We start from the raw sequence: 56,889 nt of genomic DNA, 5'->3' as shown, positions 1-56,889 counted from the left end.
GAGGCATGCAGCCGCCTTAAGCAGCGCCACGGTCTCGAACAGCGGCAGGCCGACGACGTTGCTGTAGGAGCCGGAGATGAAGCTCACGAAGCGCGCGGCGCGGCCCTGGATGGCATAGCCGCCGGCCTTGCCGTGCCATTCGCCGCATAGAAGGTAATCCTCGATCTCGGCTTTATCGAGCCGCTTGAAGCGCACCGCGGTTTCGACGAGCCGCGTCCGCACCGCGCCGTCCGCGCCGCCGACGGCGACGCTACCCAGCACGCGATGACGCCGCCCCGACAACAGAGCCAGGCAGGCGCGCGCTTGGCTGTCGCTCTCGGCCTTGGGCAGGATACGCCGGCCGCACGCCACGACGCTGTCCGCCGTGAGCACGACGGCACCGGGATGCCGGCCGGCCACGGCGGCGAGCTTCGCCCGCGCCATGCGCAGCGCATAGTGGCGCGGCAGCTCGCGCGGCTCCGGCGACTCGTCGATGTCGGCGGGGTCGATCACAGCCGGCTCGATGCCGACCTGTCGCAGCAGGTCGAGCCGGCGCGGCGATGCCGAGGCCAGGACGAGTGGCCGGCCAACGGGCGGCGGACCAGCGCGAGAAGAGCCAAGGGGCGCCGGGCCAGAAGGCGCCGGGATCGTCGGCGCGCGCAACGCCTACTTGAAGCGGAAGGTGATGCGACCCTTGGTCAGGTCGTAAGGCGTCATCTCGACGGTGACGCGGTCGCCTGCCAAGACGCGGATGCGGTTCTTGCGCATCTTGCCCGATGTGTGGGCGAGAATCGTGTGGTCGTTGTCGAGCTTGACCCGGAACATGGCGTTGGGCAGCAGTTCCGACACGACGCCGGTGAACTCGATCAGATCTTCCTTGGCCATCCGGCCTCCGGGTTGGGTCTTGGGGAATACGAAGCGGGCGGAAAATGGGCCGCAGGCGGGATTTAGTCAACTACGGCGCGGCAACGCCGCGGTGGAACAGAGCCGCGCTGCGGCCCAACGCGGACGGCACGCGGCGGCCCCGAGGAGGCTTACGAGGAGCCGAACCATGGCGGACCATCGCGCCCTTCTCAGCAGGCCATGCCTCGCCTATAGAAGACGCGGCTGCGAACGCCCGGGGAAGGAAGGACCAGTCACATGAAGGCACTTCGGACGTGCAGCCTGCTGGCTGCCCTGCTCGCGGCGCCGGCGCTTGCGTCGGCGCAGTCGGCGCCGACGACGGCCGCACCGCCCAACGCCATCACCCATCCGGCGGCCAAGACAATCGGCATTCCGCAGCAGCGGCAATACTCGACCGCGCTGATCGTGCTCAACGCCAAGAGCGCCAAGCTCGACGGCCAGAAGCTGGTGCTTGACGGCGTGTTGCCGACGGCGACGTTGTTCACCAGCCGCCCGGTGCGCACGGTCGGCCATATGGTGACGCCCGACATGGTCGAGATCTGGCGCACCGGCAGCTTCGCCAAGGACCCGCCCAACGCCACCGTCTCGGCCTTCTCCAAGGACGGCAGCAGCGTGACCGACGCCGTGGTGGTGCTGACGGCGGCCAAGCTCGAGGGGGATCGCCTGACCTTCGACGTGCGCGTGCTCGAGGGCGGTCTCGGCACCTCGGACGGCCCGGTCTCCGTGTTCATCGACACGCTGTGGTGGGGTCTCGGCTCGAACGGCTTTACCTATTACGGCCAGAATCAGACGACCGGGGGCGAGACGCCCAATATCGGCGATCCGCACGGCACCAGCACCTTCTCGGGCTGGTCGAACCCCTCGCCGACCGGCCCCTACGTGCCACCGCCGTCGTCATATGTCGGCGGCGCGCCGGCGCCACCGCCGCCCGACATCGATCCGCGCTACCAGCGCTACTACAACCAGCCGGCCTACAATCAGCCGTACAACCAGCCGACCTGCGGCAAGCCTCCCCTCCTGCCGTGCTACTGAGGCACACCATGACCAGGTTCACAGTCTTCACGCTCGCGGCCGTGATCGGATCGCTGGTTCTGCCGGCGGCAGCCGCTTTCGCCCAGGCACCCACCTCGGCGCCGACGGCCCCGCCGGCCGCCACCGGCCCGCAGGCAGGGCCGCAAGCCGGACCAAAGACCATCGGCCGGCCCAAGGCACCGGTGCTGGTGCCGTCGATGATCGTGCTCAACGCGCGCGGCGCGGCGCTCATGGACAAGAAGCTTGTGCTCGACGGCATCTCGCCCAACGCCATCGTGTTCGCCGACCGGCCGGTGCGCTCGGCCGGACATGCGCTCACCGCGCATGTCATCGAGGAGTGGAGCGACAGCGCGCCCGACAGCTTCGCCAAGGTGCCCCCCAACGCCACCGTCTCGGTGTTCAACAAGGCCAAGGCCGGCGTGGTCGATGCCGTGGTGGTGCTGAAGTCGCCCAAGCTCGAGGGCGATCGCCTGACTTTCGATGTCGACGTGCTCGAGGGCGATCTCGCCGGCGGCGACGGTGCGGTGTCGGTGTTCATGGACATCATCAACCTGCCGCTCGCCCGCCGAACGTCGCACCGCGGCGCCTGGTACGCCGGGGCGCACTGAGGATCGTCGGCGCCCTCGTCGCCTCAGGAGAAGGGGTCGCGCACCTCAAGCGACGAGAAGCGCCGAAAATCGCGGTCGTTCGTGTACAGAGTCCGGACGCCGTGCTGGAGCAGGATCGCCGCGAGGCGTGCGTCGGGGACGATCACGTCGAGCGGGTCAAAGATGGCCCTGGCAAACGCCCGGCACCAGCAGCGACCACGACCGTACCGGCCAGAGCGTTGCTCTCGCGCTCCAACCTTCCAACAGGCATCCTCGACTCAGACCGTCGGCCCGGCCGGCGCGCCAAAGCGCGCCTTGAGGCGCACCAGGATCATGTCGCGGAGGCGCCGGTAGGCATCGAGGCGCATGTCGCGCGTGCCTTCGACGAGGCTGGGGTCGGGAACCGGCCAGTATTCGACCTCGGCGGCGGTGCCGCGGGTGAACTCGAGGGCCTGGTGATGGGCCTCGGGCGACAAGGTCACGACGACGTCGAACGAGCTCGGGTCGACATCGTCGAAGGTCTTGGCGTGGTGAGAGTGGACGTCGATGCCGATCTCATCGAGCGCCTGCACGGCAAAGCCGTCGACGGCGCTGGCGCGGACGCCCGCCGAATCGATGTAGGACGACTGGCCGTAGAGCCGCTTGGCCAGCGCCGCCGCGATCGGCGACCGGACGGAATTCTCACTACAGGCGAAGAGCAGGCTGGCGGGAAGTCCGTTCATCACCTGCGGCCAATCACGCTTTGACGTGAAGGGCGCAGATCAGCGTGAACAGCCGGCGGGCCGTGCCGAGATCGAGCTCGATCTTGCCGGCGAGTCGTTCGATCAGGAGCTCGGAGCCTTCGTTGTGCAGGCCGCGCCGTCCCATGTCGAGCGCCTCGATCTGCGACGGCCCCAGCTTCTTGATGGCGGCATAGTAGCTCTCGCAGATCAGGAAGTAGTCCTTCACGACCTTGCGGAACGGCGTCAGCGACAGAATGATGTCGCGCAGCTTGTTGTCGTCGTTGTCGCGCACGTCGAACACCAGGCGCTGCTCGAACACGCCGATGCGCAGCCGGTAGGGTCCGGACGCACCGACGAGCGCGAAATCGTTCTCCTCCAGGAGATCGAACATCGCCACGGCGCGCTCGTGCTCGACCTCGGGCGAGCGGCGCGCCACGGACTCCTCGTCCAGCGCGACATCGACGATGCGCCGCTCGGTCGACATGGCCGTCTCAATCGCGTCGGTTGAGGCGGAGGGCGATCGAGCGGCCGTGCGCGCCCAGGCCCTCGGCCTCGGCGAGCGCCAGAGCCGCCGGCGCAAGCGCCGCCAGCGCATCGGGCGTGCAGGAGACCAGAGACGTGCGCTTGACGAAATCGGCGACGCCCAGCCCGCCGGAAAACCGCGCGGCGCGCGAGGTCGGCAGCACGTGGTTGGTACCGGCGACGTAGTCGCCGATCGCTTCCGGCGTGTGGCGGCCGAGGAAGATCGCGCCGGCGTGGCGGATGCGGCCGGCCAGTTCCTCGGCCGGCGCCATTTCCATCGCCAGCTCGACATGCTCGGCGGCGAGGCGGTCGACCAACGCTGCACACGCCACAAGATCGGGCACTATGATGATGGCGCCGTTGTCCCGCCAGCTCACGCCGGCGATGGCACTGCGAGCCAGCGCCGCCAGCTCGACCTCGACGGCCCGCTCCACGGCATCGGCGAAGGCGCGATCGTCGGTGATCAGCACCGATTGCGAGGAGGCGTCGTGCTCGGCCTGCGACAAGAGATCGGCGGCGATCCAGGCCGGGTCGTTGGCGCCGTCGGCGACGACCAGAATCTCCGACGGGCCGGCGATCAGGTCGATGCCGACGCGGCCGAACACGCGGCGCTTGGCGGCGGCGACATAGGCATTGCCCGGGCCGGTGATCTTGTCGACCGGCCGGATCGACTGCGTGCCGTAGGCCAGCGCCGCCACGGCCTGCGCACCGCCGATGCGCCACACCTCGTCGGCGCCGGCGATCTCGGCCGCCAGCATGACCAGCGGGTTGAGCACGCCGCCCGGCGTCGGCACGACCATGACGATGCGCTGCACGCCCGCGACCTTGGCCGGCACGATGTTCATCAGCACGGAGGACGGATAGGCCGCAGTGCCGCCCGGCACATAGACGCCGACGGCGTCGAGCGGGCGGTAGCGCGCACCGAGCCGCGTGCCGGTCGCATCGGTGAACGCGACGTCGCGCGGCAGGGTCTCGCGATGGAACGTCTCGATACGGCGCGCGGCGAACTCGAGCGCGTCGCGCTGCGCCGCCGAGACCTGTGCAGCGGCGGCGCGGCGTTCGGCATCGGTGACGCAGAGGCCCGCCGGGACGAGATCGACCTTGTCGAATTTCCGCGTGTACTCGATCAGAGCGACATCGCCGCGGGCGCGCACGTCGGCGATGATGTCAGCGGCGACGCGGTCGACGTTCTCGTCGGCGTCGCGGTTGCGCTCCAGGAAGGCGTGGAATCGGGCCTCGAAGTCGGGCGCCGCGGCATCGAGCCTGAGTGGCCCCGGTTCAGGCGCCCGCTTCTCACGCAGCACGGGTGGTCTCGCGGAAGCGATCGATCCAGCGTCCGACCCGGGTCGGCTGGGTCTTGAGCGCCGCGCGGTTGACGATGAAGCGCGAGGTGATGTCGGCGATGTGCTCGATCTCGACCAGGCCGTTCTCGGCCAGCGTGCGCCCCGAGTCGACCAGGTCGACGATGCGATGGCTGAGGCCGAGCGAGGGGGCGAGCTCCATCGCGCCGGAAAGCTTGACGCATTCGGCCTGGACGCCGCGGGCGGCGAAGTGGCGGCGCGTCACCTCGGGGTATTTGGTGGCAATGCGCACGTGGCTCCATCGCCGCGGATCGTCGCTGCCCGCCATCTCGGCAGGCTCCGCGACCGCGAGGCGGCAGCGGCCGATGCCGAGATCGATCGGCGCGTAGATCTCGGGATAGTCGAATTCCATCAGCACGTCGGCGCCGGCGATTCCGAGATGGGCCGCGCCGAAGGCGACGAAGGTCGCGACGTCGAACGAGCGCACGCGGATGATGTCGAGGTCGGCGTGGTTCGTGGCGAACCGCAGTTGGCGCGCGTCAGGATCGCTGAAGGCCGGCTCGGGCTCGATGCCGACATGGGTGAACAGCGGCGCCGCTTCCTTGAGGATGCGCCCCTTGGGCACCGCCAGGATGAGTTTCTCGTTGGCTGCTTCGCTCGACACGGCCCGACGCTCCAGTAACGAATGCCCGCCTTCTCCCGGACCTGGCCCTGCGACATCGTCACCATTCTTGTTCCTCTCCCCCGCCGGGGGGAGAGGCTAGGTGAGGGGCACCGACGTGCGTATCCCCCTCGCCCAACCTCTCCCCCTGGCCGGGGAGAGGAGCCCGAATGTGAGTCTGCCTCGCGCCTAGTCGACCGGATGGGCGGGCTTCCACGGGGTGGCCCAAGGCTCCCCGACATCCCCCAAATGACATGCGAGCCGGCCGATTTCCAGTCGGATGGTGCGGCCTGCGGCGAACCGCAGCGTGACTGAATGGTCGTTTTCCTGGGTCATCGACAGCAGATCGAGCACCCGGTCGGGCTCGCCGAGCGGCACGTCGTGGTGACGAACCGCGGTCACCTCGTTGAAAATCAAGGCGGAATGGGTCCGCCAATGGGCGACGTCGACGGTCGGATCGGCCTCCCAGCAGAACCGGTTGAGCAGCAGCACGAAGCGCTTCTCGTCCTTGAAATGCACGCAGTCGCGCACCGCCACGAGCGAGTCCTGGACGGCCGCCGAGACGACGGCGAGGTCGTCGGCGTCGAGCGCCGAGAGTTTTAGCGGCGACGGCACGCGAACCCTCTCCCCTCTTCCTTTTCCTCGGCCCTTCAGCCCTTGAGCCGTTCGATGTCGGCGCCGCAAGCGCCGAGCTTCTCCTCGAGGCGCTCGTAGCCGCGATCGAGATGGTAGACGCGGTTCACGGTGGTATGGCCCTCGGCCGCCAGGCCGGCGATGGCGAGCGATACCGAGGCGCGCAGGTCGGTCGCCATGACCTCGGCGCCGCGCAGCTTGGGAACGCCGCGCACCAGCGCCGATTCGTGATGGATGGTGACGTTGGCGCCCATCCGCGACAGCTCGGGGACATGCATGAAGCGGCTCTCGAACACCGTCTCGGTGATCATCGCCGCACCCTCGGCGCGCGTCATCAGCGCCATCATCTGCGCCTGCAGGTCGGTCGGAAAGCCGGGATAGGGCTCGGTCATGACGTCGACGCCGCGCAGCGCGCCGTTGGTCCGCTGCACGCGCACGCCCCGCGCCGTCGGCTCGAGGCTGACGCCGGCCGCGCGCAGGGTCTGCGCCGCCGTCTCGATCAGGTCGAGGCGGCCGCCCACAAGCTCGACATCGCCCGCTGTCATGGCGACCGCCATGGCATAGGTGCCGGTCTCGATGCGGTCGGGAATGACGCTGTGCTCGGCCGCCTTCAGGGCCGGCACGCCCTCGATGGTGAGCGTCTCGGTGCCGACGCCGTCGACCGGCACGCCAAGGGCGATGAGGCAGTGCGCGAGATCGGTGATCTCCGGCTCGCGCGCGGCGTTGTCGAGCACGGTGGTGCCCTTGGCGAGGGCGGCGGCCATCATCAGGTTCTCGGTGGCGCCGACCGAGACCTTGGGGAAGGTGTAGCGCGCGCCGCGCAGGCCGCCTGGCGCCTTGGCCACCAGATAGCCGCCGTCGATATCGATCTCGGCGCCCATCGCCTTCAAACCGGCGATGTGCAGGTCGACCGGCCGCGCGCCGATGGCGCAGCCGCCGGGCAGCGACACGCGGGCCTCGCGCTCGCGCGTCAGGAGCGCGCCCAGCACCAGCACCGAGGCGCGCATCTTGCGCACGATGTCGTAGGGCGCGGTGGTCGAGACGATCTTTTCCGCCCGCAGCACCAGCGTCGTGCCGTGCGCATGGCCGTTCTCTCCCGCCGCCGCACTGACCTCGACCCCGTGCTGCTGCAGCAGCTGGATCATGGTGGTGATGTCGGCGAGCCGCGGCACGTTGTGCAGGGTGAGCGGCTTGTCGCTCAGCAGGGCAGCGACCATCAGCGGCAGCGAGGCGTTCTTCGAGCCCGAGATGCGGATCTCGCCCTTGAGCTGGCGGCCGCCCTTGATGCGGATGCGGTCCATGTTCGTCCCCCTCCGCCGGATCAGATCTTGGGCAGGGTGACGCCGCGCTGGCCCTGGTACTTGCCGGCCTTGTCGCGGTAGGAAACTTCGCACGGCTCGTTGCCCTGCAGGAACAGGAACTGGCAGGCGCCCTCGTTGGCGTAGATCCTGGCGGGCAGCGGCGTGGTGTTGGAGAATTCCAGGGTCACGTGACCTTCCCATTCCGGCTCAAGCGGGGTGACGTTGACGATGATGCCGCAGCGCGCATAGGTCGACTTGCCGACGCAGATCACCAGCACGTCGCGCGGGATGCGGAAATACTCGACCGTGCGGGCGAGCGCGAACGAGTTGGGCGGAATGATGCAGACGTCGGTGGTCCGGTCGACGAAGCTGTTCTCGGCGAAATTCTTGGGGTCGACCACCGCCGAATCGACGTTGGTGAAGATCTTGAAGTCGGTGCCGACGCGCGCATCGTAGCCGTACGACGACAGACCGTAGGAGATGATGCCCTCGCGCTTCTGGGCGTCGACGAACGGCTCGATCATGCCCTTCTCGCGCGCCATGCGGCGGATCCAGCGGTCGGAGAGAATAGTCATTGCCGGGCGCTTCTATCGGAGCGGGCGCAGCGGCTCAACCGTTGCGCTTGGCGATATCCACCGCCCCGCGATCGACGGTCTTGTGCGCGGCCGATTGGCGCTCGACTTGGGAGCGCGCCTGGGCCTTGCGCCGCTTGAGGTTTTCGCGCAGAGCCGCGGCCAGCCGTTCGGCCCGCCCGTCGCCCTGGGTTGCGGCCTGGGGAGCGTCCTTCTTCGGAACGGGCTTGGAGGGGGCAGCCATGGCTGCAAGGATACACCAATGACCGCCGCCCTGCGCACGCCCGATGAACGATTTGCCGCACTGCCCGGCTGGACCTACCCGCCGAACTATCTCGCGCGGCGCGACGGGTTGCGCCTCCATTACATCGACGAAGGTCCGCGCGACGCCCGCCGCACCTGGCTTTGCCTGCATGGCCAGCCGACCTGGAGCTACCTCTATCGCCGCATGATCCCGGTGTTCGTCGCCGCCCGCGATCGTGTCGTCGCGCCGGACTTCCTGGGGTTCGGCCGCTCCGACAAGCCGCTCGACGAATCGGTGTACACGTTCGACTTCCATCGCACGGCAATCGCCGGGCTGATCGAGGCGCTCGATCTTCGCGACATCCGGCTGGTCGTGCAGGACTGGGGCGGCCTGATCGGCCTCACCCTGCCGACGGCGATGCCCGAGCGCTTCGGCGCGCTGCTGGTGATGAACACCACTCTTGGCACAGGCGATGCGCCGCTGGGCGAAGGGTTCCTTGCGTGGCGCAGCTTCTCCAATCGCAGTCCCGACCTGGACATCGCGCGCCTCATGCAGCGCGCCTGCCCCCATCTCGGTGACGCCGAAGCCGCCGGCTATACCGCCCCTTATCCGGACGCGACCTTCAAGGCCGGCGTGCGCCGCTTCCCCAACCTCGTGCCCGACCGTCCCGATGCGAACGGCGCCGCCCTGTCCCGCGAGGCCCGCGACTTCTGGCGCGAGGGCTGGACCGGCCGCAGCCTGATGGCGATCGGCATGACCGATCCCGTGCTCGGCCCGCCGGTGATGCGCGCCCTGCACGCCGACATCCGCAACTGCCCGCCGCCGCTCGAGATCGCCGAGGCCGGGCACTTCGTCCAGGAATGGGGCGAGTCGATCGCTCGGGAAGCGGTGAAGGTGCTGTAGGCGCAAAGGTCGCTGGCTGCGCTCGGGATGACATCACCTCTGCGGCAACGCCCCCGGTGTCATCCCGAGCGCAGCCAGCGACCTTTCTTCATGAGCCTCAGTTCGGCTTGGCCGGCGGTGGGGCGGGCAGCGGGTCGAGGCCCTGCGGCTGCATCACGGTGAGCGTCGTCACGTAGTTGGCGACGTCGTAGGCGTCCTCGCCCTGCTTGCCGGGCGTCTTGTCGGCGTACTGCACCTCGATGACGTAGATGCCGCGCCACGGCAGGGCGACGGCGAAGCCGCCGTCCTCGCCGGTGCGTTCCTCGCGCACCCAGCCGGAGGCGGAGATCACCTCGACCTTGCTCTTGGCGAGCGGCTTGCCCTTGAAGAAGACCTGGAACTTGCCGTCGCCGGCCGGCACGATATCGAGCTCGAGCGCAGGCTTGCGCGGCGAGAAATCGGGAACGAAGCGGGCCGCCGGCCGATAGAGCGAGCGCGTCGTGACGCCGTCGCGCGTGCGCGCCTGGACGGGCGAGCGCAGGTCGGCGGCAATCACGCTGTCGCCCTTGTCGATCTTGCCGGTGACGACGAAACCGGTCGGCGACTTGTCGACGGCGAGCGCTTGCTCACCTGTCGCCGAGACCGCCTTGGCCTGCGGTTGCAGGCGGTCGAGCCGGCCAGGCGAGACCTCGCGCAGGTTCTCGCCGAACTCGCCGAAATAGACGTGCGTGCCGGCCTCGCTCGATTCGAGCCACAGATGGTGCGCCGAGGCGGCGACCGGAGAGAAGGCAAGAACGCTGGCCCCGACACTGGCGACGACGGCGAGACGGGAGAGAAAGCTCATCGATGCATCCTCTTGCGGATGCGACTGATTATCAAACCACGGGCGCCTTGGCCAGCATGGTTGGCCTCATGTCCGGCGCGCTCTTCTCATCCTCCTCCCCGAGCGTAGCTTGGGGAGGTGTCGCGTCGTACGCGACGGAGGGGTCATGAGCAACGGGACTGGGGCTCATGACCCCTCCACCCGCGATTACGCGGACACCTCCCCAGCAAAGCTGGGGAGGAACGTATGACTCACGCAGCAAGCTCCCGGGCAAGCGCGACCGGTACGCGGACCGGCATGTCCAGAAGCATCTGGGCGAAGGCTTTGGCCAAGGGGTCGGCCTTGATCGAGGCCATGCCGCCGCCGCCCAACGCCTGGCGCAGCAGGAAGTTGAAGCCGTGGATGCCGGGCAGCCGCCAGCGCGACACCTTGCCCTGGATGCGATGAGCGAAGTAGCGCGCCACCGCCTCCTCGCTGACCTCGGCGTCGAGGATCGGCTGGTACTCCGGCCGGCGGGGAAAGATGCCGATGTTGGCGTTGTCGCCCTTGTCGCCGGAGCGGCCGTAGGCGAGCGCGATCAGAGGCACGGTCGCAGTCGGGGCGTTGGGGGCGCTCGCCGGCAAAGGCGGCGCTTCGATCGGCAACTGGTCGATCGTGAAGCCGCCGCTCTTCGCCCCCTGCTCCAACTCTATCGTGCGGCCATCGAGCTCGACCGTGACCGGCACCAGGTCCTTGGCGACGAGGCAGGAGAACATCCGGATCACCGGCGAGGGCGAGACGCGGCCGGCGCCGAAGCTGCCAGTCATGCCGACCACGCCGCCGGTCGACATCGGCGCGATCTCGCGCCCGAGCAGCGCCAGCGCCTCCTTCTGGTCGTGGCGCGCGGCGATCTTGACGACGACCTCGCGCGAGTCCTGCGTGCGCGCATGCGGCCCGTAGGTCGCCTCGCCGCCGATGATCTCGATCGAGACGTCGCGGTAGTCGCCGAGGTTCTTCTCGCGGAACAGCCGGCGCGTCCTCTTGATGATGGCGTCGGCGCTCGCCTGGCCCTTGGCCACCGCCTCGCGGCCGCCCAGCATGAAGATGGCGCTGAGCTTGTAGCCGTCGGGCCAGGTGGTCGACACCTTGTAGGTGTCGGTCGGCGGCCGGCCCTTCGCCCCGGCGACGCGAACACGATCCTTTCCGACCTGCTGGTACGTCGCCTCGGTGAAGTCGCACACCACGTCGGGCACGATGTAGGCGCGGGGATCGCCTATTTCGTAGAGCATCTGCTCGGCGACGGTGGCGGTGGTGATCAGGCCGCCGGTGCCGTCTGGTTTCGAGAGCACGAAGGCGCCGTCGCTCTCGACCTCGGCCACCGGGAAGCCCATGTCGTCATAATCCGGCACCAGGCGCCAGTCGGTGAAGTTGCCGCCGTTGCACTGCGCGCCGCATTCGATGATGTGGCCGCACAAGGTGCCGGCGGCCAGCGCGTCGTGATCGTCCGCCGTCCAGCCGAAGGCATGGATCAGCGCGCCCAGCGTCACCGCCGAATCGACGCAGCGGCCGGTGATCACCACGTCGGCGCCCTCGGCGAGCGCGCGCGCAATCGGGAAGCCGCCGAGATAGGCGTTCATGCTGGCAATGCGCGCCGGCAGTTCCGCGCCGGTATCCATCTCGCGGATGTCGCGCCCACGCAGCTCATTTACGCGCGGCGCCAGATCATCGCCCAGCACGACCGCGACCTTGAGCGTCACGCCCGCCGCCTCACACGCTTTCAGCACGGCATCGCGGCAGGCCTGCGGGTTCACGCCGCCCGCGTTGGTGATCACCTTGATCTTCTTGTCGGCGATCTCGCGGGCCAGCGGCGCCATCACCACGGTCACGAAATCGGTGGCGTAACCCGCCTGCGGATTACGCTGCTTCTGCGCCGCCATGATCGACATGGTGACCTCGGCGAGGTAGTCGCTCACCAGGTAGTCGACGTTGCCGCGGCGCACGAGCTGCGCCGCCGCCGTCTCGGTGTCGCCCCAGAAGCCGGAATGGCAGCCGACGCGAACGGTCTTCTTCTCGCCGCGGCCCGCCATCACGCCCTCTTGCGCCGGATGAAGGCGCCCATGCGCTCGATGTGCTCGCCCTCGGCTACGGACTGGGCGAAGGCGTCGATGCCGGCCTGCACCGCCTCGTCGAGCGACAGCCGCTCCCAGCGCCGCATCAGGCGCTTCTGCGCCCGCACCGACAGAGGCGTCGCCTCGACGATCGACGCCACGCAGCGCTCGACCGCGGCGCCGATCGCGCTCTCCGGCACGACCTCCTCGACGAAGCCCCAGGCTTCCGCCTTGGCGGCGTCGATGGTCTCGGCCGTGAGCAGCAGGCGCGAGGTGCGGCCCCAGCCGATCAGGCGCGGCAGCAGCGCGGCCTCGACCACGGAGGGCACGCCGACCTTGACCTCGGGCATGCCGAAATGGGCCGTGTCGGTGGCGATGCGCAGATCGCACGCCGCCGCCACCTCGAGCCCGGCGCCCAGCGTGTAGCCTTCGAGGCGGCAGATCACCGGCACCGGGCAGTCGCGCACCGCCTGGCAGAGCTTGTGGATCATGGTGATGAAGGCGCGGCCGTCCTCGGAACTCTTCATCGCCGCCATGTGGTTGATGTCGGCGCCGCCGATGAAGGCGCGGCCGCCGGCGCCGGCGAATACGACGCAGCGCAGGTCGGCCTCGCGCGACAGCGACTGGAAGGCCTCGGTGAGGTCGAGCAGCGCCGGCGGATTGAGCACGTTCAGGCGGCGCGCGTAATCATAGGTGACGTGCGCGACGATTCCGGCCGGACGGCGCTCCCAGGCGATGTCGATCTTGTGCGCAGCCGCCATTGGTTTCGCTCCGTGGGCCTTTGTGGTGCGGGAGATTTCCTTCTAATAGAGCCCCCTCGCGACGCTTCACAAGAGCCAGAGCCGAACCGGATGCCCGACTCCTCGCCCTCCTCCCTGCCGATCGATCTCGGCCGCTACTCGACGTTCGACCCGCCCGATCCGTTCGAGGATCACGTCGGGCCGTTCTATTTCCGGATCTCGGGCGATGCGAGCCGCGCGGGCAGCGTGCATTGCGTATTGCCGACCCTGCCCCGCCACGGCAACTACGTGGGCGGCGTGCATGGCGGCGCGATCCTGACCTTCTCGGACTACGCGCTCTGCCTGGTCGCCGGACGAGCGGCCGACGGCGGCACCAACTCGAGCTTCGCCATGACGGTAAGCATTGCGGTGGAATTCCTGGACGCCGGCCGCATCGGGCCGCCGCTCGAAGCCACGGGCGAGCCGTTGCAGGTGACGGGTCGCCTCGCCTTCGCCCGCGGCACCCTCTCCCAGGAAGGCCGCACGGTCGCGCTGTGGTCGGGCGTGGTCCGCCACGTCGCGCGCGCCAAGACGATGGCGCGCAAGGATGCTGCGGAGGCCAGGTCCGCAACGCTGGAGGCGCCGGCGCAGACCGTGCCGGCCGACTTCGAGCCGCTTGCCACCGCCAGCGTCTACTCGCGCCACATCGGCCCCTCGTTTGCGCGCAAGGAGACCGACGGCGCGACCTTGATCCAGCCGACCCTGCCGCAAATGTGCAACTCGGGCGGCGTGCTGCACGGCGGCTACATGATGAGCTTCGCCGACTCCGCCGTGACGCGCGCCGCCGGCCTGGTGACGGGGATGGCGCCGACCACCGTGGCCTTCGCCGCCGAGTTCCTGGCCGCCGGCGATCTCTCCGCCCCGGTGACGACGCGGGTTGAGGTGCCGCGCCACGGCAAGTCGCTCGCCTTCCTGCGCGGCGTGCTCGACCAGAACGGCCGCAAGCTTTTGGCTTACTCGACGACGATCAAGCTGCGGGCGCGGCGATAGCTCATGGCCGGAGGCGCGCCACTCATAGGCGCTAACTTTGGTCGAAGACCCAATAAAATCCTCATCCTGAGGAGGCCGCATAGCGGACGTCTCGAAGGATGGGCCACACACGAGCTCGCTGGAAAAGCGGTGTCTCAACACCAAGCCTGTTGCCGCCCCTTCGACGCCACGCCCCGCGTGGCTCCTCCGGGTGAGGTCCCTTTGTAAGTTGGCGCCTACGGGCGCGCGCCCAGCAAACCATGCCCCTGTCCGACGCCCTGCGTTCACGCCTCGTTAAGCCCGCCTTCCCGCGCGCCTCGACCTATGACGCCCAGTGGCTGCTCGACGCGTGGATGGGTCCCAACCCGCTGTGGCTCGCCGAGTGGCTGAGCGAGGTCATGCCGATCCGGGCCGGCATGCGTGTCCTCGACCTCGGCTGCGGCAAGGCCGCGAGTTCGATCTTTCTCGCCAAGGAATTCGGCGCGACCGTATGGGCGGCGGATTTCTGGGTGACGCCGACCGAAAACTTTCAGCGCATCGAGGCCGCCGGCCTCGCCGAGCGCGTCCTGCCGATTTACGCCGAGGCGCACAGCCTGCCCTTCGCCGAAGGTTACTTCGACGCCATCGTGAGCTTCGACGCCTACCACTATTTCGGCACCGACGATCTCTACCTGGGCTCCCTGACCAAAATCCTGCGGCCGGCGGGGCGGCTGGGCATCGTCGTTCCCGGCCTGGTCGAAGAGTTCAGCGACGACTCGCCGCCTGCCTGGCTGCGTCCCTACTGGGAACCGGCGTTCCACAGCTTTCACAGCCCGGTCTGGTGGCGCCGACACTGGACGCGGTCCTGCCAGGTCGACGTCGAGGTCGCCGACAATCCGGCGGACGGCTGGCGCCTGTGGGCGGAGTGGAACGAGGTCTGCACCGAGGTTGGTGCCGGCCTGGAAAACGGCAACGCTGCCGCGCGCGAGGCGGAAATGCTGCGCGTCGACGCGGGGCGGACCTTGGCCTTCACCCGGATGGTCGCCCGGCGGCGCGAACAGACATCGTAAAGATCTCGGCTGCATAGGGGCAACTCAACAGCTTGTGGCGCTCCCCTCGCTTGGCGCTAGAGGCGCGATCTGACCTCTCTCATAAAATTAAAAAGATCCTGTAATGCGCTGATAAATAGTGCTAAATTATGTCTCATTGTAGACACATTCATTTTGGATCCGGAAATGCAGCAGCCTTCAGTACTGCTGGTCGAAGTCGATGCCCATCAGCGCCGGGCCGCCGAGACCATGCTCATCGACCACGATCTCAGTGTCATCGCCGTCGAGAACGGTGCCCAGATGAGACGCCAGGTGTCGCGCGCGATGCCCGACCTCGTGCTGCTGGAAGTCGACCTGCCGGGACAGGAAGACGGCTTTGCCCTGACCCGGTGGCTGCGCGAGAGCAACACCAAGGTCGGGATCATCATGTTGACGGCGTCAAACGATCCTGGCAGCACGGTGCGCGGGCTCGACAGCGGCGCCGACGACTACGTCGCCAAGCCCTACGAGCCGCGCGAGCTTCTGGCACGCTGCAAGAGCGTGCTGCGCCGGTCCGCCAACAAGTCGATGCCGCCGCGCCTGGAGCGCATCCGCATGGGCCGGCATGTGCTCGATCTCCCGGGCTGCCGGCTGATCGACCCCGACGGCGGCGACGTTGCCCTGACCTCGGCCGAGTTCGACATGCTGAAGCTGTTCGCCGAGAATCCCAACCGCGCCCTGTCGCGCGACTGGCTGCTCGAGACGACCAGCCATCGCAGCCGCGATCCATTCGATCGGGCCATCGACCTGCGGGTCACCCGGCTGCGCCGCAAGATCGAGCCGATGCCCGACAAGCCGACGGTCATTCGCACGGTGCGTGGCATCGGCTATATGTTCGTCCCGCCCGCCGAATAGGCTACAAGGGCGGCCTCTCCGGAGCGACGCGCGGGTCGGTCGGGGCCCGTAGTTCAGTGGTTAGAACGAGCCGCTCATAACGGTTATGTCGCAGGTTCGAATCCTGCCGGGCCTACCACCCCGACATCGATGAAGATTAGAGTGGGACTGCACCTGCCCGCGCCTGCCATTCCAGCTCGCTGGCCTCGGCCTCCAGACCGGCAGCGTACTGCATCAGCCGTTGTCGATCGTCTGGATCTGTCAGCCTGGGAGCCCAACTCCTGGCGAGCGCGGCCTTGTCCCGTCTATCGTCGGCAAGACGCTGCAGCTCGATGTTCACGATCATCGCACCGCCCCAAGTATCGTGCGGCGCCGCCAAGGCTTCCCACGGCCTGGCCGCGCCGTTCAGAGGAGCTTCAGCCAAGACGGCGGTCCTTGTCCATCCAAGAATGATGAAGGTGTCGATGGACAATGGTCACCGATGCCGCCGAAGTAGCGGCTTCGAAGGCCTTGCCGGCCTCGCGGTCCCGACCTGCTCGCCTAGCTGAGTGTCATCCCCGCATAGCCGTTGGCCGCGACCTCGTCGCAACGGGCGCGATAGGCTGGTGCGCCGCCCTGATACTGCAGGATGCGCCGCACGTCCCGGCCCTCGACGTTGGAATTGATGCCGGTGAGCCAGGAGTCGACCTGGGCATAAAGCATCCCTTCGGCCAGTCCCTGGACATGATGCGTCCACTCGGCCTCGGCACCGGCCGTCGCCTCGACCCTCGTGATGCCCCGGTCGCGCGCGTCGCGGATCAGGCCGGCCACCCAATCGACGTTCTGCTCGATGCAGCGCGGAATATTGCACCGCGTCGACGCATTGTGCGGGCCGACGATGGTGAGCAGGTTGGGGAATCCCGCCGACATCAGGCCGAGATAGGTCTTTGGCCCCTCTCTCCAATGGTCCTTGAGGCTGCTTCCATCGGGGCCGCGGAACTCGATCCTCTCGAACGCCCCGAGCACGGCATCGAAGCCCGTCGCGTACACGATCATGTCGAAGGCGTGGTCGGTCACGCTGGTCCTGATACCGCTCTCGGTGATGCGGTCGATCGGCGTGCGACGCGTGTCGACCAGACGGACATGCGGCAGGTTGTAGGCCTCGTAGTATCGGGTTTCCTGCGGCACGCGGCGGGTGCCGAAGCCGTGGCACTTGGGGATCAGCATTTCCGCCACCACGGGATCCTTCACGCGCTGGCGGATCTTGCGGGCGACGAAGTCGCTGAACAGGGCATTGGCCTTGGGATCGGTGAGGACGTCGCGAAAATTCGCCATCCAGATGCTGAAGCCCGGCTCGGCGTAGAGCTTCTCCCAGAAGGCTTCGCGCTCCTCGGGCGTCACCTCGAAGGTGCCGCGCGGATCGGTGTTGTGGATGTAGCAGCCCGGCGTGCGCCGCAGCAGCTCGAACATCTGCGGATAGCCCGCCTTGATCGTGCGTTGCTCGTCTTCGGTGATCGGCCGATTGTGCAGCGGCGTGCACCAGTTGGGCGTCCGCTGGAAGACCGTGAGCTCGCCGACCTGCGAGGCAATGGTCTGGATGACCTGCACCCCCGTGGCGCCGGTGCCGATGACCGCGACCTTCCTGCCCGTGAAGTCGACCGGCTCGCTCGGCCAGCGACTGGTATGGAAGGCTTGGCCGCGGAAGCTCTCGACGCCTGGGATGCGCGGCAAGGTGTGAGCTGACAGCGGGCCAATGGCGGTGACCAGGAAGCGCGCGGAGAAGCGCTCGCCTGTGTCCAGCATCACGGTCCATTGCCGCTGGGCGTCGTCGAAGACGGCCGAAACGACGCAGGCGTCGAACTGGATGTCGCGGCGCAGGTCGAACCGGTCGGCGACGTGATTGAGGTAACGCAGCGTCTCCGGCTGGGCGGCGAAATGTTCGCTCCAGTTCCATTCCGCCAGCAGCTCCTCGGAAAAGGAGTAGCCATAGGTATAGCTCTCCGAATCGAAGCGCGCGCCGGGATAGCGATTCCAGTACCAGGTGCCGCCCAGGCCGCCGCCGGTCTCGAAGACCCGGACCGACAGGCCGATCTCGCGCAACCGATAAAGCTGGTAGAGGCCGGCGATGCCCGCGCCGATGACGATCACATCGAAGGGGGCATTTCCGACAGATTTGCCATTATCCACGACCAACGCCATCGAATCCTCTTCCACTGACGTCACCCCACTGGACCTGACAGGCGCTCGATTCTTATCGCAAATGCGCGCCTGTCCTGAAAGGGAGCAGCGACGCTGCCGTTTCGTGTGACGGTCGGCCAGAGTGATAGGGCGGCCTGTCTCCTGATGAGCGAGCACGGTGTCTCGATCCTCGCCCGACCGGGCGAGCGAGAGCCGCGTGCCGAAATGCCAGACGACCGGGAAGCCAAACAAGGCCGGCACGCCTCCGACTGACGGTCGGCGTTTCTTGACATCGGGTCGACACGCCAGCTTCATCGAGGCAGTGAAAGCAGCGGCTTCCATCGCATCCCAATTCAAGTGCCGTGAAACCGGCCGACAACGAAAGCGGACTCGTGGGAGGACAAGGGAGATGGTCGATCGACTGACAAAGCGAAGGCTGCTGGCTGCCACGGCTGGCGGCGTCGCGACCGTGGCGGGCTCGGGCGCGAGCGCCGCCGATCCCTGGCCGGCCAAGACGATCCGCGTGCTGACGCCGTTCGGTGCCGGCGGCTCGATGGACGTGCTGTCGCGGCTGCTCGCGCCGATCGTGTCGGAGCAGCTCGGCCAGCCGGTGGTTGTCGAGAACCGCCCGGGCGCCACCGGCGCGGTGGCGATGGCGTCGGTGCTCTCCGGGCAATTACGCGGACTGGTGCTCAGCCACACCGCGCGGATGCCGGAGTTTCCCGACGTGCCGACCTTCGCCGAAGTGGGCTACGCCGAGGTCATCCGCGTGGCCAATATCAGGCTCGAGTAGCCGCAGGGCGCAACGCCTTCAGTCCGGGGGATGTCGAATGTTTGCCGTATCAAGACGAATGTCGAGCCTGTTGCTGCTGGCGGTCGGGCTGGTTGTCCCGGCGGTCTCCTCCGCCATGGCGCAGACCTATCCCTCACAGCCGATCCGGTTTATCGTCGGTTTCTCGCCGGGCAGCGCCACCGATCTGGTGGCGCGCTACCTGGCCGAGGATCTGCGCCAGCGCCTCGGCCAGCCGGTCATCGTCGAGAATCGCCCGGGCGCCAACGGCAGCATCGCCGCGACGATGGTCGCCCGGGCGGCGCCGGACGGCTACACGATCCTGATCAGCAATGCGAGCACGATGACCACAAACCATCTGCTCTACAAGGACATCAAGTACGATCCGCTGGTCGACCTCGCGCCGGTGGCGATGGTGATCTCCGCCCCGTTCGTGCTCGTGGTCAATCCGAGCAATCCGAAGACCAAGTCCGTCGCGACCTTCGCCGATTTCGTCAAGCTTGCGACGTCCAAGCCGGAGTCGATCGACTATGGCACGGGCGGCATCGGCAATCTCGCCCATCTGTCGTTCGAGCTGCTGGGCACGACCATCGGCGCCCGCATGGTGCACGTGCCGTATGCCGGCGCGGCTCCGGCGCAGGCCGCCCTGCTCTCCGGCCAGATCGACGCCGCGTTCGACACGCCGAACGCCCTGCCGCTGATCCAGTCCGGCAAGCTGAAGGCCCTTGCGGTGTCGACGACGGCTCGCTGGCGCGACCTGCCCGACGTGCCGACGGTCGCCGAGGCGGGCTACCCGAGCTTCGCCACCTCGTTCTGGACCGGCGCGGTCGCCCCCGCCAAAACGTCGCAGCCCGTGATCGACACCCTGTACAAGGCGATCGTGGCGGCGACCGAGGACCCCAAGACCAAGGCGCTGCTGCTCGGCCAGGGCAACATCGAGGTGCTCGACCCGGGCGGCTTCGCCGAGAAGATCGCCCAAGAAGGCGCGCTCAACGCCGAGGTCCTCAAGAAGGCGGGGATCGAGAAGCAGTGACGCAGCGAGGGCACCAGCAGCGTGCGCTGCCTGTGCCCGCAGGACGAGAAACTGTCGGTCCGCTCGAAGGGTGTGCGCTTGCGAGCGCCGCACCTCAGGCGGCTGCGAGATCCACGGACAGCGCTGCGGGAAGCCGCTCCAGTCCGTACACGCGCATCGCCGTGCCGCTGAACAGCGCTGTCTTCTCCGCCGCACCCGCACCGGCGGCCAGGCGCTTGAAGGCGTTCCACAGCACCGCGTAGCTGCACATTCCCTTGTCGACAGGGAAGTTGCTCTCGAACATGCAGCGGCCGGCGCCGAACGACTCGATGCATGTCTCGATGTAGGGTCGCCAGGTGTCGGCCAGCGCCTGCGAACCGGGCGGTTGCGGCCGGCGGTGGAAGTCGAAGCCGGTGACGTACATTGCGAGGCCACCCAGCTTGACCACGACGTTGGGCAAGGCCGCCAGCGCCAGCATGCGCTGCTTCCACTCGGCAAACACCTCGGCCTGCTTAGCCACGAAAGGGCCGATGCCGAGCGGGCCGCCGACATGGTCGACGACGATCGTGAGCTCGGGCACGGCGCGGGCCAGCGCGATCACGTGCGGCAACTGCGTATGATAGCACCACACGTCGAGCGGCAGGCCGTGCCCGGCGAGTCGGCGCGCGCCCTGAGCGAAGGCCGGATTCTCCAGCGGGCCGGGCGGCGGCGCGACCAGGTTGGTCGTGACCTCCGGCGAGGGATGCCAGGCGGTGCGGTTGCGGATGCCGCGGAAGCGCCCGCCGGCCGCGGCGCGGTGCGCGTCGAGCAGCGCGTCGACCTTGTCGCCCACGGTCAAGTCGACCATGCCGATGATGCCGGCGCAGGCGCGCGTCGGCCCGTGGCGGCCGCTCGCGCTCGCGGCAGCGACGCCGGTGACGAACTCGGTCTCCCCCAGCGACCGTTCCTCGACCGGCCCGGCAGCGCGATACATCTCGCCGCACTGCACGAAGATCGTGGCGCGGATGTCGTGGCCGCTGCCTGTATCGGCCAGCAGCTCGGGCAGGAGGTACGAGTCCGCGCCGCGCTGCCACAGGTGATGATGCGGATCGACGATCGGCAGGCCGGGCTCGAGCACCGGTTCCTCGGTCAATCGCAGCCACTCCTCGCGTACGATGATCTGGCGGCCGTGGCCCAGCAACGGATCGGTGACAGCCATCGTCTACTCGATGCGGATGTTGGCGGCCTTCACCATGTCGGCGAAGAACGCGATCTGCTGCTCGCGGAAGGCGGCGAACTCGGCGACCGTGTTGGGCCGCGTGAGCGCCCCCAGCTCGACCAGACGCGCCGCCGTCGCGGGCGCGCGGAACACGGCGTTCATCTCCTCGTTCAGCCGCGTGATCAGCGCCGGGTCGGTGCCGGCCGGGACGAACACGCCGTTCCACTCCCAGGTCTCGAAGCCCGGCAAGGTCTCGGCCATCGCCGGCACGCCAGGCAGCACCTCGACCGGCTTCGGTCCGGTATGGACCATGCAGGTCACCTCCTTGGCCGAGCGCAGCGCCACCGTGCCCGGCACGTTGCCGAACTGCATCGGCACGCGGCCCGCGAACAGATCGTTGCGCGCCGCGCCCATCTCCTTGTAGGGCACGTGATTGATCTTGATGCCGGCGCGCTGGTTCAGGAGCTCGAGCGTGACGTGCTGCACCGTGCCGACGCCGGTCGACGCGCAATCGAGCCCGCCCGGCTTGCTCTTGGCGAGCGCGATCAGCTCGGGCACCGTCTTGGCCTCGAACTTGACGTTGCAATTCAGCGTGTTGGGCGCCTGCATCGACAGGAATACCGGCAACAGCTCGCGCAGCGTGTCGTAGGGCAGCTTGCCGGCGAACAGCGACGGGTTCACAGAGTGCGCGGTGGCGTCGTACAGCAACGTGTAGCCGTCGTTGGGCGCGCGCGCCACGATCTGCGCGGCGACCGTGCCGGCCGCACCCGGCTTGTTGTCGACGGTGAAAGCCTGGCCGAGCTTCTCCGTCAGCGCCGCGCACAGGATGCGGCAGATGACGTCGGCCGTGCCGCCCGGACTGTAGGCATTGACGACGCGCACGCCGCGCGCCGGATAGGCCTGGGCCTGCCCGATCGACGGCGCCGCCAACGCCGCAGCAGCGCCAAGAACGCCGCCCCTGAGCACGCTTCGACGCCGCAGGGTCGGGATACGCATAGTCGGGATACGCACACGCGACATGATCTTCCTCCGATCGCTCACGGCTCTCGCGGCCGCCGGCAAAACTCTGCGGGCGCGAGTCGGCCACCGGCAAGCGCTATCGGCGGCGATCGCCTGCTCTTCGAAACGGCGTCAGGAGCGACGCGACAAGGCCGAATTGTCGAAGGTCCTCCACGCAATGGCGCGCGCCAAGGGCCTGTCACGAAATAGGGGCTCCAGTTGGGACAACACTTCTGTCATCCTGAGCGCAGCGAGGACCTTTGAGGCAGCAATAAAGGTCCCTTGCTGCGCTCCGGATGGCAGCGATTCTGGAGCACCTGTCTCGTCACAGGCCCTAAGCGACGATGCGGAAGGGCAGATTGCCGTCACGTTCGAGCTGCTCGACGAGCTGCTGCTCCCAGGCAAGGTACTGCTTCATCTCGGCCTGGTTGCCCGTTCGCCGCCCGGCCACCCAGACCAGATGATCGATGATCTCCTCGTTCGACGGCACGGCAGGGCTTTCTTCGGTCGGGAGTCCGGCATTCACCCACGCGTCCGTGCCGCCCTCGAGCACGGCGATCCTGGCGTCCGTCAGGTCGCGCAGGTCGACCGACGCCAGCTTGGCCCGTACCGCGTCGGGCGAGGCGAGAACGATGCGCTTGGCCTTGCCGAACCTCGCCACCGCCTTGGCCAGCTGAGGCCGGCATCCCCACCTCGCACCGGGAATGTGTGCCTTGCGATAGCTGAGGCCCGGGCCGACATCGAGCACCGCGGCGTCACCGGCATCGATCAGCGCCTTCAGCTCCCCAGGCGTGACCTGCGATGTTTCGATCGACTCGAGCCCGAGCACCGGCTGCATCGCGGGACCGCGATCGACTGGCCCGGACCCGATTCCGCCTTCGAGCACGTAGACATCCCAGCCCATCTGGGCGAGCCAGTGGGCGGTGGCATCGGCGCGCACGCCGGTATCGTCGGTCAGCACGACCCTGGCGCCCCGCACGCCCATCCACTCGTCGGTGGTCTGGACCAGCTGGCCGCCGGCGATCGACAGCGCACCAGGTACGTGGCCATCGGCGTACTCGCGCCCGTCACGCACGTCGAACAGGAACGTCGTCCGGTTCCCGTCCTGGCGCCACGCGTCCAGGGTCTTGCGGTCGACCGACCCCACGCCGTAGCGGTTCTTCATTTCCGTGGCCCATTGCCGGGCCTGCGCCTGCCCGCCGGCCGAGACCGGTCCGAAGCTCCGGGTGCTGCCGAGCTGCGGCGTGAAGCCCGCCAGCGTCCAGCCCATCGTGCCGTTGCGGAAGGCGACGACCTTGTTCGGTATGCGTGCGTTGAGAAGGGTCTGCGCGCCAATGATGCTTCGCGTGCGGCCCGCGCAGTTCACGACCACGGTGGTGTCGGCATCGGGGGCCAGATCGTGGACCCGATAGACGAGCTCGCCGTTGGGGACGCTGATGCCGCCCGGCAGGCATTGCCGGTGGTGCTCCTCGGGCGTGCGGCCATCCAGCACGACCAGCTTGTCGCCGCGATCCTGCATCGCCTTCAGCTCCTCGGCGGAGATCGACGGCGTGTGGCAGGCGTGCTCGACCAACTCGCCGAACGACTTGCTGACCACGTTGTGTCCCATGAACAGCTCGTATCCGGCAGACTTCCAGGCATCGACGCCGCCGCCCAGCACGGCGATGTCGGAATAGCCGAGCGCAGCGAGACGCTTGGCGGCCCGTTCCGCGACCCCGTCTCCGCCATCCATCAGCACGATGGGCGTCGATCGGCGCGGCACCAGCCGGCCGATCATCGCCTCGAGGGTGGAATAGTGCAGACCAACCGACAGCAATGGATGGGCCATGCCCCGTTGACCATCCTCGCGCACATCGAGGAAAGCGAGCTCGCCGCCATTGCCGTTGATGATGTTGCGCAGTCGCTGCCTGAGGTCCTGAGGAGCGATGGTTTCGTTCGTCACTGCTTTAGTCCTTGAAGTTCAGAGATTGAATCGCTGCGGCCAGTAGAGCCGATTCACCTCGCTGTTCACAATACGCTGCTCGATTCGGGCAGGGCGACGGAAAGCGTGCCGTGATCATCGAGGGCCTGGGCGCAGCTCGGCAGGCCGTCGATCAAGCCCAGCGTTCGGGCTTCCAGAGCCCGGAGCGGATCATGGATTTACCGCAGGGCCTCCTCAGCGGCCGAACGGGTTGGGAATGTGCGGCAGCGGGATGTGGGGGACTGGAATGCTCGGCAGGGTCACGGGCGGCAGGCGCGGCAGCTTGTCGAACACGCCGGGCGGATCGGGGGCCGGGCCGCGCACGGCGGAGAACGACGGCGCCTCGATCGGGCCCCGCGCGGTGACGATCAGGTAAGGCGCCGACGGCACCTCGGCCAGCACGAAGCTGATCGTGGTGTCGGTCGTGGCGCGCGCGAGATCGGTGCGCGTGGCGATGCGGGCCGTGACGCCATTGCCCCGCAGCGTCAGGGGGCGGTCGGTGGCCAGGCCGCTGGCGACATCGATATGGCCGGCCAACACGTTGTCATGGTTGACGTAGCGGTAGAGCACCAGCGAGATCGCATTCAGAAGGTTGCCGACGCCGACACCGCCTCTCTCGCCGAGGGCGCTCATGATGTTGCCCAGGGTCAGGTCGATGGCGCCGCCCGCCGCACCGGTCGCCGCAGAGCCCAGCAGAGCCAGGAACCTGTCGGCGCGCGCCTGCACATGGCCCATGATGTCGGCGCTGCCGGCCAGCGAGCTTCTGAGCTCGGCGACGGTCGTCCCGGCGCCACGCAGGGCAATGCCGGTCGCGTCGAGACGGCCGTCGACGGCGATCCTGATGAAGCTGCCGATCTCGTTGCTGCCCGACCGGCGGCGCAGCATCCGGGCGATGTCGATGCCCCTCGCCTCACCCTTCAGGTCGAAGGAGAGTGACGGCTTGCTGCCGTCGATGACGCCGGACAGTGCGATCGTGCCGCCATTGAGGCCGCCCGTCAAACGCGAGACGGTGAGCACGCCGTCCTTCAATGTCGCGGCGATCTCGGCCGTGCTGAGCGGCACGGCGACTCCGCCGAGGCCGGTCGCGCTCACCTTCAGCGTGCCGTCGACTCTCTGCAACGGGGTGCCGATCGGGTGGGAGCCCGGGGCGATCGCCGCACGCACGGCGCCGCGACGGCCGGCCGCAAGGCCGCTGAAGTCGAGCATGCCGGTCCTGAGGTCCGCGTCGATCACCGGCTTGGCACCGGACAGGTCGACATCGATGATGGTTTCGATCGGCTGCCCGTTGACGCGGACGTTGCCTTTCCACGAAGCCCGTGCGATTGCCCCGCCAGCCTTCGCCTCAGGCGCGGCCAGCGCGCCACTGGCCATCACCTCCCAGCCCATGGCGTCGATGGTGAAGTCCTTCACGGCGAGCTGCGCCCAACTTCCGCTCGCATCGCCGGTCATGCTGAGCGGGCCGACACCGGATGGCGGCTGGCCGACGAGCTTCAGCACCCGATCGATGTCGGGTGCGCGGAACTCGAAGGCGGCGCTGCCCTTTGGCTCCTTTGTCCAGTAGTTGGCGATCGCCGCCCGCAGGTTCACCCGCGCGCCCGCCAGGCTGGCGATCCTGAAGCTGTTGAGGTTGAGCGTACCGGCGGTGCGGGCAGCATCGAGCTCGACGCTCGTGATCGCCTCGCCCTTCCAGTCGATGCGCTCGACCTTGAGCTTCAGTCCGATCGACGGTCCCAGCAGAGCGAGAATCGGCGTGACCTTGTCGACCGGCAGACGGAATCCCGCCTGCCCGCGGTCGGATGGCGGCAGGTAGGGATCGAGGTCGACCGTGCCGAGCTCGATGTGGGTGACGACCGACACCGGCACGGCGAAGGTCACGAGGATGCCGCCGGTGCCCGTGAGATCATCCAGCCCGAAGGCGGCATCGCTCACCGTGATGGTGCCGACCCGCGAGCCCATGCGGCCCTTCATGCTGAGGCGATTGAGCTTGTCGGCAGGAATCGAGGTGACGTCGACATCGAGCCACGCCAGGGTCTCGCGCAGCTTCTGCCCTTCGAGGCTGAAGCCGCCGGACACGGTCGGGCGTGCCGGATCTCCCGACAGGGTGGACGTCGCCTGCACGTCGAGGTCGCCCGGCAGGCTGACGCTGAACTTCGGCACGGCAACGAGACCGCTCTTTGCCTGAAGCTCCAGGACAAGGTTGCGCACCACCTTGCCCCTGTAGATGACCTCGTTGACCTCGAGGGCGAGGTTTGCACTGAAAGCATCCAGCCAGCTCGCGCCAGGCTGTGCCGCGCCCGCAGCCGTGCTCGTGGCCGCAGGCGTGGCGGGTGTGGGTGCTTCCTTCAGACCGTCTAGCAGCGCAAGGGCTGCCAGCCAGCGGTCGAGGTTGAGCCGCGGCGCCGCAAATCTGCCGTCGACCGCGAGGCCTGGCGCCAACGTCAGGGCCAGCGAACCCGTGCCGCTGTCTTCGCCCAGGGCCAGCGTGAAGTCTCTGGCAGCGACGGTCGTCGACGAAGCCTCGACCGAACCGTCGAACCTGAACTTTCCAGCCAGGAGCGGAGGCAGCGGAGGTTGCGGCCGGCCGGTCATCGCGATCAGCGCGCGCGCAAACGCCACGAGGTTGTCCGCCGAGGCGGACGCCTTGCCGCTTAGTCGCGCGTCAGAACCGAGTTCACTCGCAGTACCGGTAAACGAAAGCCGGCCATTGGCCGCCCGCAGGGTGAGGTCGATCGTATGGCCGCCGCCGCCCTTCGTCCCTGCGGCGAGGTCAATCGTCATTGGCACGTCGTTGACGGCGGCTGCTCCGGCCAGGGAGAATGGCCCTGCGACAGAACCGGCCGAAGCGGAGAGATTGGCTTTTGCCGCGACCATGGAGAGATCTGACCGGGCATCCCGGAAAGCCAGCGTGCCATTGTCGATTATCACGCGGGGAAGCGGGATGGCTCTCGATTCAGGCGTCGCGGGAAACAGCCAGTTTGGCTGCCCCGAAGCGTCGATCTGCAGGGCGATCCTGGGTTCGACCAGCGCCACTTCGGCGGGCCGCAATTCGCCGGTCAGGAGGCCGAGCAGCGACAGCCGCACCATGATCGACGTCGCCACGACCATGTCCGTACTGTCGGCACCCGCCACGTTGGAGATCCGAAGGCCATTCAGGGTGACCTCGGGCGTCGGCAACAACCCGAGATGAATCGGCCCGTCGATCGTCACGTCGCGCCCGGTCACCTGCTTCACCTGGGCGATGATCTCAGGCTTGTAGGCATTGGCGTCGACGAAGAAAGGAATCGCCGCGAGGGCTGCGACCAACAGACCAAGGAGGCTGGTGCCGATCAAAAGCTTCCTGCCGATCCTGCGGATCATCCGTTACTCCATTGCCGGTAGTGTGCCAGGAAGCGCCACGCGATCCGCACTCTCTCGACGCTCCGCGAGAGCGTCCTTCAGGTGGAACAGGCAATCCGCAGGAGCAACTCCCCCTGCACAGGCCTGCTCGATGCGGTCGGCAGCATCGGCGATGCCCGCCGCGCCGAATTGAGCCGCCAGCCCTGCCAGCTTGTGGGCATGCTGCCGGATCTCGCGGAGCGGCTGGCCCGCTTCGACAAGCTCCACCAGATCGGCCGTCCGCTTGACGATCTCCTCGCGAGCCTCCTGGATGAGGCTCGCCATCGCGGCATCGAAATCAGGCGGCGGGCTTGCCGATCGTGCGCCGCCGCAGGCCCGGGCGATGGCAGCCCTGAGCTCCGCCGCTGAGATCGGCTTTCGCAGCAGGATGCTTCCGGTCTGCTTGACGCGCTCTACGGCCTCGCGGGCGACGTCGGCCGTCAGGACGATGACGCGCGGCCGCTCCTGTTCCGCCGGCCACTGCTCGAGCAGCGAGAGGCCATCGCCATCGGCGAGCTGGAGGTCGAGCAGCAACAGGTCGAATTTCTGTCCGCGCGTCCGCTCGAGGCCCTGCCCGAGGCTCTCCGCCTCGGTCACGTCATGGCCGTCCAGGGCGAGCAACCGCGCGATGAGCCGCCTGATGTGGGAGGCATCCTCGACGATCAGGATCGAGAGGGCGCGCGCGGCCGCCCCCGGCTCGACCCGCGGCGCGCCCGCAGCATCTCCCTTCGCGGCGACGAAGGAGAGGACGAAGCGCGTCCCGCCGCCCTGGCGATTCTCAGCCGTCAGCGACCCGCCCATGCGCTCGGCGATGCGACGCGACAGCAGGAGGCCGAGACCCAACCCTTTCGAATCCTGGCGGCCAGCCCGGTCGAACGGCTCGAAAAGATGGGCCAGCCGCTCCTCGGGAATGCCCGGCCCGGTGTCCTCGACGGCGAGCGCGATCCGGGCCTTGCCGTCGGGCGCCTCGCTGACGCTCGCGCCTACGACGATGCCGCCGCGGGTGGTGTACTTGACGGCATTCGACAGCACCTGCAGGGTTGCCGCCGCGGCCTGCGTCGCCGCGCGCGACTGGCCAAGGCAGCGGCCGAGCAGGTCGAGCGGCGCCCGATCGCCCCACAAGGCGGCGGCCATGCCGAGACGCACGGCGTCCGGTGCCAGGGTCCGCGCGCGCTGGGTGATGATGTCGTCGATGTTGCTGTTGTCGATGGCGATGACCCGTTGGGGGTCGACACGCTGGGAGGCACCGGCGCCAACAAAGGCTCCCTCGCGATCGAGGGCGAGCGCGATCTGGCAAAGATCGAACGGCAAGCCGCTCGAGTTGGCGCCGAGCCAATCCACGACAGCATGAGCGCGCGCCGGCTCCTCCAGCAGCCCGGTGAGCAGCTCGAGCTGCTGGGCCGAGGCAAGCGGCTCGACATCCACGAAGGACGCGGCGCCCGGATAGACCGTCGAGCCGTCGCCGCGGATGGCGAGGACCAGCTTGAGCAGGCTCGCCTCGCCGCGCTGGCTGCAGGCGTGCACGAAGCCCACCGCCTCGTTGGGCGCGCGATGCCAGTCGTCGACGAAAAGCACGACCGGCAAGGCGAACCCCTCGAGCCACTGCAGCACCCGTGCCAGGGCGTCGATCAGGCGCACCGTGCCTTCGTGGCTCGTCAAGGCCCGGGGGACGGGCGGTGCTTCGCCGCCCGTCACTCCCTCGGCGGCGAAACCTGCGGCCAGCAGCGCGCCGTATTGAATGCCCAGGAGAGCGCGCAGGGAGGCCGCCCCGGAAGCCGGGTCATAGAGACGGCCGAGGGCCGCGTCGACCGCCTGCGACAGCGCGTCGACCACCGGACGCAGGCCGGCGCTCGACGTCTGGTCGGCATACTTGGCGCGTCCGACGATGGGTGCTGCCGGCGCCAGCTCCTGCAGCACCTTCTCCACCAGTGCCGTCTTTCCCACGCCGGACGGGCCCCGCACGACGATCAATCCGGGAGCGCGACGCTCGAGCATCGCGCGCATGAGATGCCTTTCCTTGAGCCGACCCGAGAAGACCGTCATGGCTCCGCAGGTGCCGCAACGAGGCGATAACCGAAGCCCGGCGCCGTCGCGATCAGGCTGTCGCCGTCCAAGTGATCGAGCTTGCGGCGCAACCGGCTCACCAGCACGTCGACCGACCGCAGGTCGGCGTCCAGGGGCGACCGGCTGATGACCGACAGCAGCTCCTGGCGGGAGACGATCTTCGCATCGGCTTGCATCAGGCGGGCCAGGATATCGAACTCGCCCCGCGTCAGGCGGGCGCTCTCGCCACCCCTGCTGACCGTGCGAGCGTCGAGATCGACGATCCACTGCCCCAGGACCTTGCGCCGGCGGCGGTCGCGGCCGGCGCGGCGCATGACGCTGCGGATGCGCGCGGCCAGCTCGCCATAGTGAACCGGCTTCACCAGGTAGTCGTCCGCGCCGAGATCGAGGGCGGCGATCCTGCCCTCGGGATCCGACCGCCGCGTCACGATGATCAGGCCGATGTCCGACTGGTCCCGCAGCTCGCGCGCGAAGCTCAAGCCGTCGACGCCGGGGAGGCCGAGATCGAGCACCACGACATCGAGGCGAGTCTGGCGCAGCAAGGCCCGGCACGCCAGGGCATCGCTTGCCTCGTGAACCCTGTAGCCGGCACCCCGCAGGGAAAGGGCAATCGCCTTGCGGGCCAGGTCCTCATCCTCGACAACGGCGACGTCGTACATGACCGCAAAACGTATCGCGCGGTCGATACCTTTCCAATGGCTCGATGCCGCCATGCCCCCTGGCAGTTAATGCCTCGTTAACCGCGGCTAGCGGAAGGCGGAGGTCAGAGCGCCATAGAGCGTGAGGTGGCCCGACGGTCCGTCGAGCAGAAGGGTCCAGTCCGTGAAATGGCCGGCTTCGGTGCAGCCGTGGCCGCGGCCGTGCAGGATCAGGCTCAGCATCTGACCGGGGCCGGTGAAGGAGCGGAACACCCCGGTTCCGGCGCCGCCGGCATTGCTGGTCAATTGCCATTCCTTGTAGAGCAGCGGGCCGAGTCCGTCGTCGGGCACGCCACTGCGCGGATCGACCTGGAAGATCGAGATGGTGCCGGGCATCGCGAGCGTCAGTGTGGCCAAGCTTCCCGCCTCGCCCCGGAACGAGAACACCAATTGTTTCTCGGTCCGCTCGACCGCCAGCGCGAACTTCGTGCCGAACTCCCGGAACTCGTCCGGCGCATCGGCCTCGCCCGTGGCCAGGGCAGCCTCCGAGTCGAATGTCATGTTGGCGATCTCGCGCAGGCGCGGCTCGCTGATCTGCTCGACCGCGACATAGCGGTAGCCGCGGTTCGAGCAACAGGCCCAGGCCAGCGCCGCATCGGACAGGAGGCATAGCGCCACCAGGGCTGCGACGATGCTGGTCAGGTATCTCATCGGGCGGCCAGGGTGGCGCTCCATTGTGGCAAATTGCCGGTGCCCTCAGAACCGCGAGCGTCTTCTCCTTCTCCCCAAGCTTCGCTGGGGAGAAGGAGAAGAGCGTTGCTAAAAGCCGAAGTCCCAGCCGATCCATTTCGCCAAGCCACGGCCCATCACCTTCTCCAGTTCCTGGTCGTGGTCCCTGAGCCACGGCAGCTCCTCGGTGAAGAACGTCACGCACTGCCGCCAGGTGCAGGGCATCCGCGTGATGTCCGTCCCCCAGAAGAACCGGTCCGGCCCGAAGGCATCGTAGATGCGATGCAGCGGCTCGTGCAGGTTCTTGTACGGATAGGGTTGCGTCGAGTAGGCCGGCGCGCCGGTCGCTTTCACGGCCACGTTAGGCAGCTTCGCGATCGCCAGCAGCTCGTCGAGATGCTCGATCGCGTCGACATCCCTGGTCAGCACTTTCAGGCCGCAATGGTCGATGATCAGCTTCAGCGCCGGATGGGTCTCGGCGATCCAGCGGAACTTCCTCAGGAACACACCTGCCTGCAGCGACACAGGCAAGCCCTCCTTCTCGGCGGCCGGCCAGATCCAGTCGAGCCGGCCGTCGACGATCATCTTCGGCTGCTCGCCATAGAGCAGCGCCCAGCGCAGTCCCATCATGCCGGGCTGGTTGCGCCAGCCCGGGATCAGCCGGACGTTGTCGGGATTCTCCGGCGGGAACTGGCCCATGATGGCGAAGCGATCGGGATATTTCTTCGCCGCCTCGATGGCGAGCGCATTCGAAGTCGGATCCCAGCTCGCCGGCGGATGGATCAGGCCCGCATCGACGCCGACCTCCGCCATCTCGACCAACAGCTCCTCGGCGCTGAGGCTCGGCACCTGGCGATGCCCGCCTCCTGGTGGAATGACGGTCTGCGACCAGATGTGGACCTGGGCATCGATGATCTTCATGAACGCGTCTCCAACCAACTGCTCTTCTGGGCAACCGACGGCTTACCGGGCACCGGGGCGCTACGGCGCGTAGAGGCCCTTCGACGCCGCCATGCTGACGGCGAATGCCTCGATCGCCTCGAGGGTCGGCGTCGGCACGCCGACGCTTTTTGCGAAGGCCACCGGTGCCCGCACGATCGACTCGATCTCCATCGGCCGGCCGAGATCGTAATCCTGCAGGATCGACGGGCGATGCTGGGTATAGACACGCTTGGCGCCGTAACGTGCATCAGGGCTGTCGTCGAGCACGACGCCGTGCGCCGCCGCGACCGCCAGAGCCTCGGCGTGCGCGCGCCGCGCCAGCTGATTGACGATCTCGGTCTTCTGGATGCTGACCGCTTGGCCGAGGATGAGACAGATCGTCGAGCCGGTGAGGTTGGCCATCAGCTTGTGCCAGATGTCGTAGCGAATGTCGGTGGTCGACGGCGAGCCGATGCCGGCGGCCTTCAGCGCCTCGCGCAACGCCTGGACCCGCGGCGTCTGGCGATCGTCGATCTCGCCGACCCACAGCGTGTTGCGTTCGGGTTGCTCGTTCACGATCATGCCCGGTTCGACCACATGGTTGGGCGAGGTGATGGCGCCGCCCAGGGTGCGCGCGTAGCCCACGCTCCTCGCCAGCGCGCCGCCCGGATCGAGGCGCGACAGATCGGGCGCCGGCGGCCGCGACTTGTCGAGGCCCTGGCCGTACCACCAGGGGATGCCGTTCTGGGCGAACACCACGGGCGTGTCGGGACCGAGCAGCGGGCCGACGCCGTCGGCCAGCGCGCCAAGCCCGGTCGCCTTCAGGGTCGAGATCACGGCGTCCTGCGGCCCAAGATCAGCCGGCCGGTCGCTCGCGCGCACCTTGACGATAATCTTCCGGTCGCCGGCGATCAGCGTCAGGCCCCGGGCCTTGATCGCCTCGAGATGGTCGCCGCGAACCACGACAGAAACCTCGTTGCCGGCATCGGCCAGGCGCGCCGCGAAATTGCCCCCGATCGCGCCTGCCCCAAAAACGCAAACACGCATGTACCGCTCTCCCCGTCCTGTCGGCTCGACAGGCGGCGACACCGTGCGGTGCCACGCGCGCGATCGTCAACACCCGCCGACCCGTCGGGAGCGCGCCACTCTCGCTCTTGTTCCTCCTCACTGGGGAGATGTCGGCGTAATCGCCGGCAGGCGCGCGGCTCGCGACGGCGAACGCGCGCGAGGGGCTCCTGACTCCTCCGTCGCGGCATGAGCGCGACACCTCCCCACGAAGCTGGGGAGAAGACTGAGAAGAGTGCCACGGATCAGGGCACTCCCGGCGCATGCCCCGGAGACACGCCACCTCAGGGCGTGACCTTCTGGCAACCCGCGCCCTGCCAGCGATATCCCTGCGCCAGGCTGCCCACCATGGTCCATTCGACGATGCAGCCCTGGCGCACCAGCGTCGGCGGGAAGCCGCCCATCGGCACCCACCAGCCGCCGCCCCAGCCCCAACCCCAGCCGCCCCACCGCATGTACATGGGTGGGATGCCGGGATCGATGTAGGAGGTGTCCCAGCGCCATTGCAGGATCTTGGTGCCGTCCTCAAGCTGATAGGAATTATCGGGGATGCGGCCCATGCTCTTCAGCAGCCCGGCCTCGGACGCGCCGGCCATCTCGCGCAGCTGCTTGTCGAACAGCGCATCGCGCTCGGCCTGCGTGGAACAGCCGGCGAGGCAAAGCACCACGAACAAGGCAAGGAGTCGCCGAGGCATGGAGACCTCCACCATCACCCTTCAACAGAGCGGCTCGGCAAGCGGGCTCAGCCTGACCCATGTCGTAGCAGAATTCATCGCACGGTGCCCCGGCGAACGCCGCGACTCACACAAGCGTGACCTGCCGGTTTGCGCTAACCTGTCAGCCGACTTCCAGATCGCATGGGCGTGCCGCCACCAACCTGCATCCGGCCAATTCTCAGGAGACGACCTTGACTGAACCACAGATTCGACTGACCAGCCTTGCGCACGGCGGCGGGTGTGGCTGCAAGCTCGCGCCCTCCGTGCTGCAGCAGCTCCTCGCCGATCAGCCGACGGTGGCGCCGTTCAAGCAGCTCCTGGTCGGCACCGAGCATTCCGACGATGCCGCGGTCTGGCAGGTCGACGACCAGACCTGCGTGATCGCGACCACCGACTTCTTCATGCCGATGGTCGACGACCCCTACGATTTCGGCCGCATCGCCGCCACCAACGCGATCTCCGACATCTATGCGATGGGCGGCAAGCCGATCATGGCGCTCGCCGTGCTCGGCATGCCGGTCGGCAAAATCTCGACCGAGATGGTGCGCGAGATCCTGAGGGGCGGCGCGGCAGTGTGCGCCACCGCCGGCATCCCGGTGGCGGGTGGTCATTCGATCGACTGCCCCGAGCCGGTCTATGGGCTTGCCGTGATCGGCCTCTGCAAGCCGTCCGAAGTGCGGCGCAATGCCGATGCGCGCGCCGGCGACGCTCTGCTCCTCACCAAGCCGATCGGCGTTGGCATCTATTCCGCGGCCATCAAGCAGAACGCCCTGCCGCCGCACGGCTATCCTGAGATGATCGCGACGACGACGCTTCTGAACAAGGTCGGCAGAGACCTCGCCCGCGATCCCGCAGTCCATGCCATCACCGACATCACCGGCTTCGGAGTGCTTGGCCATGCCTTGGAGATGGCACGCGGCTCGAAGCTCGCGCTCACGATCGAGGTGGCCAAGGTGCCATTGCTCGCCGAGGCCGCGTCGCTGGCTCAGCAGGGCTACGTCACCGGCGCATCGCACCGCAACTGGGCGAGCTACCAGGATCACGTCGCGTTGCCGGCAAGCCTGCCGGAATGGCAGCGCCATCTGCTCAGCGATCCGCAGACGTCGGGCGGCCTGCTGGTCGCCTGCGACGCGACGCGGGCAGAAGAGATTGCCGCCACCATCCGCGCCGCCGCCTATCCCGCGACGGCGATCATCGGACACACCGCGAAAGGCACGCCGGGCATCACTGTCGTCTGAGCGACGGCGTCGCCATTGCCGGCGAAATTGGCGGCTGTCACGCCGGGATTCCAAAGATTTCCTGATGCGGGCGATGCGTGCGGATCCTGCACACGCACCGCCTTGCCTCGGGTCGAAGCCGTCTCACGTCGATGGCTCGACGGTGAAGGTCAGCTTCTGGATCCCGGGCCGCGCCTCGGGCGAGAGGACCAGCTCGACCTTCAGGCGGCCGCGCGCGCAGGCCAGCACGACGTGGCCGGCCAGCGCATGCTCGGGCTCGATTGCCGCGACGGTCGTCGCCCCGCCCAGCCGCTGCTTAAGCTCGGCGAGCTGGGCGTTGCGCAGGTCGGGCGGCGTGTCGAGCAGCAGGTTCACCGCACAGGCATCGGCCACGTCCTCGATCCGGCCGGAGGCGTAGGCCGCAATCACGGCGTCGACGGCGCGGCGAAGCGCCGGCGATGGCGCAGCCGGCGCAGGTTTCGGCGCCGTCCGGTGCCAGATCTCGGCCAGTCGCGGCGTCAGCTTCGACATCGGCGCGTAGGTCCGGTTGCCGAACGCGAACACGCCCCAGCGACGGTCGGGCAGCATCAGCACGTGCGAGCCGTAGCCCGGCAGGCCGCCGGCATGGTGCAGGCGCCGACCGAGCTCGGCATCCGCCGTGCTCACCAGCCCGTAGCCGTAGGCGCTGGGCAGCGGGTCGCCCTTCTCGGGCCGGTAGGGCGGCGCGTGGTAGAGTGCCAGCTCGCGCACGCTGGAACGCCGCACCGGCCCGGCCTCCGGATCGTCGCGCGCCGGCCAGGCCGAAAGCAGGAAAGCGACCCATTGCGCATAATCGGGTGCGATGGTGACGAGGCCACCCATGGCACCGACCTCGCCGTCCGGCTCGAGCCGCTCGCGCGACCAGGCTGCGCCGTCGAGACGATAGCCGAAGGCATAATCGCCGCGCGCCGCGGCGAGCGCGTCGAAGGTGGTGCGGGTCATGCCGAGCGGTGCGAGGAAGGTGCGGCGCAGGTAATGCTGGTACGGCTCGCCGCTCACGTTGGTCAGCACGCGACCAAGCAGCGCATAGCCCAGATTGGAATATTCGAAGGCCAGGCCCGGCGGGCGGGCGAACAGCGTGCCCGTGGCGATCACGGCGTCGAGCTCGGCCGGCGTCATGCCGAGCACGCGGTCGCCCCATGGATCGTCGGTGACGAAGCCCGCGACATGGCACATCAGGTCGCGCGGCGTGACCGGCTTGCTGTCGCTGGTCGCGGGCTTCACCGCGGCGAACTGCGGCACGTACTCGGTGAGCGGCGCATCGAGCACGAGCTTCCCTGCATCGCGCAGCGACAGGATCGCCAGCGAGGTCATGTTCTTGGTCATCGAGGCAATGCGGAAGGCGGTGTCGCGTCCCACCGGACGCCCTGCCTCGCGGTCGGCCAGCCCCAGCGCCGTCACATGGACGAGCCGTCCCTTGTCGACGATGCCCGCGACCAGGCCCGGCAGCTTGTGCTCTTCGGAAAAAGCCGCGCAGGCGGCGTCGATCTCGGCAAACATGGCTGCACCATAGCGGGCCGCGATGGCATGCGTCGTCTCACAATCTCATCGAGATCTCATACCGGGAGCGCGCCCTCCTGCTGGAGTCAGCGCTCGTGGGGCGTCAGCTCGTCCAGTCGTTGCCCGTCCAGCCGTTCTCGTCGTAGTCGGCCAGGCATTGCTCGACGAGCGCTTCCATCGCCTTCAGGCTGCCGCCGCGCTGGGCACCGGTGAGGGCCTGGGCGCGGATATCCTCCCAGCCGCCGGAATAGTTGCGCTCGTAGAGCTCGTGGCGTCCCGCGAACTCGGTGCCGACGGCATCCCACAACAGCTTCATGACCTTGATGCGCTGGCGATGGCCGATGCCGTGCGAGCCGCGCACGTATTTCCGCAGATAGGCGTCGATCTCGGGATTGGCGAAGTCCTTCGCCGAGGACGGCAGGTAGATCAGAGCCGACGACATCGTGCGCTGGACAATGTCGCGGATGCGCGGCCACGAGTCGGGGGCGAAGACGCGGTACGAGACTGCCGCCTGCAGCTCGGGCAGCACGGCGTCGCCCTTCCAGGGCATCGGATTGTGGGCCATGGCGTTCGACAGCGACCAGAACAGATGGCGCCACGCCACCAGCTCGCCCAGCAGCACCTGGTTGGAGCGCACCTCGTCGCCGCCGGTCGCGCGCAGGGCCTTGGCCAGCAGCCCGCCGATCAGGTCGAGCTTCACGCAATAGCGCGTGCAGCCCTGGAACATGCCGCCGTGCAGGAATCCTGTTCCGGGAAAGAAGCTCATCACCCGCGCCGGGTCGCGATAGACGAACACGTCCTCCCAGGGCACGAATACGTTGTCGAGGACGAAGATCGCGTCGTTCTCGTCGAAGCGCGACGACAGCGGGTAATCGAACGGCGAGCCATTGCGCGACGCCGCCGCCTCGTAGGAGGTGCGGCAGATGAGCTTCAGGCCCGGCGCGTTGATCGGCACCATGAACATCAGCGAGAGGTCGAGGTCCTCGGTCGCTGTCTTCGACGACTGGCCCATGAAGTTGTAGTGCGTGAAGGCTGCCGACGTCGCCACCACCTTGGCGCCGGAAACGTAGATGCCGGCCGCCGTCTCCTTCTGCACGCACGCATAGACGTCCTTCACCGCCTCCGCCGGCAGGTGCCGGTCGACCGGCGGATTGACCAGCGCGTGGTTCATGAACGGCACCGCCTCCTGTGCACGCACGTACCAGCGCCGCGCGTTCTCGGCGTAGGGCCCGTAGTAATCCGGCACAGCGCCGAGCGTGTTCGAGAAGGCCGCCTTGTAGTCGGGCGTGCGGCCCATCCAGCCGTAGGACAGGCGCGCCCAGCCGGCGATCGCCTGCTGCGCGGCGATCAGATCCGCACGCGACCGCGGCACGCGGAAATAGCGATGGGTATAGCCGCCCGACCCGGTGTCGGTGGCGCAGGTAAGCAGGTCTTTGGTCTTCGGATCGTGCAGGGCATCGTAAAGCCGGGCGACCGAGCGCACTGCATTGCGGAACGCGGGATGCGTAGTGACGTCGGCCACGCGCTCGCCGTCGATATAGACGGCGCGGCCGTCGCGCAGGCTCGCGATGTACTCGGCGCCGGTGAAGGGCCGCTTGCGGTCGGCAATGAAGTCTTCAGGTTTTTCCATGGCTGCCCCCTCCCGTCTCCGGCTGCGTCTGGACGCCGTCCTGCCGGGATACCAAACTCGCCCGCCACAGAGGAGAACGCCCGATGACCGTCATCGATTCGCAAATCCATGCCTACGAGGCCAACACGCCCAAGCGGCCCTGGCACACCGTGCCGAACTGGCCGCCGCATGTCACCGGCGACGAGATGGTGGCGGCGATGGACAAAGTCGGCGTCGACGGCGCGATCTTCATCTCCGCCTTCTCGATGTACCGCTATGACGCCAGTTACGCAGTGGAAGTGCAGCGCGCCCATCCCGGCCGCTTCGGCATCGTCAAGCCGGTCGACCCGGACGATCCGGCGGTGGCCGACGTCGTGGCCGACTGGAAGAAGACGCCGGGTACGGTCGGCATCCGCATCATGCTGACCCAGGAGGCGGGCCGCGATCCCAACGACCCCGGCCTCGACCGCATCTGCCGCGCTGCCGTCAAGTACGACTTCCCGCTCAACATGCTGTGCTGGGGCAACCTCGCGGCTGGCGCGACCCTGATCGACCGCCATCCCGACACGCGCTTCATCCTCGACCATCTCGGCATCCTGCAGCCGCGCACGCCGCCCGCCCCGGCCGAGCCGTGGGCCGACCTGCCCAAGGTGCTTGATCTCGCCAAGCGCAAGAACGTGGTGATCAAGGTGAGCGGCGCCTGCACGCTCTCAAGGCAGCCCTACCCCTTCCCCGACATCTGGGAGCCGCTGGCCCGCATCTTCGACGCCTGGGGCTTCGAGCGCTGCCTGTGGGGCACCGATTGGACGCGCGCCTTCGCGGTGGTGAATTACGAGCAGGCCGTCGAGCCGTTCGTGAAGACCGACCGACTGAGCGCGAGCGAACGCGCCATGCTGATGGGCGGCGCCTGCGCCAAGGCCTACGGGTGGTCGCCGAAGAAGTAGCGCGGCTGACTCAACGTCTTGGCGACATACGTCGCCAAGGAGAAGCGTCCCGCCGACCGATGGGACGAGCTACACAGGCGTCGGCGTCCAGATACGGATGGTCCCGCTGCGGCCGCGCAGCTCGCGCTCGCCCTGGTCGTGCAGGGCGAGCGGCAGGGTGCCGCCGCCGATCTGGGTCACGACGGCGTCGCCCACCACCAGCGGCGTCTTGAGCTCGCGGGTCAGGCTCTGCAGGCGGCTCGCGACGTTGACCGTGTCGCCGATCACGGTGAAGGACAGGCTGTGCTCGCTGCCGACGTCGCCCAGCACGGCCGGGCCGTAGTTGAGACCAATGCCGATGGCGAGCGGCGGCTCGCCCCTCTGGTTGCGCGCCTCGTTCCAGGCGGCGAGCTCCTTCAGCATCAGGGCGGCGCAGCGCAGCGCGTTCAGCGCGTCGTGCGGGCTTGGCGACGGCAGGCCGAACACGGCGAAGATCGCGTCACCGATGTATTTCTCGACCGTGCCGCCGCAGGCGAAGATCTGGCCCGCCATGCGCTCGTGGAACTCGCGCAGCATGGCCACCACCGCCTCGGGGGCCATGGCTTCGGCCATGCGGGTAAAGCCCACGATGTCGACGAACAGCACGGCTACGGTCTGGCGGCGCACCGGGCCCAGCGGCTCGTCACTGTCGGCCAGCAGGTCGACGATGTTGGGCGAGAAATAGCGCGCCAGGTTGGCGCGCGCCCGCTCGGCGACGGCGCGCTCGCGGTCGAGCCCGCTCACGTAGGCGATGGTCTCCAGCGTCTTGTCGATGGTGAGCTCGAGGTCGGCGAGGTCGACCGGCTTGGTGACGAAGTCGAAGGCGCCGCGGTTCATGGCGGTGCGGATGTTGGCCATGTCGCCGTAGGCCGAAACGATGACGGCGCGCGCCGACGACTTGCGCGCGCGCAGCTCGGCGAGCAGCGTGAGCCCGTCCATCACCGGCATGTTGATGTCGAGCAGCAGCAGGCCGATGTCGGGCTCCTCGGCCAGTACCGCCAGCGCCTCCTCGCCGTGGCGCGCGAAGCGAAACGCGAGGTTGCCCTGGCGGATGCGCTGGCGGAAGCGCTGCTTCAACAGCAGCTCGAAGTCGGGTTCGTCGTCGACGGCGAGTATCTTGGCGGGTTCGCTCACGCTGTCACCCGGGGCGCGATGGGATGGGCAGTTCCTGCAACTGCCGCTTCAGGATCTCGAAATCGACCGGCTTGGTGACGAACTCGCTGGCGCCGAACTCGGCGGCCTGACGCCGGCGCTCGTCATCGCCGTAGGCCGTCACCATGATGATGGGCAGGTCAGCGCGCTGCGCCTTGATCTCGCGCAGGAGCCCCAACCCGTCCATGCCGGGCATGTTGATGTCGGACAGGATCACGATCAGCTCCGGCCGGATGCCGCCGCCCAGCATGTCGAGCGCCTGCTCGGCCGACCGCGCGAAATGGATGACGTAGCGGCCCTGCCGGACCTCGCGGCGGAACTGCTGACGGAACAGCTCGACCACGTCGGCCTCGTCGTCGACTACAAGAATGCTGACGCTCATCACGCTCGCTCGCTGGTGCTGGTTTGGACACGCCGGCGCGGCAGGCGCACCGTGAACTCGGTGAAGCTGCCCGGTTCGCTGTCGACCTCGATCGTGCCGCCATGCTGCTGCGTCACGATATCGTAGCTGATCGACAGGCCGAGCCCGGTGCCCTCGCCGGTCGGCTTGGTGGTGAAGAACGGCTGGAAAAGCTTCTCGCGCACGTCGGGAGGGATGCCGGTGCCGTTGTCGCGCACCCTGACCTCGACCGCGTCGCCGAGATCGCGCGTCGAGACCTTGAGCGTCGGCCGGAAGCCCGGCTGCGTGTCGGCTTTGCGCCGCTTGCCCACGGCATAGAAGCCGTTGCCGAACAAATTCAGGAACACGCGCGTCACGTCCTGCTGCACCAGCTCGATCGGCCGCGCATTCTTCTGCAGGTCGCGCTCGAGGGTGACGTTGAACTCGTTGTCCTGGGCGCGCGCGCCGTGATAGGCAAGGTTCAGCGCCTCCTCCACCAGCGCGTTGATGTCGGACGACGCCCAGTCGCCCGAGCCGCCGCGGCTGTGGCTCAGCATGCTCCTGACGATGCCGTCGGCGCGCTTGCCGTGCTCGGCGATCTTGCCGAGGTTGCCGACCAGCAGCGCCATCGTCTCGTCGACCTCGGCCTGCGTGTCCGCGTCGAGTGTGGCAAATGCCGCGTCGGCGGTCTCCTTGAGCTCGTCCAGAAGCTCGACCGAGAGGGCGGCGAAGTTGTTGACGAAGTTCAGCGGGTTCTTGATCTCGTGCGCGATGCCCGCCGTGAGCTGGCCGAGCGAGGCCATCTTCTCGGACTGGATCAGGTTCGCTTGCGCCGCCTTCAGCCGCTCCAGCGAGTCGCGCAATTCCGTGAACAGCCGGACGTTCTCGATGGCGATCACCGCCTGGGCGGCGAAGGTCTCGAGCAGCGCGATCTGGCGGAGCGACAACAGGCCCGGCTCGGGCTTGCGCAGGACGACACAGCCGATGGCGTTGCCGCCGTGCATCATCGGTGCGGCGGCGGAGGAACGCCACTTGTGCTGCCTGGCCAATTCCTTGACCCCGGCATAACGGGCGGCATCCAGGTCGTCGACGTCGGCGATCTGCAGGGTGCGGCCTTCGAGCAGGGCCTGGCCACTGAAATTGCCGGTAATCGGCCGGCGCAACCCGAGGGTCGCCGTGAGCGTGCCCTGGTGCGCGACGACGATGTTTTCGTCGCCGTCGCGCATCAGGACGAGCGCATCGGGAGCGCCGCAGAACCGCAGTGCCGCCCTGGTGACCGCTTCCAGCACCGGCTGGACGTCGGTCGGCGAACTCGCGATCGCCTTCAGGATGTCGGCGGTGGCGGTCTGCTGCTCCAGCGCATCGCTGAGCTCGCTGAACAGCCGCGCATTCTGGATGGCGATCACCGCCTGGTCGGCGAAGGTCTTCAGCAGCTCGACATCTTCGGGCCGGAAGCCGCCGGGCTCGCGTCGCGTCACATTGACGAAGCCGATCGACTGGCCCTCGATCGCCAGCGACACGGCGAGGCAGGCGCGAAAGCCGCGCAGGCGGGCGATCTCGCGCATGAAGGGCGGGCCGCTCTCGGTGTCGGGGATTTCCGTGACGCTTCTTCCGGCCGCCGCAGGAGCCAGGGTGTCACCCTGTTCCTTGGGGAGAACAGCCATCGCGCGCAACGCCTGGTCGGCCTCTTCGCTGGTCGGCGTAAACGCCTCCAGATGGTAGGCCTCGCCCTCCAGCCGCCATACCGTGGTCGACAGGCCGCCGAGCAACCGCTTGGCGCTCCCGGCGATGGCGTCGAAGGCGGGCTTCATGTCGGCCGGCGAGCTCGCGATGACCTTCAGGATGTCGGCGGTGGCGGTCTGCCGCTCCAGCGATTCGCTGAGTTCGGTGAACAGCCGCACGTTCTCGATGGCGATCACCGCCTGGGCGGCGAAGCTCTCGAGCAGCTCGACTTGCCGCGGCGTGAATGCGCCCGCTTCGGGACGCCGCAGTGAAATGGCGCCGATCGCTACATCGTCGCGCAACAGCGGCGCCGCCAACGCCGAGCGAAAGCCCGCCGCCGCGCCGAGGGCGCGCCCCTCCTGAAAACCGTCCCCTTCGGCCGACTGAAGATCGGCGATCTGCACGACCTTGCTGTCCGCCATAGCCCGGCCGGGAGCCGTCTGGCGGCTCAACCTCCTCGGCCCGCGACGGGCCTCGATCGGGCCCTCGTGCGCGGCGTAGACGGCAACGTCGCCCTCCCGCAGGACGATGAGGGCATCGGGCGCGCCGCAGAATCGCAATGCCGCCTTGACCACGGCGTCGAGCACCGGCTGGACGTTCGTCGGCGACTCCGAGATGGCGCGCAGGATGTCGGCCGTCGCAGTCTGCTGCTCCAGCGCTTCGCGCAGATCGTTGAACAGCCGCACGTTCTCGATGGCGATCACCGCCTGGGCGGCGAAGGTCTCGATCAAGGCGATCTGCTGCGGCGTGAAGCCGCCGGCCTCGACCTTTCGCAGCGCAATGTTGCCGATGGCAATGCCATCGCGAACCATCGGAGTGGCAAGTGCCGCGCGATAGCCGTCCCGGGCTGCGCGCTCGTGCGCCCCGGCAAACTCGACCGGGTCGAGAGCCTCGATGTTTTCGTAGTGAACGGTGCGGCAGTGCCTTATGGCTCTCGCGCTCGCGGAGTCGCCGTCCAGCGGGCGGCGCGCTCCGATGGCGGCGGCCAATGGTCCGGCGTGCGCCTTGCGGACGATTTCATCGCCGTGGCGCAGTGATATGGTCGCATCCGACGCGCCGCAGAAGCGCACGGCGGCCTCGACCAGCGCATCCAGAACTGGCTGCACGTTGGTCGGCGAGCTGGCGATGACCTTCAGGATGTCGGCAGTGGCGGTCTGCCGCTCCAAGGCGGCCTCGGCGGCGTCGCGCGCAGCGGCGATCGCGGCCTCCGCCTGCTTGCGCTCGGTGATGTCGGAATAGATGAGCACCGCGCCACCGTCCGGCACCGGGTTGTTGCGCACCTCGATGATGCGGCCATCGGGCCGCGTCCGCTCGGTCGACCATTGCCGGCTGGCCCGTTCGCGATAGTCGGTGACGGTGCTCTCGGGATCGCCGTCGCCCAGCTCGCCGCGCACCGCCAGCAGGCGGACATAGTCGTCGAGGCCGGGACGGCCGACGATGAACTCGTCCGGGATGTCGAGCATCTCCTGGAAGTTGCGGTTCCATGAGGCGAGCCTCAGATCGGCGTCGAACATGACGACGCCGTCGCCGGTATTGTCCAGGGTGACGCGCAGCTCGGCCTGCCGGTCGCGCAGCTCCTCGAACAGGCGGGCATTCTCGATGGCGATCATCGCCTGGTCGGCGAAGCCGCTTGCCAGCTCGATCTCCTTGTCCGTGAAGGGTGCCACGCGCGCGCGGCAGACGACGAACACGCCGATCACCGTGTCCTCGCGCAGCAGCGGAATGCCGAGCGTGGTGCGGAAGCCGACGACCGACAGGCCGTTCCAGGTGTAGTCGGGATCGGCCAGCACGTCGGGGATATGGATGGTGCGGCGCTCCAGCGCGACGCGGCCGCTGGTGTTGCCGCGGCTCGGCTCGAACGGGTGGGCGCGCATGTAGGCGCGCGCCTCGTCGGACGCGCCGGCCGAGGCGAGCAGATGGTGCAGGTTGCCGTCGTGCCGGAACAGCCAGGCCTGATCGCCGCGGCACAGGCGCGCCACCGTCGCGACCAGCGTGTCGAGGACCGAGCCGAGATCGGTCGAGGAGCGGCTGATGGTGCGCAGCACGTCGCCGGTGGCGGTCTGCTGGTCGAGCGATTCGCGCAGCTCGCCGAGCAGCCGGGCATTCTCCATCGCGATCACCGCCTGGTCGGCGAAGGTGCGCAGCAGGTCGACCTGGCGCTCTGAGAACGACTCGACCCGCTGGCGCGACAGGATGAGGACGCCGACCAGCGCGCCTTCGCGCACCAGCGGGACCCCGACCTGGGTGCGAATCTTGCCGAGTGCGGTGGCGCCGGCCAGCCGGTACTCGGGATCGGCGGCGATGTCGAGGATCTGCACCGGCTGGCCGGCAAGCGCCACGCGCCCGGTGACCGAGCCGCGATCGAGCGAGATGGGCCGCGCCGCCTGGTAGCGTTTGTACTCTTCGGCATCGGCGGCGAACTCGGAGGTGGCGCCGGCCGCCGTCACGACGATGAACACCTCACCGTCGCGCCGTACGATGAAGCCCATCTCGGCCTCGCAGAGGCGGAGCGCCGTGTCGGTGAGCGTCTGCAGGACCGGTGCGAGATCCACGGTCGAGCGGCTGATCGCGGTGAGCACCTCGCCGATCGCGGCTTGGTATTCGCGCGATTGGCGAAGATCATCGGTGCGCTGCTGCAGTTCGCCCGCCAGGCGCGCATTGTCTCGGGCGAGTGCCGCGACTTGGCGACTGAGCTCGTTTACCGCCTGGCTTTCCGCGATGTCAGGCTCCCCTGCCATGGCATTCCCCGGTTGACCCGGCACGACCATAACTAGCGGATCAGCGGGACGCTAGGCCGGCTGGCTTCAGGCGGCGAGCTCCGCCTGCGCCCGCTGCACCTCGACGGCGAGCGGGCCGAGACCGTCCTGGCAGGTCGCGCGATCGCCTGCCTTGGCGGCGCGCTCCAGGGTGGCGGCCGCATCGCCGAGGGCGCGCGCGCCGACGGCGAGGGCGCTGCCCTTGAGCCGATGCGCGGCGGCCGCCAGGGCCGCGAGGTCGCCTGCTGCCATGGCCGTCTCGATGTCGCGGCGCGACTCCGCCGCCGAGAGGCCGAACTTGTCCAGCAGGTCGCGTCGGGCCGCCTCATCGTCTCCGATCCACGGGTCGAGCACGGTTCTGTCGATCGCCGGCGTGGGCGCGTTGTCGCCATGCAGCCAGCGCTGCAAGGTCGCCCGCAGGCGGGCGCGGCTGACCGGCTTGGATAGATAGCCGTCCATGCCGGCCGCACGGCAACGCTCGTCCTCGCCCGCCATCGCGTTTGCCGTCACCGCCACGATCGGCGTGCGCGGCCGGTCCTCGGCCGCCTCGATACGGCGCATCTCGGCGGTCATCTCGAGGCCGTCCATCAGCGGCATGTGAACGTCGGCGAAGACGATGGCATAGCGGGTGCGCTGCCAGGCCTGCAGGCCGGCGAGGCCATCCGGTGCGGAGTCGGACGTCACCCCCAGCGTCCCGAGCTGGCGCACCAGCACCTCGCGGTTGATCGGATGGTCGTCGACCACCAGCACGCGGTTGGCGGCGTGCACGGCCGGTCCGCTGACGCCGCCGGCCGGCCCCGCCGACGCCATCTCCATCGTCGGCAGGTCGACGAGCGGCGAGTCCTCGGGTGCGGCGATCAACGTCAGCGTCACCGTGAAGGTCGAGCCGCTGCCCGGCGAGCTCTCGACGGTGACGTCACCGCCCATCAGCTGCGCCAACCGGCGCACGATCGACAGGCCGAGCCCTGTGCCGCCGTAGCGCCGCATGGTCGAGCTGTCGGCCTGCTGGAACGGCTGGAACAGGCGGGCCTGCTCGGTCTCGCTCATGCCGATGCCGGTGTCGCTCACCGACAGGATGGCGCGCGTGCCGGCCTCGCCCAGGGGCTCGGTGCGGACGCGAATCATGGTGCCGCCGCGATCGGTGAATTTCAGCGCATTGGCCAGCAGGTTGAACAGGATCTGGCGGACTCGTGTCGGGTCGCCGATCAGCACGTCGGTCGAGCCTGGCGCGATCGCCGCTACCAGCGACAGGCCCTTGCGCTCGGCCTGCGGGCGGAAGGTGGCGATGGTGCTCTCGACCAGGCCGGTCAGGCTGAACGGCGTCTGCTCCAGCGCGAGCGCGCCCGCCTCGATCTTGGAGAAGTCGAGCAGGTCGTCGATGATGCGCAGGAGCGCCTGCGCCGATTCGCGCATCGTTGCCACGGTGCGTGCCTGGCTGTCGCGCCCGTGAATGTCACGCTGCCCTTCGGCCTCGAGCACGTCCAGCATGCCCAGCACGCCGTTCATCGGCGTCCGGATCTCGTGGCTCATGGTGGCGAGGAAGGTCGACTTGGCCTGATTGGCGGCCTCGGCGTCGGCGCGCGATCTCTCGGCGGCGGCCAGCGCCCGCTCGAGCTCGCGCTGGCGGCGGCGCTCCTCGGAGACGTCGCTCACCATCAGCACGGCGCGGCGGTCGGCTTCGTAGCGCATCGACACGCGCGCCCATTTCTGCGGACCGTAGGAGACCACCGCCGGCCGGCCGGCGCGTACCGTCTCGAGCTGGCGCAAGCCCCACTCGACGGGATCGTCGCTGGGCGGCGCGGCGCCGACCTTGCCGGCATGGACCATGGCGTCTCGCAGCGCCGCCCCCGGCGCCACGATCTCGGGCATGTGATGCATGAATCGGCGGTAGGCCTCATTGCACAGGATCAGCCTCTCCTCGCTGTCCAGGAAGGCGATGCCATCATCGATCGCCTCCATGGCGACCAGCAGGCGCTCACGCGCCTGGTCGGCCTCGTCGCGCGCCCGGGTGATCTCGCGCTCCTGCTCGGAGATCTCGGTAACGTCGCGATGGATGGTGAGGACGCGGCCGACCGGCAGTGGCCGGTAGGTCACCTCGACGATGCGGCCGGTCACGGTCCGGCGCCGCTCGGCGGGCTGGCCCGGCATGGTGAATCTGGCGACGCGGCTTGCGATCCAGCCTTCCAGCCCGCCCGGCAGCTTGTCGAGCGGGCCGTAGTCGCCGCGCAGGGCGCGATAGCGGATGATGTCGGCGAAGGTCGGCAGGGCCTTCAGCACCTCGTCGGGCATCTGGTGCAGGTTCGCCATGGCGTTGTTCTGGTAGAGCCAGCGGCCGTCGCCCTCGTAGAGCAGCGCCCCGTCGCTCATGTTGTCGAGCACGGTGCGCATCGTGTCCTCGGCAAAGGCGACGTCGCGCTCCGCCTGCTCGAGGCTCTGCGTCAGGTCGGCGGCGGCAAGATCGCGCGCGATCTGCTCGCGCACCCGGCGGCGTTCGAGCCGGGCGAACATGTTGATGATGATGAAGAAGCCGAAGATGACGGCGGCCAAGCCCAGCGCCTCGCGGCTGCCGTCGCGCCACACCAGCACGCTACCGACGGGCAGCAGCAGGGCGAGACCGGAAAGCAGGAAGGTGCGACCGTCGAGGCCGCGCGACGGCGTCCAGCCGACGATCAGGCAGAGCGCGAAGGTCCACAGGGTGCGCGCATGACTGTCCGGCAGGGTGGCGAACAGGCCGCCCATCAGCCCGTTGGCGAACGAGGTCGGCACGGCGGTGACGGTGTAGAGCCAGCGCCAGCCCGAAAGACCGAAGACGCGAGGGTCGCGCGTGTGCACGACCTGGACGCGCCACGAGCCCCAAACCGAAATCAGGTAGATCAGCGCCGGCAGGGCGAACATCCACCACGGCGCAATGCCGGCATAGAGCGTCGCCGCCGCGCCGCCGAAGATCGGCAGCGCAAGCAGCTTGGGCAGCACCGGGACGGCAACCAGCCGCTCGGTGACCGCCAGCTCGATCCGCTTCGGGTCGATCCCGCCGATGTTCAAGGGATTCATGGCGCCAAAGTGGCGCCCCGACGTATCGACCGCGTGTTGCAGGCCGGCGGCGATTGTATCGTCGATGTCGCAGCCCGCCGGCGGCGATACACCCGCGACACAATCCCTGCCCACAAGTCAAGGCCAGGATCGTCGTTTGCCCATGCGCTGCCTGTGATAGGGTGGCAGACGAGACAAATGGACCAGCGTAAGCACATCGTCGTGGTCGAGGATGAACCGACCCAGCGCCAGATCCTGCTCGATTACCTGACCAGGCAGGGCTATCGCGTCACCGGCGTCGACTCGGGCGCAGGCCTGCGCCGACTGGTCGAGCGCGACCTGCCTGCCCTGGTGCTGCTCGATATCGGCCTGCCCGGCGAGGACGGCTTCACCATCGCCCGCTGGCTGCGCGAGAAGAGCGGCAAGGTCTGCATCATCATGGTGACGGCGGCGAGCGACACGATCGACCGCGTCGTGGGCCTCGAAACCGGTGCCGACGATTACATCCCCAAGCCGTTCGACCCGCGCGAGCTGCTGGCTCGCGTCAAGAGCGTGCTGCGGCGCGCCGATGGCGTGGTCACGACGGTCGCCGGCCCGCGCGTGCGCATGGGACGGCGGGTGCTCGACCTGGAAAAACGGGTCCTGGTCGAGGCCGACGGCTCGGAGGAATCCCTGGCGGCGAGCGAATTCGACCTCTTGCGGCTGTTCGCCGAGAACCCCAACCGGCCGCTGGCGCGCGATTGGCTGCTCGAGACGGTCGGCCATCGCGACATGGACGTCTTCGACCGCGCCATCGACCTCAGGATCACGCGGCTGCGCCGCAAGATCGAGAAGGACGCCGCCCATCCCGAGGCCATCCGCACGGTGCGCGGCGTCGGCTACATGTTCGTCCCGCCGAAGGACTAGCGCCCGCCGGCAGGGGCGTGGGCGACCTGAGGGGTGGCGCTCTCGCCCGCGCAGCGGCGCACGGCGGCAACGGCTGCCCCGCCCGGACCGGCCTGCAGGTCGACCACGGCGGTGGCGTCGAGCGGCCGGGTCCGGCCCATGGTCTCCTGCGTGTAGCGGAAGCGCAGCTCCATGCGCCGGCCGGCTTGCAGCGCATCGAGAAGCTTGCCCGAGAGCAGCGGCACGGTGCCCGCGGTGGCGTCAGCCACGACGACGAAGTCGTCGGCGAACAGGAGCTCCACCGGATGGCGGCCGTTGTCGATCGCGAGCTCGACCTTCGGGTCGTCCTTGAGGTTGGCGACACCTACGGGGGCGAGAGGCCCGTTGCCTGACAGATAGAGCCTGAGCTGCAGGACGGGCGTCTTCGGTCCCTGCTCGCATAGCAGCACCACGCTGTCGATGTTGAGGTCGCTCCGGCTGGGCTCGGTGACGGCGTAGCTCGGGGCGTCGACGTTCTTCTCGACTTCCCAACCGCTGGCCGGCCGGACATTCGGCGCGCCGGCAAGCGAGGGGGCCGCCAGGGCCGAAAGAGTTGCCGAGAAGGCCAGGAGACCTGAGATCAACCGAACCATTGGGTCACCGATCTGCCGATGGGTGGAGCGCCATCGCTCCCGCCGAACGAGCTTGTTTCTAGTAGCCCACCACGTCTCCGCTGTGTCGTATTCAGCAGGAATTGTATCGTGCGTGTTGCGCCCTCCGAGGGATGGCGACACGGCGGCGATGAAGGGGTCTCGTCCGGGCATTCCTCGGGCATGGATCCTCGTCCGGCCGGCGCAAGACCCGCGGCCCCTGCCGCGGCTCCCAATCTCTGCCGGAAGCCACAACCAAACGAGCCGGCCGCGTCGTCGGTTCCCCACGTGCCTGTGGGCAATCGGCCTCTCAGCCGGCGCGCGCCCACCCTGTCCCGACCGCCTCTGAAGCGGACGACACTGTCGTTCGCGGGCGTCCAGCGTCACGCCGGCACGACACGGCAGGACAGCGAAATTCTACCGCCCGCCGCTCACGAGCTGATAGGTGCCGCGCTCGAAAGTGTCGAGGACGGCCAAGGCCTTGGCATCGGCGAATGGCAGGTACTGCATCATGATCACGCCGGCGATGCCGCGATACGGATCGATCCAGAAGAACGTGTTGTTGATGCCGCCCCAGCTCAGGCTGCCCGGCGAGCGCTTGCCGGGCACCCGGTCGACGGTGATGAGGAAACCCAGTCCCCACTTGTCGCGACCGTCGGCGATGAAGGTAAAGTCGGCGCTGCGCGGCAGCGCCGACTTGAGTGCCGGAACCGAGAGCGCACCGATGTGGTTCTGACCCATCAGCCCCACCGTCTCGGCCTTGAGCACGCGTGCCCCGTCGAGCGCGCCACCGTTCAGCAGCATGCGCACGAAGCGGCCGTAGTCGCTGGCAGTCGAGGCGAGGCCGCCACCGCCGACCGGTGCGGCGAGGGTGAGGCCGGGCTGCGGCCTCTGTAGCTCGATCGCACCGTCCATGCGCTCGCCGGCGCGCTGCTGCTGGGCGACCAGGCGCGGCCCCTTCGCCTCCGGCACGTTGTAGGACGTGTCGTCCATCTTGAGCGGCGCGAAGATGTGCTGGCGGAAATAATCCTCCAGCTTCCGGCCGGACAGCACCTCGACCAGCCGACCGACGACATCGGTGCTGGTGCTGTAGTGCCAGCGCTCGCCCGGATCGAACAGCAGCGGGCCGCCGAACGGATACGATTCGCCAGCACGCGGCTTGAAATCGCGCCAGGCCGCGCTGGTGAACGGATAGGCCAGTCCGGAGGTGTGCGCCAGGAAGTGCCTGACGGTCGCCGACCGCGAGGCCGGACGGACCCGGTAGGCGCCGCTTGCCGCATCGAACGACTCGAGGACCTTCAGTCCGCCAAGCTCCGGCAGGTACTTTTCGGCCGGGTCGTCGAGGCCAAGGCGGCCTTGCTCGACGAGCTGCATCAAGGCAACCGACGCGACCGGCTTGGTCATCGAGGCGATGCGAAACAGCGCGTCGGACGCAAGCGGGCGCCCGGTCGCGACGTCGGCCACGCCGAAGGCGCCCTGGTAAAGCACGCGCTCGCGATCGGTGACCAGCGCGACCACGCCGGGCACGTCCTTGCGCTCGACCGCCGCGCGCAGGCTGGCATCGAGGATTGCAGTCGCGGATGAAGTCTGAGTGTTCGCAGCACCGGTCATGATCATGGCGGCGAAGACTGCCCCTGCGGCGAAGGCAATTCCAGCGGTCTTTCGAGTCATGCTTCGGTCCCCGAGAGGAATTGACCCAGATCAATGAACGAGCGTCGAGCCGCCACCCAAAATGGCACTATATGGAGTCGGACATGCGGTTCCACAATTCGGTCGTCGGGTACGGCGCGATCGCCCAATCGCTGCATTGGCTTACGGTCGTCCCGGTCGCAATCGCCTGGATGACGGGTACGTTCGACGACACTTTGCCAAAAGGCGTGGCGCGGGCGGCTGGATCGTTCGTCCACGTCGCCGCCGGCTTGATGATTGTCGTTGCTCTGGCGGCGCGCCTGACAATGTTGCGAGCACGACACCGTCGAACTGGCCTTGCCCCTGCGTCGGCGCGCGGGATCCCGGGCCGCGACACAGACGACACAAATTCTCCGCGACCGCGATACGGCGGAGATACAGCGCGCCTGTACGAAGGCTGCGTCGAAGGAGCAATACCGCTTCCACCCGTTTCGCAACGTCCCTGAGATCAGGGACAAGGGGAGTGTCATGGTGACCATCAATCGTCGTTCGGCTCTGAGGTTCTTCGGTGGCGCCGCCCTTGCGGCTCCGGTCCTGCCCATGCTGCCGCAAACGGCGTTCGCGCAGGAGCTCGTCGTGCCGAACACGCTCGAGAACTTCAAGCGCGGCACGATCCACAGCATGCATCCCGAGCAGCGCAGCTTCACCATCGTCTGGGAAGACCTCGGCCGTGTGAAGATGAAGGCAGCCGACCTGGTCACCAACTTCAACCAGCTCAAGGTCGGCAACGTCGTCGACGTGCACTGGTACGACTACATGGACTTCCTGATCGCCAAGAAGACGCCCGAGACCACCAAGCGCGGTGACGCCATGAAGGCCCAGAACGCGCGCCTGCAGGGCATTCCCGGCGCCCAGGAGCGGATCATCCTGTGGAGCATGGACGGCATGGCCACCAAGCTCGATCCGGCGACCAACACCATCTTTCTGATCTACAAGTCCGGCGGCGAGCCCGACAAGCCGGCGCCGAACAGCGGCGAGGTCATCCAGCTTCCGCCGATCGTCACGCCGGAAGGCAAGGCGGCGATGGCCCAGATCAAGGTCGGCGACGAGCTGACCACCGTGTGGAGCCGCCAGACCGCCATCAAGGCCACCGTCATCCGCTAACCACCGCAACGATCATCCGCTAACGTCGGCCGGCGGAGCAGGTGCTCCGGGACCCCATGTCCCGGAGTGTCCCGCCCCCCGCACGGCCGGTCCACGACACGGGTCACGCCGGGCCTGGTCGGTCATCTCGAGGCTACACATCGCTCACAAGGGGAGAGACACATGTTGAAGAAGATTTTCGCTCTGGTCATCGCCGCGGTCGCGCTCGGCGCCTGCGAGCAGAAGGCACCGCCGCCGCCCGTCGCGCCGGTCTCGTACATGGTGTTCTTCGATCTCGGCAGCACCAAGATCAGCGAGCAGTCGCAGAACACGGTCGCCCAGGCTGCCCAGGTGTTCAAGTCGAGGGCCAATGCCCGCATCGACGTGACCGGCTACGCCGACACCGTGGGCTCGCCCGCCGTCAACATGCAGATCTCGACGGCCCGCGCCAACAAGGTGCGCGACGACCTGATCGCCAACGGCGTGCCAGCCTCCGCCATCACGACCCGGGGCGCCGGCGAAGAGGGCTTGCTGGTTGGCACCGGCCAGGACCAGAAAGAGCCGCGCAACCGCCGCGCCGTGCTGGTCATCACCCAGTAGTCAGACACCGCTCCTCCAATCGATTGGGGATATCTCCCCGATCGATTGGGCATGGCAAACGAGAGACCGGGGTCGCGGCAAGCGACCCCGGTCTTTCTTTTGGGGGGCAACGCTCGGCGCCAAAGTCTTCCTCCCGGTTCTGCCGAGCCGTGTCAGGACCGGGGCATTCGCCTGTGGACACGCCTTTCATTCTCCTCTCCCGCTCAGTTGGGAAGGTGTCACCGTCTTCGGCGACGGAGGGGTCATGAGTCATGATCCCATGCCCCTCCGCCCCGTATGACGGGGCATCACCGCCTATTGCGATGCCGGTGCCCGTTCGAGCGGGACGCACTGAACCGACAAGAGGTCGGGGTGCCAGTTCAGGTGCCGCGTGAGAAAGCGCTTGCGAATGCCGTAGGTGTGGGCGCGGCAGTAGCTGGTTTCGGTCGGGACGGCGGCGGCCACGAGGTCCGGGTAGAACATGCTGCCGTGTGTCCACAGGCTCCACAGCACATTGAACAGCTTGAAGCGCACCCGGTAGTAGACGGCGTCGAGCTCGGTGCAGCCCGGGCTGTGCTCGCACCCGCGCACGGCGTGGACATCCTCGCCGGCATGGCCCTGCAGCTCCTGCGGCGAGCGCAGATAGACCTGCTCCCAGCGGCCGTTGTAGGCGTACCAGCCGGCATCCCACGCGAGCTGTGCCAGCACCGAGGCCATGAACAGGCCGATCACGGTGACCAGCACCATCACGCCGGCGCGCTTGTAGGAGAACACCCGGTCGCCGTACTGGTTGGTGACGGTGACCAGGCGGCCCCACAGGCGCAGGTACCAGCCGAACAGGAAGCGCAGGGCCCGCAGCAGGAACAGCGTGACCGGCCGGCCGATGAGGCGCCACAGCCACGCCACGCCCTCTGCCGCCTGCCCCAGGAAGCGCTGCAGGCTCGCGATGTTGGTCTGCGCCTGGCCCAGCGTGGATCGCGCATGCTCGCGCTCGGCCGAGTGCTTCGCCGCGTCGTGCTCGGCCAGGATCCGCTCGATGCGGTCCTGCGTCTCCTTGCTCATCGAGCGTCCGTGGGGGTCATGCGGCATCCTTCAGCAGCTCGAAGTCGGCGACGAAATCACCGGCCGCGCCGTCGTAGCGGAAATTGACCACCCCGCGCCGCTCGGGATGCTCGAGCAGGCTGTTGACGATGACCGGCTCGAGGTTGGCCTGAAGGTAACCCGGCAGGCCGCGCGCGCCGCTCGTCGGGTCGTACTTGGACTGGCAGAACGCCTTGACGTCCTGCGGCGTCACGTTGACCGTGATCCCCTGCCCGCCGTAGTTCTCGTTGATCGACCTGATCTCGCGGGCGACGATCTTTTCGATCGCGCCGACGCCGAGCCGCTTGTAGCACAGGATGTTTTGCCGCCCGGCGAAACGATTGAGGAATTCCGAGCGATAGCTCTTCTTCAGCTCCTCGATCGCCAGCGCCTCGGCCTGCTCGTCCGACAGCGTCGTGTCGAGGAAATGCGCCTGGCCAATGTTGGTGGTGAAGCCGATATAGGCGTTGGAGAAATCGACCGTGCGGCCCAGGCTGTCGGTCAAGCGGCCGTCCGACAGCACCTGCATGAACACGTCGAACACCCCGGGATGGCCCTTCTCGATCTCGTCGAACAGGCAGACCCGGCGCGGGTTCTTGCGCATGCTGTTGGTCAGGATGCCGCCGGCATCGAAGCCCTCATAGCCGGGCGGAGCGCCGATCAGCTTGGCAACGGCGTGCTTCTCCATGTACTCGCTCATGTCGAAGCGCAGCAGGTCGAGGCCCAGGAGCCGCGCCACCTGCTTCCACGTCTCGGTCTTGCCGACGCCGCTCGGCCCCAGGCACATGAAGGCGACGGGCGCGCTGCGATTGCGCCGGCCGCGCTTGGCCACCTTGATGCCGTTGGAAATCTTGGCGATCGCCGCTTCCTGGTCGAAGATGGAGTCGTTCAGCTCCTGCTCCAGCCGCAACAATTTTACCCGTTCGTCCTCGTTGAGGCGGCTCGCAGGGATGCCGGTGATCTGGCTGAACTCGGTCAGCACCTGGTCGCGACCGAGTTGCAGGCGGTCGTTGATCGCCTTGGCGTTCTGGGCAAAGGCTGCCTTGGCTTCCTCGACGATCTTCGACAGCGCGGCGCGCTTGCCCTCGAGCGCCTGCATCTCGGGCGAGCTGAAACCGCCCTTGCTGGCCATCAGGTTGAACGACGCGCGCTGCGGCGCGGCAGCCGCCGCCGGTGCGGCGGGAGCGGCGGCGCGTTGTTCGGACTCGCGCTTGCCGAGGTCGGCGATGGCGCCGTCGATCCTGGCCAGCTCCTCCTCGCCGTCGCGCTGACGCCGGTTGGCGGTGCGCAACTGGCCTTGCGCCTGCTCCCACTCCTGCAAGGCGCGCGCGAGCTGGTCGGCGAGTGGCTTCGCCTCGTCGGGCTTCGCCGTCGCGATCCTGGCTTGCAACTGGGCGATGTGCGGCGGCCGCTCGTGCGCCTCCAGCCGGTAGCTCGCCAGCGCGCGATCGAGCAGGCTGACGCTGCGCTCGGGCTGCGCGCGATCCATGCCGGCATTGTCGGCGCGGTAGTTGTTGGTGAGCTCGATGGCGGCGTCGACGGCCTCGCCCGCAATCGGGATGCCGTGATCGCCGGTCAGCCGCTCGGCGCCGAACTGCACCATGGCGCGAAGCTGCGCCGGCTCGGGCTCGGCCAGCTCCATGATGGTGAAGGCCTCTTGCACATGCGGATGGCAGCGGAAGATCAGCTCGAGATCGTCGTCACGGCCTTCGAGGATGACCTGCGTCACGCCCTGCTTGATCGCCAGAATCAGCGCATTGATGAAGTGCGTGTTGCCAGTGTTGCGCGCCGATTCGATGAACACCTTGGCGTCGGCCAGCACCAGCACCGAGTCGGGCGTGCGCGACATGCGGCCGAGGATGCTGGCGAACTCGGCGCTGATCTGGCTGTCGTCCTGCAGCGAGAACAGGCAGTCGATGTCGACCCAGAAGAAGCGCTTGCGCACGATGTCGAACGGCGTATTAGGCTCGGCCTTCTGCGCCTGCAGCCCGTGCACCAGCGAGCTGCAGCCGACGCCGCCGGGCCCGTACAACAGCACCGAGTTGGCGTTGCTGCGGATCAGGATCGAGGTCAGACGCCTGAGCGCCGCGTCGCGGCCGACCAGCTTGAAGCCGGGACGCGCCGCCAGCATCTCCGAGCCGGAGATCAGGTACTGGTTCACCATGGGGTACGCCTCGCTCGGGCCGGGGTCAGAGCGATACCGGCTTGACCAGCGGAGCGGCTGAGTCCGCCATGCCCGCCGACCCCTCCTCCGACGGCGCCACGACCTTGGCGCCGGTGTGCTTCTGGATGTCGTCGGCCAGATCGGCGATCTTGGTCTTGAGCTCCTCGGCGCCGATCCGCATCTCGTCGACCGTGCTGCGCGTGATGTCGGTGGCGGTCTTGACCACTTGGCCCCACTCCTCGAGCTCGGCGGCGGCCCGCTCGAGCGCGGTCTGCTCGTCCTTGAGCCCGGTGGCGTTCTGGATGACCTGCTGCTGGGCGATGACGTTGGTGTTCTGCCGCATCTTCAGCAGCACGTCCTCGGCCATTGCCGACGCCTCGCCCAGCGCCGCGTGCGAGACCGAGGTCATCACCGCCGACAGGCGGTCGGCGACGCCGCTGATGCCGCCGGTGCGCAGCTTGCGCGCCTTCTCGCTCTGGCGGTCGGCATTGTCCTTGATGGCGGTGATGCGGATCGACTGCGAGGTCAGGTCGGAGAGCGTCTCGGTGGTGTCGTTCTTCGACGTCACGAGCTCGGCGATGTACTCCTCGAGCTCCTGGCGCCGATTCTCGCGCCGCATCTTCTCGAGCGCGTCATCGGTCTCCGGCGCCGACTGGACCTCGTCGAGCAGCTTGCGGTTGGCCGTGTCGGCCTCGCCCTCGGCGCCGTCCATGATGGTGTAGATGCTGCGCATGGAGGTGTTGGCGTCGCGCAGATTGAAGATCTGGGACTCGAGCTTGCCCATGTGGCTGCGCACCTTGTCGACGCTGCTCACCGAGGTCGAGATGAAGTCGAGCGCCGCCTTCATCAGCTCTTCCTGCCGCTTCTTGTGCTCGTCGGAGCTGAGGTCGAG

Annotated in this window: 49 protein-coding genes and 1 tRNA gene (2 of these 50 running past the window's edge); 14 read left to right on the top strand and 36 right to left on the bottom strand. The window is 68.2% G+C overall.

Annotated elements, in window-relative coordinates; translation table 11 throughout:
• A protein-coding gene (locus tag ACILR9_RS16935) for a Maf family protein (RefSeq protein WP_395711157.1) crosses the window boundary here: on the bottom strand, positions 1-552 show its 5' portion. The gene continues 36 nt to the left of window position 1, outside the view; the window shows 552 of its 588 coding nt (coding positions 1-552); it begins with the start codon at positions 550-552; the stop codon falls past the left edge of the window.
• Between the two features lie 93 nt (positions 553-645).
• On the bottom strand, positions 646-864 hold the full coding sequence (infA, locus tag ACILR9_RS16930; RefSeq protein ID WP_199600557.1) for a translation initiation factor IF-1: 219 nt from the start codon (positions 862-864) through the stop codon (positions 646-648).
• Positions 865-1,119: 255 nt separating this feature from the next.
• Between infA and ACILR9_RS16925 the strand changes: the two genes are divergently transcribed.
• Positions 1,120-1,914 (top strand): hypothetical protein, encoded by a 795-nt coding sequence (locus ACILR9_RS16925; RefSeq protein WP_395711124.1) that lies wholly within the window; start codon positions 1,120-1,122, stop codon positions 1,912-1,914.
• A gap of 8 nt (positions 1,915-1,922) precedes the next feature.
• The gene (locus tag ACILR9_RS16920; protein ID WP_395711123.1) at positions 1,923-2,522 is read left to right on the top strand and encodes a hypothetical protein; all 600 of its coding nucleotides are present in this window, start codon (positions 1,923-1,925) and stop codon (positions 2,520-2,522) included.
• A 257-nt stretch (positions 2,523-2,779) separates the two neighbouring features.
• Here the strand turns inward: ACILR9_RS16920 and ACILR9_RS16915 are convergent, their stop codons facing one another.
• From ACILR9_RS16915 to ACILR9_RS16880, 8 genes are all read right to left on the bottom strand, one after another.
• Positions 2,780-3,223: a low molecular weight phosphatase family protein gene (locus tag ACILR9_RS16915; protein WP_395711122.1), complete on the bottom strand. Its 444-nt coding sequence runs from the start codon at positions 3,221-3,223 to the stop codon at positions 2,780-2,782.
• A 13-nt stretch (positions 3,224-3,236) separates the two neighbouring features.
• A complete protein-coding gene (locus ACILR9_RS16910; RefSeq protein ID WP_395711121.1) occupies positions 3,237-3,707 on the bottom strand; it encodes a UPF0262 family protein in 471 nt (156 codons plus the stop codon).
• A 7-nt stretch (positions 3,708-3,714) separates the two neighbouring features.
• Positions 3,715-5,049, bottom strand: coding sequence for a histidinol dehydrogenase (gene hisD / locus ACILR9_RS16905; protein WP_395711120.1), 1,335 nt, complete (start codon positions 5,047-5,049; stop codon positions 3,715-3,717).
• Entirely contained in the window at positions 5,039-5,710 is a 672-nt protein-coding gene (gene hisG / locus ACILR9_RS16900; protein WP_395711119.1) for an ATP phosphoribosyltransferase, read from the bottom strand. The genes hisD and hisG overlap by 11 nt, the downstream gene beginning before the upstream one ends.
• Positions 5,711-5,896: 186 nt before the next feature.
• Positions 5,897-6,322 (bottom strand): DUF2948 family protein, encoded by a 426-nt coding sequence (locus ACILR9_RS16895; RefSeq protein WP_395711118.1) that lies wholly within the window; start codon positions 6,320-6,322, stop codon positions 5,897-5,899.
• A gap of 35 nt (positions 6,323-6,357) precedes the next feature.
• Positions 6,358-7,641: a UDP-N-acetylglucosamine 1-carboxyvinyltransferase gene (gene murA, locus ACILR9_RS16890; protein WP_395711117.1), complete on the bottom strand. Its 1,284-nt coding sequence runs from the start codon at positions 7,639-7,641 to the stop codon at positions 6,358-6,360.
• A gap of 20 nt (positions 7,642-7,661) precedes the next feature.
• On the bottom strand, positions 7,662-8,216 hold the full coding sequence (gene dcd / locus ACILR9_RS16885) for a dCTP deaminase (RefSeq protein WP_395711116.1): 555 nt from the start codon (positions 8,214-8,216) through the stop codon (positions 7,662-7,664).
• A gap of 34 nt (positions 8,217-8,250) precedes the next feature.
• Positions 8,251-8,457 (bottom strand): hypothetical protein, encoded by a 207-nt coding sequence (locus ACILR9_RS16880; RefSeq protein ID WP_395711115.1) that lies wholly within the window; start codon positions 8,455-8,457, stop codon positions 8,251-8,253.
• A gap of 18 nt (positions 8,458-8,475) precedes the next feature.
• On the opposite strand from ACILR9_RS16880, the gene ACILR9_RS16875 reads away from it, so the two are divergent.
• Positions 8,476-9,360 carry a haloalkane dehalogenase gene (locus ACILR9_RS16875; RefSeq protein WP_395711114.1) on the top strand — a complete coding sequence of 295 codons (885 nt, stop codon included), beginning with the start codon at positions 8,476-8,478 and terminating at the stop codon, positions 9,358-9,360.
• A 97-nt stretch (positions 9,361-9,457) separates the two neighbouring features.
• On the opposite strand, the gene ACILR9_RS16870 is transcribed toward ACILR9_RS16875, so the two are convergent.
• From ACILR9_RS16870 to ACILR9_RS16860, 3 genes are all read right to left on the bottom strand, one after another.
• Complete coding sequence (locus ACILR9_RS16870) at positions 9,458-10,183, bottom strand: DUF4198 domain-containing protein (protein WP_395711113.1); 726 nt, start codon at positions 10,181-10,183, stop codon at positions 9,458-9,460.
• A 230-nt stretch (positions 10,184-10,413) separates the two neighbouring features.
• On the bottom strand, positions 10,414-12,228 hold the full coding sequence (locus ACILR9_RS16865; protein ID WP_395711112.1) for an acyclic terpene utilization AtuA family protein: 1,815 nt from the start codon (positions 12,226-12,228) through the stop codon (positions 10,414-10,416).
• A complete protein-coding gene (locus ACILR9_RS16860; RefSeq protein WP_395711111.1) occupies positions 12,228-13,010 on the bottom strand; it encodes an enoyl-CoA hydratase in 783 nt (260 codons plus the stop codon). Before ACILR9_RS16860 ends, ACILR9_RS16865 begins: the two co-directional genes overlap by 1 nt.
• A 90-nt stretch (positions 13,011-13,100) precedes the next feature.
• Between ACILR9_RS16860 and ACILR9_RS16855 the strand changes: the two genes are divergently transcribed.
• The 4 genes from ACILR9_RS16855 to ACILR9_RS16840 all read left to right on the top strand — a co-directional run bounded on the left by ACILR9_RS16855 (position 13,101) and on the right by ACILR9_RS16840 (position 16,037).
• A complete protein-coding gene (locus ACILR9_RS16855; RefSeq protein ID WP_395711110.1) occupies positions 13,101-14,018 on the top strand; it encodes a PaaI family thioesterase in 918 nt (305 codons plus the stop codon).
• A gap of 239 nt (positions 14,019-14,257) precedes the next feature.
• Positions 14,258-15,046: an SAM-dependent methyltransferase gene (locus tag ACILR9_RS16850; protein ID WP_395711109.1), complete on the top strand. Its 789-nt coding sequence runs from the start codon at positions 14,258-14,260 to the stop codon at positions 15,044-15,046.
• 165 nt (positions 15,047-15,211) lie between these two features.
• Positions 15,212-15,919, top strand: coding sequence for a response regulator (locus tag ACILR9_RS16845; RefSeq protein ID WP_395711108.1), 708 nt, complete (start codon positions 15,212-15,214; stop codon positions 15,917-15,919).
• 42 nt (positions 15,920-15,961) lie between these two features.
• Positions 15,962-16,037: transfer RNA gene (locus ACILR9_RS16840), tRNA-Ile, on the top strand.
• An 18-nt stretch (positions 16,038-16,055) separates the two neighbouring features.
• Here the strand turns inward: ACILR9_RS16840 and ACILR9_RS16835 are convergent.
• Both ACILR9_RS16835 and ACILR9_RS16830 read right to left on the bottom strand, forming a co-directional pair.
• Positions 16,056-16,370 (bottom strand): hypothetical protein, encoded by a 315-nt coding sequence (locus ACILR9_RS16835; RefSeq protein WP_395711107.1) that lies wholly within the window; start codon positions 16,368-16,370, stop codon positions 16,056-16,058.
• A gap of 68 nt (positions 16,371-16,438) precedes the next feature.
• Positions 16,439-18,076: a flavin-containing monooxygenase gene (locus ACILR9_RS16830; RefSeq protein WP_395711106.1), complete on the bottom strand. Its 1,638-nt coding sequence runs from the start codon at positions 18,074-18,076 to the stop codon at positions 16,439-16,441.
• A 388-nt stretch (positions 18,077-18,464) separates the two neighbouring features.
• Between ACILR9_RS16830 and ACILR9_RS16825 the strand changes: the two genes are divergently transcribed.
• Entirely contained in the window at positions 18,465-18,848 is a 384-nt protein-coding gene (locus tag ACILR9_RS16825; protein ID WP_395711105.1) for a hypothetical protein, read from the top strand.
• A gap of 58 nt (positions 18,849-18,906) precedes the next feature.
• Positions 18,907-19,878, top strand: a complete 972-nt coding sequence (locus tag ACILR9_RS16820) for a Bug family tripartite tricarboxylate transporter substrate binding protein (RefSeq protein WP_395711104.1) — start codon at positions 18,907-18,909, stop codon at positions 19,876-19,878.
• Between the two features lie 94 nt (positions 19,879-19,972).
• Here ACILR9_RS16820 and ACILR9_RS16815 read toward each other — a convergent pair whose 3' ends face one another.
• From ACILR9_RS16815 to ACILR9_RS16770, 10 genes are all read right to left on the bottom strand, one after another.
• The gene (locus ACILR9_RS16815; RefSeq protein ID WP_395711103.1) at positions 19,973-21,055 is read right to left on the bottom strand and encodes an amidohydrolase family protein; all 1,083 of its coding nucleotides are present in this window, start codon (positions 21,053-21,055) and stop codon (positions 19,973-19,975) included.
• A gap of 3 nt (positions 21,056-21,058) precedes the next feature.
• Entirely contained in the window at positions 21,059-22,075 is a 1,017-nt protein-coding gene (locus tag ACILR9_RS16810; protein WP_395711102.1) for a Bug family tripartite tricarboxylate transporter substrate binding protein, read from the bottom strand.
• 313 nt (positions 22,076-22,388) lie between these two features.
• Entirely contained in the window at positions 22,389-23,996 is a 1,608-nt protein-coding gene (locus ACILR9_RS16805; RefSeq protein WP_395711101.1) for a rhodanese-like domain-containing protein, read from the bottom strand.
• Between the two features lie 213 nt (positions 23,997-24,209).
• Complete coding sequence (locus ACILR9_RS16800; RefSeq protein ID WP_395711100.1) at positions 24,210-27,371, bottom strand: AsmA family protein; 3,162 nt, start codon at positions 27,369-27,371, stop codon at positions 24,210-24,212.
• A 3-nt stretch (positions 27,372-27,374) separates the two neighbouring features.
• Entirely contained in the window at positions 27,375-29,432 is a 2,058-nt protein-coding gene (locus ACILR9_RS16795) for an ATP-binding protein (RefSeq protein ID WP_395711099.1), read from the bottom strand.
• Positions 29,429-30,112 carry a response regulator transcription factor gene (locus ACILR9_RS16790; RefSeq protein WP_395711098.1) on the bottom strand — a complete coding sequence of 228 codons (684 nt, stop codon included), beginning with the start codon at positions 30,110-30,112 and terminating at the stop codon, positions 29,429-29,431. Before ACILR9_RS16790 ends, ACILR9_RS16795 begins: the two co-directional genes overlap by 4 nt.
• 87 nt (positions 30,113-30,199) lie before the next feature.
• A complete protein-coding gene (locus tag ACILR9_RS16785; protein WP_395711097.1) occupies positions 30,200-30,802 on the bottom strand; it encodes a hypothetical protein in 603 nt (200 codons plus the stop codon).
• 108 nt (positions 30,803-30,910) lie between these two features.
• On the bottom strand, positions 30,911-31,741 hold the full coding sequence (locus ACILR9_RS16780) for an amidohydrolase family protein (protein WP_395711096.1): 831 nt from the start codon (positions 31,739-31,741) through the stop codon (positions 30,911-30,913).
• A 60-nt stretch (positions 31,742-31,801) separates the two neighbouring features.
• Positions 31,802-32,788 carry a ketopantoate reductase family protein gene (locus tag ACILR9_RS16775; RefSeq protein ID WP_395711095.1) on the bottom strand — a complete coding sequence of 329 codons (987 nt, stop codon included), beginning with the start codon at positions 32,786-32,788 and terminating at the stop codon, positions 31,802-31,804.
• A gap of 302 nt (positions 32,789-33,090) precedes the next feature.
• Positions 33,091-33,501, bottom strand: coding sequence for a hypothetical protein (locus ACILR9_RS16770; protein ID WP_395711094.1), 411 nt, complete (start codon positions 33,499-33,501; stop codon positions 33,091-33,093).
• Positions 33,502-33,713: 212 nt separating this feature from the next.
• On the opposite strand from ACILR9_RS16770, the gene selD reads away from it, so the two are divergent.
• On the top strand, positions 33,714-34,760 hold the full coding sequence (gene selD, locus ACILR9_RS16765; protein ID WP_395711093.1) for a selenide, water dikinase SelD: 1,047 nt from the start codon (positions 33,714-33,716) through the stop codon (positions 34,758-34,760).
• 123 nt (positions 34,761-34,883) lie between these two features.
• Here selD and ACILR9_RS16760 read toward each other — a convergent pair whose 3' ends face one another.
• A complete protein-coding gene (locus ACILR9_RS16760) occupies positions 34,884-36,278 on the bottom strand; it encodes a serine hydrolase domain-containing protein (RefSeq protein WP_395711092.1) in 1,395 nt (464 codons plus the stop codon).
• 103 nt (positions 36,279-36,381) lie between these two features.
• Positions 36,382-37,908, bottom strand: coding sequence for a 4-hydroxyphenylacetate 3-hydroxylase N-terminal domain-containing protein (locus ACILR9_RS16755; protein WP_395711091.1), 1,527 nt, complete (start codon positions 37,906-37,908; stop codon positions 36,382-36,384).
• Positions 37,909-37,991: 83 nt separating this feature from the next.
• Here ACILR9_RS16755 and ACILR9_RS16750 point away from each other — a divergent pair, with 83 nt between their 5' ends.
• On the top strand, positions 37,992-38,831 hold the full coding sequence (locus ACILR9_RS16750) for an amidohydrolase family protein (RefSeq protein WP_395711090.1): 840 nt from the start codon (positions 37,992-37,994) through the stop codon (positions 38,829-38,831).
• Positions 38,832-38,900: 69 nt separating this feature from the next.
• On the opposite strand, the gene ACILR9_RS16745 is transcribed toward ACILR9_RS16750, so the two are convergent.
• The 4 genes from ACILR9_RS16745 to ACILR9_RS16730 all read right to left on the bottom strand — a co-directional run bounded on the left by ACILR9_RS16745 (position 38,901) and on the right by ACILR9_RS16730 (position 47,909).
• Entirely contained in the window at positions 38,901-39,983 is a 1,083-nt protein-coding gene (locus ACILR9_RS16745; protein ID WP_395711089.1) for an adenylate/guanylate cyclase domain-containing protein, read from the bottom strand.
• A 4-nt stretch (positions 39,984-39,987) separates the two neighbouring features.
• Positions 39,988-40,383 carry a response regulator gene (locus ACILR9_RS16740; RefSeq protein WP_395711088.1) on the bottom strand — a complete coding sequence of 132 codons (396 nt, stop codon included), beginning with the start codon at positions 40,381-40,383 and terminating at the stop codon, positions 39,988-39,990.
• Positions 40,383-44,840 carry a GAF domain-containing protein gene (locus ACILR9_RS16735; RefSeq protein WP_395711087.1) on the bottom strand — a complete coding sequence of 1,486 codons (4,458 nt, stop codon included), beginning with the start codon at positions 44,838-44,840 and terminating at the stop codon, positions 40,383-40,385. Before ACILR9_RS16735 ends, ACILR9_RS16740 begins: the two co-directional genes overlap by 1 nt.
• A gap of 66 nt (positions 44,841-44,906) precedes the next feature.
• A complete protein-coding gene (locus ACILR9_RS16730; RefSeq protein WP_395711086.1) occupies positions 44,907-47,909 on the bottom strand; it encodes an ATP-binding protein in 3,003 nt (1,000 codons plus the stop codon).
• Between the two features lie 177 nt (positions 47,910-48,086).
• Here ACILR9_RS16730 and ACILR9_RS16725 point away from each other — a divergent pair, with 177 nt between their 5' ends.
• Complete coding sequence (locus ACILR9_RS16725) at positions 48,087-48,794, top strand: response regulator (RefSeq protein WP_395711085.1); 708 nt, start codon at positions 48,087-48,089, stop codon at positions 48,792-48,794.
• On the opposite strand, the gene ACILR9_RS16720 is transcribed toward ACILR9_RS16725, so the two are convergent.
• Positions 48,791-49,405, bottom strand: coding sequence for a hypothetical protein (locus ACILR9_RS16720; protein ID WP_395711084.1), 615 nt, complete (start codon positions 49,403-49,405; stop codon positions 48,791-48,793). The two genes, ACILR9_RS16725 and ACILR9_RS16720, sit on opposite strands and share 4 nt — an antisense overlap.
• A 414-nt stretch (positions 49,406-49,819) precedes the next feature.
• Entirely contained in the window at positions 49,820-51,073 is a 1,254-nt protein-coding gene (locus ACILR9_RS16715) for a serine hydrolase domain-containing protein (RefSeq protein ID WP_395711083.1), read from the bottom strand.
• 486 nt (positions 51,074-51,559) lie between these two features.
• On the opposite strand from ACILR9_RS16715, the gene ACILR9_RS16710 reads away from it, so the two are divergent.
• Together ACILR9_RS16710 and ACILR9_RS16705 are read left to right on the top strand one after the other, a co-directional pair.
• The gene (locus tag ACILR9_RS16710) at positions 51,560-52,195 is read left to right on the top strand and encodes a hypothetical protein (protein ID WP_395711082.1); all 636 of its coding nucleotides are present in this window, start codon (positions 51,560-51,562) and stop codon (positions 52,193-52,195) included.
• A 162-nt stretch (positions 52,196-52,357) separates the two neighbouring features.
• A complete protein-coding gene (locus tag ACILR9_RS16705; RefSeq protein WP_395711081.1) occupies positions 52,358-52,774 on the top strand; it encodes an OmpA family protein in 417 nt (138 codons plus the stop codon).
• A 294-nt stretch (positions 52,775-53,068) separates the two neighbouring features.
• Here the strand turns inward: ACILR9_RS16705 and ACILR9_RS16700 are convergent, their stop codons facing one another.
• The 3 genes in view from ACILR9_RS16700 to ACILR9_RS16690 are tightly spaced (at most 25 nt apart) and all read right to left on the bottom strand, a layout consistent with a single transcriptional unit that may run on beyond the window.
• A complete protein-coding gene (locus tag ACILR9_RS16700; protein ID WP_395711080.1) occupies positions 53,069-53,815 on the bottom strand; it encodes a hypothetical protein in 747 nt (248 codons plus the stop codon).
• Positions 53,816-53,831: 16 nt separating this feature from the next.
• Positions 53,832-55,997 (bottom strand): AAA family ATPase, encoded by a 2,166-nt coding sequence (locus ACILR9_RS16695; RefSeq protein ID WP_395711079.1) that lies wholly within the window; start codon positions 55,995-55,997, stop codon positions 53,832-53,834.
• Positions 55,998-56,022: 25 nt separating this feature from the next.
• Positions 56,023-56,889, bottom strand: the 3' portion of a protein-coding gene (locus tag ACILR9_RS16690; RefSeq protein ID WP_395711078.1) for a hypothetical protein. The gene runs 804 nt beyond the window's last position; only the last 867 of its 1,671 coding nucleotides appear in the window; its start codon lies beyond the right edge, outside the window — the gene reads right to left on this strand; its stop codon occupies positions 56,023-56,025.

Source organism: Reyranella sp., assembly GCF_044224635.1.
Lineage (GTDB): Bacteria > Pseudomonadota > Alphaproteobacteria > Reyranellales > Reyranellaceae > Reyranella.
Note: the sequence above shows the minus strand (reverse complement) of the source record. Positions and strands in the feature narration are given on the sequence as shown.

Bases quoted from the DNA above. Each gene is read 5' to 3' on its own strand.
- infA (WP_199600557.1), bottom strand. From the start codon at position 864: ATGGCCAAGGAAGATCTGATCGAGTTCACCGGCGTCGTGTCGGAACTG.
- ACILR9_RS16925 (WP_395711124.1), top strand. From the start codon at position 1,120: ATGAAGGCACTTCGGACGTGCAGCCTGCTGGCTGCCCTGCTCGCGGCG.
- ACILR9_RS16855 (WP_395711110.1), top strand. From the start codon at position 13,101: ATGCCCGACTCCTCGCCCTCCTCCCTGCCGATCGATCTCGGCCGCTAC.
- ACILR9_RS16770 (WP_395711094.1), bottom strand. From the start codon at position 33,501: ATGCCTCGGCGACTCCTTGCCTTGTTCGTGGTGCTTTGCCTCGCCGGC.
- ACILR9_RS16870 (WP_395711113.1), bottom strand. From the start codon at position 10,183: ATGAGCTTTCTCTCCCGTCTCGCCGTCGTCGCCAGTGTCGGGGCCAGC.
- ACILR9_RS16780 (WP_395711096.1), bottom strand. From the start codon at position 31,741: ATGAAGATCATCGATGCCCAGGTCCACATCTGGTCGCAGACCGTCATT.
- ACILR9_RS16910 (WP_395711121.1), bottom strand. From the start codon at position 3,707: ATGTCGACCGAGCGGCGCATCGTCGATGTCGCGCTGGACGAGGAGTCC.
- ACILR9_RS16920 (WP_395711123.1), top strand. From the start codon at position 1,923: ATGACCAGGTTCACAGTCTTCACGCTCGCGGCCGTGATCGGATCGCTG.
- ACILR9_RS16740 (WP_395711088.1), bottom strand. From the start codon at position 40,383: ATGAGCGTCAGCATTCTTGTAGTCGACGACGAGGCCGACGTGGTCGAG.
- ACILR9_RS16800 (WP_395711100.1), bottom strand. From the start codon at position 27,371: ATGATCCGCAGGATCGGCAGGAAGCTTTTGATCGGCACCAGCCTCCTT.
- ACILR9_RS16820 (WP_395711104.1), top strand. From the start codon at position 18,907: ATGTCGAGCCTGTTGCTGCTGGCGGTCGGGCTGGTTGTCCCGGCGGTC.
- ACILR9_RS16775 (WP_395711095.1), bottom strand. From the start codon at position 32,788: ATGCGTGTTTGCGTTTTTGGGGCAGGCGCGATCGGGGGCAATTTCGCG.
- murA (WP_395711117.1), bottom strand. From the start codon at position 7,641: ATGGACCGCATCCGCATCAAGGGCGGCCGCCAGCTCAAGGGCGAGATC.
- ACILR9_RS16705 (WP_395711081.1), top strand. From the start codon at position 52,358: ATGTTGAAGAAGATTTTCGCTCTGGTCATCGCCGCGGTCGCGCTCGGC.
- ACILR9_RS16710 (WP_395711082.1), top strand. From the start codon at position 51,560: ATGGTGACCATCAATCGTCGTTCGGCTCTGAGGTTCTTCGGTGGCGCC.
- ACILR9_RS16860 (WP_395711111.1), bottom strand. From the start codon at position 13,010: ATGGCGGCTGCGCACAAGATCGACATCGCCTGGGAGCGCCGTCCGGCC.
- ACILR9_RS16795 (WP_395711099.1), bottom strand. From the start codon at position 29,432: ATGACGGTCTTCTCGGGTCGGCTCAAGGAAAGGCATCTCATGCGCGCG.
- ACILR9_RS16725 (WP_395711085.1), top strand. From the start codon at position 48,087: ATGGACCAGCGTAAGCACATCGTCGTGGTCGAGGATGAACCGACCCAG.
- ACILR9_RS16830 (WP_395711106.1), bottom strand. From the start codon at position 18,076: ATGGCGTTGGTCGTGGATAATGGCAAATCTGTCGGAAATGCCCCCTTC.
- ACILR9_RS16785 (WP_395711097.1), bottom strand. From the start codon at position 30,802: ATGAGATACCTGACCAGCATCGTCGCAGCCCTGGTGGCGCTATGCCTC.
- ACILR9_RS16720 (WP_395711084.1), bottom strand. From the start codon at position 49,405: ATGGTTCGGTTGATCTCAGGTCTCCTGGCCTTCTCGGCAACTCTTTCG.
- ACILR9_RS16810 (WP_395711102.1), bottom strand. From the start codon at position 22,075: ATGTCGCGTGTGCGTATCCCGACTATGCGTATCCCGACCCTGCGGCGT.
- ACILR9_RS16875 (WP_395711114.1), top strand. From the start codon at position 8,476: ATGACCGCCGCCCTGCGCACGCCCGATGAACGATTTGCCGCACTGCCC.
- ACILR9_RS16695 (WP_395711079.1), bottom strand. From the start codon at position 55,997: ATGGTGAACCAGTACCTGATCTCCGGCTCGGAGATGCTGGCGGCGCGT.
- ACILR9_RS16715 (WP_395711083.1), bottom strand. From the start codon at position 51,073: ATGACTCGAAAGACCGCTGGAATTGCCTTCGCCGCAGGGGCAGTCTTC.
- ACILR9_RS16790 (WP_395711098.1), bottom strand. From the start codon at position 30,112: ATGTACGACGTCGCCGTTGTCGAGGATGAGGACCTGGCCCGCAAGGCG.
- ACILR9_RS16915 (WP_395711122.1), bottom strand. From the start codon at position 3,223: ATGAACGGACTTCCCGCCAGCCTGCTCTTCGCCTGTAGTGAGAATTCC.
- ACILR9_RS16845 (WP_395711108.1), top strand. From the start codon at position 15,212: ATGCAGCAGCCTTCAGTACTGCTGGTCGAAGTCGATGCCCATCAGCGC.
- ACILR9_RS16730 (WP_395711086.1), bottom strand. From the start codon at position 47,909: ATGAATCCCTTGAACATCGGCGGGATCGACCCGAAGCGGATCGAGCTG.
- ACILR9_RS16700 (WP_395711080.1), bottom strand. From the start codon at position 53,815: ATGAGCAAGGAGACGCAGGACCGCATCGAGCGGATCCTGGCCGAGCAC.
- ACILR9_RS16735 (WP_395711087.1), bottom strand. From the start codon at position 44,840: ATGGCAGGGGAGCCTGACATCGCGGAAAGCCAGGCGGTAAACGAGCTC.
- ACILR9_RS16880 (WP_395711115.1), bottom strand. From the start codon at position 8,457: ATGGCTGCCCCCTCCAAGCCCGTTCCGAAGAAGGACGCTCCCCAGGCC.
- ACILR9_RS16755 (WP_395711091.1), bottom strand. From the start codon at position 37,908: ATGGAAAAACCTGAAGACTTCATTGCCGACCGCAAGCGGCCCTTCACC.
- ACILR9_RS16850 (WP_395711109.1), top strand. From the start codon at position 14,258: ATGCCCCTGTCCGACGCCCTGCGTTCACGCCTCGTTAAGCCCGCCTTC.
- ACILR9_RS16750 (WP_395711090.1), top strand. From the start codon at position 37,992: ATGACCGTCATCGATTCGCAAATCCATGCCTACGAGGCCAACACGCCC.
- ACILR9_RS16865 (WP_395711112.1), bottom strand. From the start codon at position 12,228: ATGGCGGGCCGCGGCGAGAAGAAGACCGTTCGCGTCGGCTGCCATTCC.
- ACILR9_RS16815 (WP_395711103.1), bottom strand. From the start codon at position 21,055: ATGGCTGTCACCGATCCGTTGCTGGGCCACGGCCGCCAGATCATCGTA.
- ACILR9_RS16760 (WP_395711092.1), bottom strand. From the start codon at position 36,278: ATGTTTGCCGAGATCGACGCCGCCTGCGCGGCTTTTTCCGAAGAGCAC.
- dcd (WP_395711116.1), bottom strand. From the start codon at position 8,216: ATGACTATTCTCTCCGACCGCTGGATCCGCCGCATGGCGCGCGAGAAG.
- ACILR9_RS16825 (WP_395711105.1), top strand. From the start codon at position 18,465: ATGGTCGATCGACTGACAAAGCGAAGGCTGCTGGCTGCCACGGCTGGC.